Below are 57,671 nucleotides of genomic sequence, written 5' to 3'. Positions count from 1 at the left end.
ACCAATCCCTTAGCATTCCATCATTATGATGCGGACCGTATGATTCTCGGCAAATCAATGAAAGAACACTTGCGTTTCTCAGCCTGCTACTGGCACAACTTCGTCTGGCCGGGAGCCGATGTATTTGGAGCCGCAACCTTTGACCGGCCATGGCACCATGGCGGCAGTGCAATGGAACTGGCACGCCTGAAAGCCGATCTTGCCTTTGAGTTCTTCACCAAACTCGGTGTGCCTTACTACTGTTTCCACGATGCTGATGTCGCGCCTGAAGGCAGCTCCATCAAAGAATACGTCAATAATTTCGCAGAAATGGTTGATGTGCTGGGACAAAAACAGCAAGACACCGGTATGAAATTGTTATGGGGTACCGCCAATGCGTTCTCTCATCCACGTTATATGGCCGGTGCTGCTACGAACCCCGATCCAAAAGTGTTTGCCTATGCAGCGACGCAAATTTTCCACGCCATGGGTGCCACTAAAAAACTCGGCGGTGAAAACTATGTGTTATGGGGCGGACGCGAAGGCTATGAAACCTTACTCAATACCGATTTACGTCAGGAGCGCAAACAACTTGGCCGCCTGATGCAAATGGTTGTTGAACACAAACACAAAATCGGCTTTAAAGGCACGATTCTGATCGAGCCGAAACCACAAGAACCGACCAAACACCAGTATGACTATGACTGTGCAACCGTTTATGGTTTCTTAAAACAGTTCGGGCTTGAAGATGAAGTGAAAGTCAACATTGAAGCCAACCATGCGACGCTGGCCGGACACAGTTTCCACCATGAAGTCGCCACGGCAACTGCGCTGGGAATTTTCGGCTCCATCGACACTAACCGTGGTGATGCGCAGTTGGGCTGGGACACTGACCAGTTCCCGAACAGTGTTGAAGAAAATACCCTAATCATGTACGAAATTCTCAAAACAGGTGGTTTCACCACCGGTGGGCTGAACTTTGATGCCAAACTGCGTCGTCCGTCTATTGATGCCGATGATCTGTTCCATGGTCATATCGGTGGTATGGATATCATGGCGTTGGCACTCGAACGGGCAGCAGGCATGATCGAAAATGATCAACTCGCCAAACATATCGCCCAGCGTTATGCCGACTGGAGCCAACCACTGGGTCGTGACATTCTGTCCGGAGAACATTCACTGACATCACTGGCTCAGTTCGCTGTAGACAATGATATCGCGCCACAAAAAGTATCCGGTCAACAAGAATATCTGGAAAATCTGGTCAATCGGTATATCTATCGGTAATTTATCTGGTAATACTCCGTCATTGGCGCTCGATATTTGCTCTCGGGCGTCAACTTGGACTCATGCTCCTTACCCCCGACAGACGGTCATCCCGATACCGTCTTCATATCAAAACGGCTCAGTGCAATACTCACTGAGCCGTTTTATTACGATTCGTTATTTTAATTACAATTCGTTTATTTTAACTACAACTCGTTTATTTTATCGCGAAAGCCCTGCACTCTGCGTTTTAGCACCACAAATTGCTAAAACCAGCGTTTAAACTTAAAAAACCCTAAGATAGCGATCATCACCACAATCAACATGACAGAAAACCACAGGAATGCACCGGGATTGTCTGTCCCCGGGATCCCGCCAATATTAACCCCCAGCAACCCGGTCAAAAATCCCAGCGGTAAAAACAGTGCTGCAATTAAAGACATCACATACATACGCTGGTTCATCTGATCATTGACCTGACTGACCAACTCTTCTTGTGTCACCACCGCCCGTTCACGAATCGCATCCAGCTCTTCCACCGAACGAATCAGCCGGTCGGTACTCTCCTGTAAATAAAGCCGGTCATCTGCGAGTAACCATGCTTTACGTTCAGCGACCATTTTCAGCATCGCCTCACGCTGAGGTGCCAGATAGCGCCGTAAGTGGATGGTCTGACGCCGGATTTCCATCAACTCTTTACGGTGGACGGCAGGGTTCGACTCTTCAAGCACATTTTCTTCGATCTGCGCAATCCGGTCTTCAAAAGTAGCGGTGACAGCATCAATCCGCAATGTCAGGTAATGGCACAACCGCACCAGAAAATCAGAACTGTTGACCGGCCCTTCCCCCTGATGCAGAGACTGAATTAAATCACTGACTGACAACAACTTTCGCCGCCGGGTCGAGATAATCCGCTGCGCATCAATCACAATCCGCACCGAGACCATATCCTCAGGGCTTGCCCCTTCGCTCAGGTTCACCCCGCGTAAAAAAATCAGTGACTGCTCATTGACGTGGCTGACCCGTGGACGCGTATCATTACTCAATAAAGCATCCGCCACCAATTCTCCGACACCACTCTGATGTGACAACCAGTGACTGCCCTGTTCATTGGCACAATCAATATGTACCCATAATGTGCCCTGTTCAGGTTGCCAGGCATTGACCTGTTCCAGATCCAACTCAACCGCACCACCTTGCCCATCAAATAATAAAGCTGCTATAAACGCACTTTGACTCATGCTGCCTCCGAGAATCATTATCTTGTTTAAATTAGCAGATTTTTTCAGATAAACATAAAGGAACTGAGCCGGTTACGGTTCGATTATCATCAACCACTGTGTGCGGCTGATGAACGAGTCTCCTGAGGCTCACCCTCACTGTGAGCCGTCAGATCCACGGCAATGGTCGTCAGATGATCATGCCATTCAATCTGCGACAGACTTTGATAATGCAGGACATGTCCGGTGATACGAATACTCAAATGATGCGGACTCAGTTTATCCATATTAAACACTGGGGTATCGGTAATCAGAAACGGGTCGCTCAACGCTTCCCCGGGGGAATGCAGATAATAAAGATAGTGGTAGCCTTGCGAGCCTTGTTGCTCATTTTCTTCAGGTTCCCGGTACCCCGTTAACATCACACCGGGGGCAATGGTTTCCGAGACAATCTCCATATTGGTGCGGTTATGGTGATGTTTTCCAAACGACTGTGGTGTGAAATAACCAATCAAACACCCGACGGCAATTAGAATGATAGTACTCAACCCTCGCATACTTTCAGGCTCCTGCTTGTCTTCGCGGTCTACGTCTCCTGTCAGACGTCTCCTTTTACAGACATTATCAGATCCGATTAGTTCGTAGCGCATTCATCCGAAGGCTGCTGGGGCAGATATCGATACAAAACGAGTTTAGTATCGATATCTGCCTGATGACCCATGTTAACAAAGGTCAGTTTAGCGAGGTATTCTGGTGGCGATAAATTCAGAAGGAACCGCCCGATAAGAACGGTCGATACGGCTGTCCTTAATTTGTCCGTGAATCATGTCATCCGTGACTTTATCGATATACAGCTCATCATTGCCACTTTTACCATAGAGATGTCCGTCTTTGATCTCTAAAGGAATCAGCTCACTGAAACTTCCGTCCAGTTTGAAATAAGCGCCGCCCTGATTGCCGTCAAAAACAATGAAAAAGAGTTTATCGCTATATTTATGATCTTTGAGCGTCCATACCGTATTGTGGTTTTGTGTAAAGAAACTGGCGTCAATCGGTTTGGTGTAAGAGACCACTTCAAGGTGTTTGACCGATGTCAGATAAATAATTTCCTGAACACCATCGCCATCGACATCGCCAAGTTCAAATGACTCGATTCTCTGACCATGTTGGTTACCATCAACCACAGTAAATACTTCGGAAGATCGCTCTGAATATGCAACAGAAGGGAGAGAAACAACAGCCGCAGCGACTGCAATTAGGATTTGTTTTATCATTGTAATAGCTCTTGTCCGTTTATTTAATGACTGCTTCGTATGGCTGAGGTTCAGCACGTTGCCCATCCAGATGACTATCCGTCAACATGCCCCAGATCTTCGTGTCAGTGATCCCTTCAATCGTGATATAGCCCACTGATGATGACCCCGCATTGCTAATCCGATTTCTTGATGAGTCAACCTTGAGGTCAAGGGCACGCATCGAGGTATTCAAAGCGACCCTTTTACCATCACTAAAAAATGACAGGGTATAATCCGGACCATAACGCTGATCAACCAATTTCCATTTCGTCAAAGCAAGTCGGTTGAATACCGATTCATTCATCGCTGGGGCAACTTTAAACGCTTTAATGGTGTTGTCTTGATCGAGATAGACAACTTCGGCAATGCCGTCACCGTCAATATCACCGACTTTGTAAGATAGATTTGATTGCAGAACATCAGTCATATCTTTGACAAAATGAGGGGTTGGCAAGGTGTCATCTGCCGGCACAACACATGAGAATGCACTCGCCATACCGGCGATGGCAAGAAGCAAATAGTTTCGTTTCATCCATTATCCTGTTTTATATCATTAAGTTGAACGCAGCATTTTGCACATAAAATGAGTTGCGTCAATTAATGTCACATGATTGATTTTGATGCAGATAATGGAAAAAGAGCACCACTGCGGAAAAAACTTGCGGATCGGTTTGGTGCGCTCCGATTCTCTCAGTTGCATGATCTGCCAGTTGCATGACCTGCGCCAATACCTTTCGGCACCGGGCTGATATCTTCTTTTCACTTGGAGTTCTGTAAATCAGTGTATTGTGAATCAATCAATAAAGATGCTAAATAAACTAATTTTCAGTAATTTTTAAAATCAATACATAATAAAAGAGAAAGTGAATAACTTTGAAAGTGTGATCATACTATCGCTTATGAAAGTAACACATAAAGAGAAAAGTAAAATCATAAATAAGCGTGTGATTTCAGATCGCAAAGATGCATCTCTGGGTTGATTGTGTATTATATTCAGTGGTAGATATAATAGAATATTTTACATATGGAGAACCATTATGACCATTAGTGAACAAATCAATACCTTGATCAAACTCGATGAAACATTTATTGCTTTAAGAATCACAGATCAGGATACAGAAGAAAAAGAGATCCTATCAAATATGCCTGATAATTATAAAGAGATTTACTATAGTAATCATTATAATGAAATTGATGATACTTTTGATTTCACCGAAGCCAATTCAGAAATAATTAATTATCCGAATTCCGAAGGAAACTATAGTTCTGATTATATTCGCATAATGGAATCACACGGTTACTACAATCTGGCTTCATTTACTGTTAAAGGCACCAAAAAACTTAGCTGTATTGTAACAATTCCCAGAAAACCGCATGATCCTCAAAATGCTTTCAATATGATTAAACAAGATTTAGTTAATGATATAGAAAAAATTATCGCTAACCTAAGCAAGATCGCTACTGTTTCTGATTTCAACTTTTCTACCATTACGAATGTCAATCAGTGATGTCGCGATAATTAGTAAAGTCCCAATAACGAGTTTCACTGTGTCAAAATCACCATGCCACAAGACGACATTGACAATAATTCCAGCAGGAATTAACAAATTATTCATAATTGCTAGCTGAGTAACAGAAACTCGTGTTGAACCTTTATTCCATAGATAATAACCAATACCAGATGCAATAACACCTAAATAGAATAGTGTCATAATCTCTGTCGATGTGGTTGGTAACTTACTTTTATCTCCCAAAATTATGAATGCCATCAGAGAAACCAAAAAGGCACCACAATAGAAATAAGGAAAGACCGTTGATTGCTTTATTCCCGTAGGGATATTCTTCTTATATAATATTTGTCCCAGCCCAAAACAAAAATTTGCACCTTGAATCAGGAAGAAACCTTTCAAGGTCGCTTCTTCGATACTGGTTTGCCGGATGACATAAGCACCAATAACAGATATTACGACTAAAAACAAACTCTTAAGAGAGAAGCTATCATAAACCAACTGATTAATCATTATTATATATATTGGTGTAAATATAGTGAATAATAATATATTACTGACACTAATGAACCGAAATGCATTGAAGTAAAAACAGTACATAATTCCTAACTGGATTGCACCAATAAATATAAACTTTATATATTTTTTCGAAAAGTTGTTTCTTATAAAAGGCAAAAATATTAAAAGAGAAAGAAACGTTCTAATGACAACCGATAAATAAGGATCAACATGAGTTAACGCACTGCCAATCAGTGAAAATGAAAACGCCCAAATAAACGTAGCAATAACTAGATAAGTCACGATATCCATCCCATATTCAAAGCTGTCATTGCAGCATCAATTGTTTTACTTGCTTGCAGTTTAACCCTGCTATTTTTTAAATTACTTTTCACTGTATTAATTGTATATCCCGTTATATTTGATATTTCTATCATACTCAGTCCTTCTTTTGCTAATGACAGACAAATTAATTCACCATAGTTGGGTTTCTCTATTTGTTCATCCGTAAACAATTGATCAATAAAATAATCCCCGGCAATATTTATTGGAGACATTTTCATTTCAGATAACTCTTGAGATATATCATGACGATATTTGCGAATCATAAATTTTGTAAATTCAATAATACGACTATCAAAATTATTGTTAAATTGTGAATAATGAGAATCTTTGCATCCTAAAACGTAAGACACCTTAGTTGAACCAATAATACTCGACCGGGCATATATATTATGAACAGAAAACTTAGATTTGATTTTTTCAGAGAACTTCCTTTCTTTTTCATCTCTTTGCATCATAAATAAACCATGCTTCTGATTACGAATCATTGGGTCTTCATAAAAAAGGTTTTCATCTCTATAAATAAGTTTCATGTCACAAGGAAGATTGGACACAACAGATAAATTTCGAGGTGTCTCAATATAAATAGAAATGTAGTCCATACCTAGCTGTTGCAAAAACGCCCCATCTCTACAAATTTCATTATCCTTTTTTATTGACGTTGAGTTTATTGATTTATTTGTCATATATAATGCCACATTTGATTAGATGCGCTTATTTAAAAATGACCTACTTTTGAGGGTTTCATCCAGAAAAATAGCCACCATAATAAGGTCAGCAACCGGAATTAATCATGTCAAGAATAAAAATAAACAACTCATAAAGTTTAATCAACCGTTATTTTTATTTACATTAAAGTCAATAATAAATGGCCAAATCATGAACCATGACCACTTAAACACAAATTTAATTGACTCAGATCAGTCTGTTAAAAATTTTATGGCATCCCTATACGAAACTTTCAGCGTTCAGCTTAAGCAGCAAGATGAGCCTCGAGTCAAAATCGAATACTTTGGCGCCGTCATAGAAGTTCAGCTTGTCTCTTTTGATGGGGTTTATAAGCGGCAAAAAACGAAAAAGTAGCGTTTATTCATACGTCACTACGATTGATAAACAAGGTAATCATTAATCGTGTTCATGGAATAAAATTAATTTTAACTATATGATTTTATTGATAATAAATTACATATCATCTATCTGTTGTCCAATCCCTCCTATATCAATCAGAATTATCCTCCCTGATTTTTCATCCTGAGTACATCAGTCAGATTGGTTGCAAGCTGCAATCAATTGTTGATCCGTTAACGCCCCGGCAAAATTATAATCCTAAGCGCCCCCAGATTTTGATGAGGACCCAATGACGAATATTTCGGTGGGTCTGATGCAGCAATTCAACCGTGGAAATACTACTGCACTCAATGATAGATATCGACCATTAATGAGGAAATAAATAATGATGAAAAAACTCACTTTACATCTGTTGCTTTCGCAGACACGAATAATGCGCATAACCACGGCTCAATGAACAATGGCAAAAATATGAATCATCGTAATATGATGAATATGGATCATATGTCTGATGTCGGTATGCCTGCCACCGGTGTAAAACCGAACAAGGTTGTTCATGTCCTGCTTTCTGATGATATGAAGATCACATTCAAAAAAGAGATAAACATTGCCCCTAACGATGTGGTTCAATTTGTCGTGATGAATACGGGTAAGATAGAGCATGAGTTCACGATTGGCTCTGAAGCCGAGCAACTGATGCATCGTGACATGATGAAAGGAATGATGAAAGACATGAACGGCCAACATATGCATGATATGGGGCGTCACTCTTGAACCGTTTGTATATGCCTTTCGAGCATAAAAAAAGCACCGCTATTGCGATGCTTAATATCTGAATTTTCCTATGCTTTGGCCGGCCCGGCAAGGCGTCCATAAGCAGATTTAGGGGCCTGAACTCTTAAAGTTTTACCAAATGATGACTTACTCTTAGAAGCGTGAACCTGCATACGCTTAATAGCTTTATCTACATTTACATCATTTGCTTTGTCTGTTGCTACAGTCAACATAATAGCCCCCTTAGTTGCCCTAACTATAACTGATCATAACCAATTTGGAAAGCAGCTTAGTCTTCATCTACTACAACACGTTTAAACAATGCATTGTTTTTAGGATCAAATGGATCACTTTCATCAAAGCCTAATTCACGATAGTAATTTAACAAATGCTCATCATCGATTGGATCTTGAATACCAATCCAATCCGCTTTAATAGCAACGGCAAACAACTCTGCACAGCGTGAAGCAATGGGAACAATGTACCCTTTTAAAGGATTTTCAACTTCACCACCCTGAATATAGTTTATTTTAACAACCAATTTCCCTTCACTCGCTTTGCCGATCATAAGACCACACAAATCTTCACCATACCATACAGCAAGCTCTACTCTAGCCATATGATCTCTGCGGTATTGATCTCGCACTTGTCGCCAATCCCATCCGATTTGACGATTTACTGGTATATCCCATTTATCCTGAGAGTGGAGAGCATCTTCACTGATTTCTGTTAAATCAATATGACCAATAAAATCAGGCTCAAACTGCTCAAAATCATCTTGAGTCTGAGCTAATACAGCAAGCCTAAGTTGTTGATACTTATCAGCGATAGCTGGGTTATTCATGCTTCTATTATATCTACTAATATTTAATTGAAAAAATGATACCACGTTTTTATAGCACTGACGTTTCAGCCAGGAATCATCCGCATAATTTTGGCAGAAAAAACGACTTATGATTGATAATCATCTGTATGATCTCATAAAACTGCCTCAACAAAGTGACAAGAGACGCATATCCACAATTGATAAATCAATAACTTTAAAGCCAGAATATTGCTCCGTACTCATTTCCTGCCCTCAACATATACAGATTCACACAATGTCGGTTTAGCCCCATATCGCCAAACCACCAAATTTAGCCATAAACAGCTAAACTTGTATAATTAGCCATAAAAAGCTAAATTAATACAAGAAAAATAGAGCGGAGTTTCATGTGGCGGCGACCGATAAAGCAATTGCCGTGATCAGTGGTGATATCGTTAATTCAACTCAGTTAAACGCTGAGCAGTTTGACCGACTCCTGACACGCATCAAAGAGATTCAGACATGGATGAGTACCGAAAACACATCCAATGCGCACAGTATTATCCGGGGGGATGAATTTCAGAGTGTGGTGCATGATATTGAAAATGCGCTGAGATACACCCTCCTTTATCGGCTCGGGATTAAAGCGCTCGGCAAAACCTTTGACAGCCGGATTAGCTTCGCTATTGCGGCTCATGCCGATCTGCGTGAGTCGGTCTCGGAATCGATGGGAGAGGCATTTGTCCTGTCCGGACGCGGGCTCAAGTCATTAAAAAACCATCGGTTGATTTTTAGTTCTGACCGTCCGGAACTCAACGCACAGTTTGACTTACTCTTTCAATACCTCGACAGACAGTTGACTGACTTAACCGCACGCCAGTGTGAAGTCATGCTGCCGATGCTGCAAAGCCATCAGGATCTGTCGGTGAGTGAGTTAGCCGAGCAACTCGGTATTGCGACGGCAACGGTCAGTAAATCACTGAAGGCGTCTGGCTGGTCGCTCATCAGTGCACTCAATCAACAATTTATCAACCAAGTGGCAGGGTTCAGAAATGTCTGATTTTTTGACGGTTTTCATCGCGTTTTTACTGATTCATCTGATCGGTGATTTTTACCTCCAACCCGGACGATGGCGGGCAGCCAAGCACAAATCCACCTATCGCGCCCCGCAACTGTATATTCATGCGTTATTGCAGGGCATTGCGCTCTCGGTACCGGCCATAGTGCTTGGCATGGATTGGCGTACCACGGCTTGTTTGATTGCGATTGTTGCGGTGATTCATGTGCTGATTGACCTGTGGCAAGCGACGCGCAATCCACATCAATTTATGCATATGGTGGCGGAGCAAGCCCTCCATACTGTCGTGTTTGCACTGCTCGCATTTTACATCACCACGGATATCACCATTAGCGCGATGCTTCAGCATGACAAGTTTGCTCAAGGTATGCTGGTGGCCTTGGCATATGTGCTGGTTCTCAAACCGACCTCAGTAGGGATTGGCAGCCTCTTAAACAAATATTCCATGACCGTGACTGACAACCATCCGCAAATGAATGGCCTTGTCGCAGGTGGTGAGTTGATCGGTTATTTAGAGCGAATCCTGATCCTGACATTTACGCTGGTCGGAAGTTATGCCGCGGTCGGTTTTGTCTTCACCGCCAAATCCATATTCAGATTCGGTGAACTGAACAAATCAGACAGCCGCAGCCTCACCGAATATGTTTTGATCGGTTCGCTGTTATCGGTGGTGGTCGCCACCCTTGTCGGCACTCTGGTTTCACTCGGCCTAGATATCAAAATCTCGATATCAAAATAAAGCGATGGTGAAACATTTACGTCCATAAAAACAGTGATAGCAGCCAAAAAATACCCGGACGGTGTTCCTGTCCGGGCAAATAGGATATTGGCTTGTGGTTAATCAGTACCGGCACGGGATGGTGACAGAGAACGGATCATGTTGATCAAGCAGTCCAGCGCCACCGCCACATCCTGAGTCTCTACATTTTCTCGCGGATTATGGCTGATGCCTTTTTCACAACGGACAAACAACATGCCCATCTCGGCAATATTTGCCATCACCATCGCATCATGACCGGCACCACTGGCAAGATAACAGACATCTTTCCCGGTCGCTGATTCGACCACATCTGCCCAGACCTGTTGTAGCCGATCACTACATGGCACGGCCTGCGCCTGATAGATCTGTTCATGGGTTATGGTTAAACCGCGCTTGTCAGCGATAGCCGCTAATTGTGTCATCAGTAATGGTGCACAGTAGTCCAGTTTGTCTTGCGACTGACTGCGAATATCCAATGAAAACTGCACCTGTCCGGGAATAACATTGACCGCTGCGGAGCGCACCTCACACTTGCCAACCGTCGCGACAATTTCATGCTCGGTAGCAAACGCTTCAATGCAGGCAATCATCTCCGCCGTGCCACATAGCGCATCATGACGCAGCGGCAGCGGCACGGTACCGGCATGTCCGGCAACACCAGACACATCAATCAGAAACCGTTTTGCCCCGGCAATCGCAGTCACCACGCCGACAGGTAAATCGAGACTTTCCAGCAGCGGCCCTTGTTCGATATGCACTTCCAGATAAGCGAGCGTCTCTTCCGGCTTGCGGGCAGCATCAACCACTTTGTCAGGATCAAGCCCGAACCGCTTCATCGCTTCGCCAATCGTGACGCCATCTTTATCTTTGCGATCTAATAAGGCCGGATTCCACATGCCTGCCACCGGGCTGGAACCCAGCAGCGTGGTCTGAAAACGGGTGCCTTCTTCATCGGCAAATGCCACCACATCAACATGAAACGGTAAATCAACGCCTTTGAGCGCATCTAGTGCTTCAATTGCCAGTAAAATCCCCAGCGGACCGTCATAACCACCGGCATTGGCGACAGTATCACTGTGCGAACCGATGATCAGCGTCGGCATTTCAGGATGTGCCGAGACTTTTCTGCCCCACTGATTGCCGACTTCATCCTGCCAGATTTCCAGCCCGGCCTGCGTCATCCACTGCGCCAGTTGTTGATGTGCTTGACGATGCTCTTCGGTCAGATAAGCCCGTAGAATGCCGTTTGGCATCGCGCTGAATGAGGCTAATGTCTGAATTCTTTCCATCACCTGTGTGGCCCGGTGTGCCGCCTGCATACGCGCTCCTTGTGATTGCCTCATATGTTGTGACTCTTCCCTACTTTGACCATGTACCGCATCAGGCACTGAAGACATCCATTGCCGCAGCAACAGCCTGACCGGGAGCGACGGGTACTCTGGCTTTCAGTAACACCGATTCCAGTGCCGCCAGTGTCATCAGGACACATTCCTGACGGGCGTTATACCCCATAGTGCCAATGCGCCAGATTTTGCCGTGAAGCGGTCCGAATGAGGTGCCGATTTCGATACCGAAGCGATGTAACAGTTCTTGGCGAACGAGATCACCATTGATTTGTTCAGGAATATAAACCCCGACCACATTGTTCATTTTGTATTGTTGATTACCGAACAGCCTTAAGCCCATCGCTTCAAGGCCGACCGCCATCGCCCGTCCGGCTTGTTGGTGGCGGGCGATCACCTGCGTTGCGCCCTCTTCGAGATAGAGCCGGGCACACTCACGCGCAGCATACAACATACTGGTTGCTTCCGTGTGGTGGTTGAGTCGCTCCGGCCCCCAGTAATCCATCACCATCGCTAAATCAAAATAGTTGGATAAAATCGGCGTATCCTCCCCATCCTGATGGGCTGCGGTACGAATGCCGGCTTCGACCCGTTTGCGCCGGTTAATCACCTCAACGCAACGTTCACTGAGCGTCACCGGTGCGCTGCCCGACGGCCCGCCCAGACATTTTTGTAGCCCGGCAGAGACCGCATCGAGATGCCATGCATCCACTTTAAGCTCATTCCCGGCAATCGATGCCGTTGCATCACAGTAAAACAGCACCCCGTAACGCTGACAGATTTCACCAATCTCAGCCAGCGGCTGATTCATGGTGGTTGAGGTATCACCTTGCACAGTAGCCAGCATTTTCGGCTGAAACTCACGAATCGCGGCTTCAACTTTCTCCGGCGGGCACACCTCGCCCCATTCAATATCGATCGTCTGCACCGCAGCACCAACCCGGTGAGCGATTTCACACAACAGATGGCCGAACCGGCCAATCACCGGAATCAACACTTTGTCCCCCGGCTGCAACACCGACACCAACACCGCCTCAATCCCGGCACGTGCGGTACCATCAACAAGCAAGGTCTGTTGATTCTGCGTCTCAAATACATTGCGATAAAGGGCTTGTACCTGATTCATATAGCCGGTCATGACCGGATCGTACTGCCCAATCAAAGCCGACGAAATCGCCTGATGCACCCGGGGATACGCGTTAATCGGTCCCGGTCCCATCAACATCCGTTGCGGTGGATTGAGGGTTTCAAATAGCGGATTGGTTTCCATACATCTCTCCCATAAAATCTGATTCAAATCGTCGGTTTAAAACTGGCCGGTCAGAGCGTCACCATCACTGCGCGGATCCGTTGCCGGAGTGGCTTGACCGCTTTGATCTAACGTGATTGCACCGGCATGACCCATCAGTTCATTTTGATCTTTCACTTGTGTAATTTCGTGACCGCGCTCGCGCAATGTATCCTGATACGCCAGATATAAACTCTGCTCCAGCCGCAACTGGTGGGTATCATCCCCCCAAGTGCGTCCCAGCAACCAGCGCGGCATCGCAATCGCTTCATCCAGCGCATAGCCCTGATAGACATAACGGCTGAACAGGCAGGCCTGTGTCTGCGGCTGCCCTTCCCCGCCCATGGTGCCGTACACGATCCGTTGTCCATCGTTCAGCTCGGCATAAGCCGGGTTTAAGGTGTGGAATGGTTTTTTGCCCGGTTTCAGCACATTGTGATGCGCGCTATCAAGCGAAAAGCTTCTCGCCCGGTTATTCCAGACAAATCCTAAATTCGGCAAGACCGCCCCGCTGCCGAACTCCCAGTACACACTCTGAATAAAGCTGACCATAGTGCCATACTGATCGGTCGCCCCCATCCAGACCGTATCACCGGGTTTGGCGATATGCGGCCAGGGTTGTGCCTGCACCGGCGAAATACGTGCCGCACACGCGTCAATACTCTGCTCAGTCAATAATTGCTGCAACGATATAGAGAGATCCGCTTCATCGGTCACGTATTGATCACGCAGAATAAACGCCTGTTTGGTCGCTTCGACCAGCAAATGGATGTGGTCAATCTCACCGTCAGCCTGAGCAACCAGTCGGTCATAAATCGACAAGATCAGCAGTGAAGCGACCCCTTGTGTCGGAGCACCGAAGTTATATAGTTTTCCTTTACCGGTCTGCACCGATAACGGTGCCATAACCCGGGCCTGATGGTGGTGGAAATCGTCAAGGGTCAGCGGGCTGCCTAATGCTGCCAGATCCGCCGCGGCTTGCTTGGCAATTTCTCCCCGATAAAAATCATCCAGACCTGCGGTTGCAAGCCGCTCAAAAGTGGTCGCCAGTGTCGGATTTCGCAGAATCTGCCCAATCTCAAGGGTCTTACCGTCCGGTAAATAGTGCTGAGCAAATGACGGAATATCCGCCAACATCGCCACCGTTTTTTCGCTCGCATTGACCAGACTCTGAGTGACCTCAATCCCTTCCCGGGCAGCCGTGATCGCCGGTTGCAACAGTTGCGGCAACGAGTGTCGGCGATGATTGAGCGTTAAAGCCTGCTGCCAGCCCGCGATCGTTCCGGCCATGGTGATCGCTGCGCTGCCACCGCTCGCCGGTAATGCATCACCTTGCGCACGATATACAGCCGGATCAATATTCAATGCAGCCACGCCACAGCCGTCAATGGCTATCGGTTGTTGTCCCGGATGGCAAATTAACCAGAAGCTGTCGCCGCCAATACTATTCATATGCGGATACTGCACCGTCACCATTGCGGCCGCAGCAACCATCGCTTCACTGGCGGTGCCGCCCTCATCGAGAATTTTTTGTCCGGCTTGTGCCGCCCGGTAATGGGGCGCGGTAAATGCTGTCTGATATTTCATTGACTGTCCTCTCCGGCCATCAGTCTTGCGGCAATTGCCAGTAACCGACCTTCTTCATTGGGCAGTCCCAGCAGCGACATCCCACACGGGCCATCAGTCATTCCCTGAAACGGTAAATGTAACTGAGGGAATCCGGACAAGCCGGCAATTGCGGTCAATCCCATCAGCTCAGTCCGGTAATCGGCCATCGCTTGTGGCGAAATATCCAGTGACGGTGGCCCGGCAGGTGTGGTCGGTAACAGCCAGACACCGCCGTGTTCATCAAGCTGAGCGTATAACCACGTGCGGAATGCTTTCTGGCGAAGTTTTCCTTGTTGGTAAGTGGTATCAGCAACGGTTCTCGCCCATTTGACCCGTTCCAAAATGGCAGGGTCGAGCGAGTCCTCGTGTTCTGTCAGCCAGCGGCCATGTTTCTGAATAATTTCATAACCTTGAATACTGCGAAACAGCAGACTCAGCCCATCCAGTGTCCACTCGGACTGTGTGATAAAGTCTTTCTCTTCAAGCGCAATTCCGGCCCAACGGCAACGGTCATGCACCCGCTGATAACGATCTTCACTCAGATGCTGCGCCATAAAACGGTCGAGATAAAGAGTCGGAATCGGATCGACCACATCCGGCACAGTTTCTGTCGATAGTTCACAGTAAACCGACGTCAAAACCGACAGTTCCCGGGCAAAAATACCTGCGGTATCAAAGCTTTTAGCGAGTTCAAAGCAGTGGGTGAGGTCAAATTTCCCCAACGTCGGCCGTAAGCCGAATAAACCGCAATAACTGGCAGGAATACGCACCGAACCACCGGTATCAGTCCCGATAGAGAAATCGACATCTCCCTGAGCAACGGCGACGGCACTGCCACTGGATGAACCACCGGGAATACAGCCGGGGGCAGCCGGGTTTTCAGGCGTACCGTAATGAATGTTTTGCCCGTTCAGGCTGTAAGCCAGCTCGTCAGTCTGAACCCGGCCGCGACAGATTGCCCCGGCGCTGAGTAAAGTTTCGATAATCGATGAGGTCGCCTTTGCCGAGGCATGGCTCTCTAGCCATGCGGGATTACCGGCACCGGTGTTATAGCCTGCGACATCAAATAAATCTTTAAACACAAAGCTCAGACCGGATAACGCCCCATCATCGGTTGCCGCAAGATAATCCGGCCCTTGCTGACAGTAAATACGTTGGTCTCTGACCTGATGTTGTCCCATATCTGTCTCTCCGCTTACGAGTTCGCAGCCGCCTCACTGGCTGGCTGTTCACGTTTGGCATACCGATTCGCAAGAATTGCACAGTAGAAAATCTGAATCGGGTGATAAAGCATAATCGGTAGCAAAATCATGCCCAGATTCGGGTCGGTACCGAAAATGGCCGTCGCCATCGGCACCCCTGCCGCCAAGGTTTTCTTGGTTCCGCAAAATACCGCAGCGACTTCATCTGGCCGTGAAAACTGACAGCGCTGCGCGCCCCACTGAATCGCATGAACCATCGCCAACAGCACGAGGCAACAAATACCAATCGCGGTGGCAAGCATCCCGACTGAGAAGTTATGCCAGATGCCATTTGCAACCGAGTCACAAAACGCATTATAGACAATCAGTAGAATAACGTACTTGTCGACTTTGTTGACCACAGACTTATGCCGTTCAATAAAATTGAGTAATACCGGTCTGGCAAGTTGCCCGGCAATCATCGGGATTAACAACAGTTTGGCGATAGAGATCACCGAACTCATCAGATCTAATTGCACCCCGGTCATCCCCATAAAAAACTGAATCAATAACGGGGTGAGAAACACACCGAGGATACTGGAAAGGGATGCGTTGAAAATTGCCCCCGGTACATTGCCTTTGCCGACACTGGTCATCGCCACCGAGGAAGAAATCGTGCTGGGCAGCACAAACAGATAGCAGAAACCAAAGGCGAGCGCTGTCGGCATAAATGCCAACATGCCATTGCCTAAAATCAACCACAGCAACGGATAAAACAGATAAGTCGCCAACTGGATGTAGACGTGCAGTTTCCAGTTACTCACCCCGGCTTTAATCTTTTGCGGAGACAGACCCAGCCCGTGTAAGAAGAACACAATTGCAACCCCGATTCCGGTCAGTTTATCGAGATGAATCAAACCACCGGAACGGCCAACCTGCTCAGAAACGGTCGCCAGCGCAATCGCGACCACCATGCCAACCAGAAACCATTCTTTTTTTAATTTATTGATGATACCCATTCTTGTTTATATCCATGTTGATGTGTTTATCACGTATTTATCGTCTCGTTATCACGACCCGCAAACCTTACTCTAACTCATTGAGCTGCGCATAGTTCATGCTGATCTTTCGACTGACCTGCGTCGATTTACTGTTTAAGTGTAAAAACGTTTGATTGACCAGATGCGCAATCAAACTCATCGGCACTGCATAGCTGTCTAACGGCAGCTTATTATTCATATAACAGATGAAGTAGTGCGCGGCTTGCTGCGCGTACTTCTGTCCGGACTGATCGGTAATCAGCAAGCAATCTCGTTGCGCCAGAAAAGCCATCATTTTCTCAAAGTTTGCCACGCGACGACGGATACCGATCACAATCGTGAAATCATCCTCATCAATGGATGCCAGATCCTCACCGATGGTCTGACCGGGCAGCGGCAACAGTTCAACATGAGTCCGGCATTGCATCAATTGCTGACGAAAATGCATTGCCAGCGGGTAACTATTGCGATAGCCAATGATTTTAATCCGCTTCGCCGTTGCCAGTTTCTCAATTAATGGCTGGTGATCCTGTCGGGTCAGTTGTTCCCAGAGTTTTTCCAGTGCCCGGACTTCATGATTGAATTCAGAATCATCCAGTGTCGTCATCATCACCGGCTGGCCGTTGTCCCGCTCCGTCATCAGCTCTTGACGTAAGGCGAGATGGTCTTCATAGCCGAGTTTACGAATAAAGCGGCTGACACTGGTTTTCGAGACCTGACACGCCTCTGCGATTTCACTGGTTGACAGCATCAACACTTTTTCCGGGTTGAGCTGTAAGTAATCCGCCAGACGCCGGTTATTGTCTGTCAAACTGGCATAATGACGGGTAATCCGTTCACTGAGCGGACAGTTTGCCGTCGGCTGCTTGGATTGATTGACATCAGAGGTTCGGTCATTCATCACTGGTTTTATCTCCTGCCGGACGCTGTTATCGTGGCTACTGACGCTCGGTATGCAACGGTCGGTTCTCAAAATATTCAGTTAAAGTACCGCAGAGAGAAAACTTCTCAGCTCCGCAGTTTGTGGGTTGGCAAACACGGCTTCACTCGGCCCGGTTTCCCACACTTTCCCTTCATTCATAAACACGACCCGATCCCCGACATCCCGGGCAAAATTCATTTCATGGGTAACTAAAATTAAAGTCATCCCTTCGGCTTTCAACTGTTCAAGCACTTTCAATACCTCACCGACCAGTTCCGGGTCCAGTGCTGAGGTGATCTCATCACACAACAAAACCTTCGGCGACATCGCCAGTGAGCGCGCAATCGCCACGCGCTGTTGCTGCCCGCCGGAAAGGTTACCCGGATAGGCGTCGAATTTATCGCCCAGCCCGACCTTTTCCAAGAGCTCACGCGCAATCCGCTGACAGTCTGCGGTAGATTTTTTCTGCACCAGCTTCGGTGCCAGCATGACATTTTCACCGACCGTTTTATGCGGAAACAGATTGAAGCTCTGAAAAACCATACCGACACTCTGACTCAAAAGACGCAGTTTATATTCATCATTTTCGACGGCCTGCTGATCGACGATGATCGCCCCTTCCTGATAGGTTTCCAGCCCGTTCATACACCGCAGCAAAGTGCTTTTTCCTGAACCGCTCCGGCCGATAATCGAGATCACTTCTCCGGCTTGAATTTTCAGGTCTACCCCTTTCAACACATGGTTTTCACCATAAAACTTATGAACCTGATCAACACTGATAAGTGACATAATACTTTGCCTCCGAGCTGTAAATGAGTCGTCTTATTTTCAGTTTTTCCACACCAGTAACCTCACACCTTCCGTGATTCGAGATAACGGGCGAACATCGATAAAGGAAAACAGATCGCAAAATAGAGCAACGCGACCATGGCAAACACTTTAAACGGTTGAAATGTTGCGTTGTTGAGCATGGTGCCGGCTTTAGTCAGCTCGACAAAACCAATGATCGATGCCAAAGCGGTTCCTTTGACAATTTGCACCGAGAAACCGACCGTCGGCGCAATGGCAATGCGCATCGCCTGCGGGAAAATGACATGTCGCATTGTTTGCAGATAAGTCAGCCCGAGCGTACGACAGGCTTCCCACTGACCTTTGGGTAAGGATTCAATACATCCCCGCCAGATATCATGAAAATACGCACTACTGAATAGTGTTAACGCCAGAATCGCAGCCGACCACGCACTGACTTCGATACCAATCAGCGACAAGCCAAAGAAAGCCAGAAAAAGCTGCATCAGTAACGGTGTCCCTTGAAACAGTTCAACATAGAGCTGGATCAGACGAGTAAACAACGGGTTACGTGTACTGCGCAATAGAGTCAGCGCCAGCCCGACCAAACCACCGCCGATAAAGGCATATACGGACAAGAGTAACGTCCAGCGCGCAGCCAGCAGGAGGTTACGGAAGATATCCCAATCGGTAAACTGCATCATCCTGAATCTCTCCTATAACGATGGGTTTTTAAATGCAAGGCGGCGAAAATAAGCGAATCCCTGGCGCATCAAAATCGCCAGTACCAGATAAATTACCGCCGTTAAGGTGTAGGATTCAAAACTCAGAAAACTACGCGATTGCACAAAGTTTGCCGCAAACGTCAGGTCTTCGACCGAAATCTGCGATACCACCGCAGAACCAAGCATCACGATAATGCACTGACTCACCAATGCCGGATAAACCCGCTGATAGGCCGGTGGCAATACAATATGAATGAAGATTTGACGTCGGGTCAGCCCCAGCGTTTTACCCGCTTCCCATTGTCCTTGCGGTACTGCATCAATTCCGGCTCGGATAATCTCTGCGCTGTATGCACCCAAGTTGAACACCATGGCAATCACACCGGCCTCCCATGCGGTAAGCTTGAGACCGAGCGCCGGTAAACCGAAAAATATAAAAAAGAGCTGCACAATAAACGGGGTATTGCGCGTCACTTCAATGTAACTGGCACATAGCAAACGTACCCCGGATTGACGTCCGGTTCGCCCTGCCGCGCACAGTGTGCCGACCACCAGCCCTGCCACGGTAGAAATTACCGTCAGTTGCACTGTCGTCCAGACACCTGCCACAAACTGTGGCAGGTATGGCGCGAGTCCGGCATAGTCTAGCTGATAACTCATGCTGTTCTCCCGGAGGTTAAGCGCCTAAATCTTTCGGAAACGGTGCCTTGAGCCATTTTTGTGAAAGCTGCTCCAATACACCGTCGGCTTTCGCCTGTTCAATCAATCGGTTCACTTCGCTGACCAACGTACTCTCACCTTTCATCACACCGACATAGCATGGGGAATTTTTCAGCAAAAACTTGGTCTGTGGTGCTTTATTCGGATAGCGCGTCGCAATCTCAGTCACGACCAGATTACCGGTCGCAATCAGGCTGATCTGCCCGGATAAAAACGCTGACAGCGTGGCATTGTTATCTTCAAACCGTTTGATCGTTGCCGATACCGGAGCCAGTTTGCTCAACTCAAGGTCTTCCACTGAGCCGCGCGTCACACCGACTGTTTTATTCGCTAAATCATCCGCTGAAGTCACTTGCTCGTCGGCAGTACCGAATACACCCAGATAAAACGGTGCGTACGCTTCACTGAAGTCGATGGCTTTTTCACGCTGCGGATTTTTACCCATACTTGAAATCACCAAGTCGACTTTTTGCGTTTGCAGATACGGAATCCGGTTGGCACTGGTAACCGGCACCAGTTCCAGTTTGACCTTCATCTGCTTGGCAATGTAGGCCGCCATATCGATATCATATCCTTGCGGTTGCATGTCAGTCCCGACAGAACCAAACGGTGGAAAGTCCTGTGGCACCGCCACTTTTAACACCCCACGTTGATGGATGGTTTCCAGTTGATCGGCTGACGCAGTCAGCGCATATCCCATACACATGACCGAAGCCACTGCTATAGCAAACAATCGAAGTAATTTCATTTGAGTCCCTTATCTTGTCATGAAACGATTGAAACAATCAAATCTAATTCTGCAACGATTGTGCCATGTTAACATTAACAATTTATCTTATTGATTTAATTAATTATAAAATCAATAAACATAACTATAGCGCTCCGTCATCGCACATCATTGGGCTATTCTCATGCAGCTGATGAACCAATACGGTGCAGTGGAACACAAACAAAAACGGCGTACTGTTTCTAAATCCGATCACACTTCCGATCCAAAATGGATCAATTTACGCTTGGATAATTGAAGGGGACGCAACACAACAAAGCAAGAAGGAGAGGGAGAGGGAGAGGGAGAGGGAGAAGGAAAAATGAAAGTAATAACAACACATTACCCTGTGGAAGTAGTGCGTTGGGTTTATTATGCCGCTAACCACGATGATACTGGCATAATAAACCATAGCGTAGCAACACGTAATGAATATAATCGTCTACTGTGTCTGGTAGGAGGCTATAACCTCCCTCCTGAAAATCGAATCAGCCTAAACTAGAGGAATCTGCCAACATACTAGAACATCAACTTTGCTTTGATTTGTACATTTTCCAGAGCCGCACTAAACGCCATCCAACCCAATATACAACTATGATCGTCAATAACCACAATATTTTGTCACCCAACAGCATATTCAGTGATGTCATAATAAAATAAGCACATGCGGCGAGCACGACAGAGACGGAAATCAACTTTAATTTGTCTTTGATAAATTCACTCATCAGTTCTGCCTCAATATATTGTCATTATGTCGCAGTGCATCATCAGCAGCCCAGCTTGGTAACACTTCGGTGTCATTTTTTTGCGTGTAGATTCACAATTGATTGAAATTTGATTGGGCTGCGATGTGGTGGGTTGACTGCTCCTATTTATGATAAAAATCGGTTCGCCTTTGCTCAACCAAAGACGAACCGGAAGTTTTACACCCTAAAGCAATGATGCTCTCTTTAAGACTTTTGTTTCGCCAGCTTTAAGCCGCCGACACGCACGCGCTCAGACTCCATCAGGAAGCGATAAGTCGAGGCGGCAACGCCACCACCGATAAACAGCGCATAGTTGGCAAGCTCTGTGACCCAGAATGTGGCACAGACGGCGACGAAACCGGCAATAACCAAGGCGTAGATACTCTTTCTGTTCACCCCATTCTCATACCAGTATTGCCCTTGCGGGGATTCAGTATATAACGACGGAACATCAATCTGACCCTTCTTAATCAGGAAGTAATCCACCAGAATAATGCCATACAGCGGACCGATCATCGCGGCCAGAATATCCACCGTGTAGTGAATCACTTCCGGGTTGTTAAACAGGTTCCACGGGGTCAGTAATACCGAGCCGAACGCCGCAATAAAACCACCGAGTTTGAAACTGATCTTCTGCGGTGACACATTCGAGAAATCAAATGCCGGGGCAACAAAGTTCGCCACAATATTGATCCCAACGGTCGCAAAGATAAATGTCATTGCGCCCAGCACGGTAATCAGTCCTGAATCGAGTCGTTTGACCGTTTCAACCGGATCGGTAATCATCTCGCCAAAGACCGGAATCGAGGCAGAAACGATCACCACACTGAATAGTGAAAACAGAATAAAGTTGAGCGGCAGTCCCAGCCAGTTGCCGAGCTTCAGCTTTTGATAGCTACCGCAATAACGTGAGAAATCACTGAAGTTGAGAGTCGGGCCTGCGAAATAGCCGGCAACCAGTGCAATCGCAATGATCATCTGAGCGATCGCGTCCCACCCTTCCAGATTATGGCTACTCAGGTTAAAGCTGATATTGTCCCATCCGGCGCGGTCAATCATGTACAGACATAGCGCAAACATCGCCACATAAATAGCAGGCCCTGACCAGTCGATCACTTTGCGGATCATTGTCATACCAAACATAAAGACGATGGCTTGCATCAGCCACATGGCACTAAAGCCAATCCAGCCGAGATAAGATAATCCGAGGAAACTATCATCTGCCAAGCTGCTCATCTGCGGAAAAAAGTACAGCAACAAAATAATAAATGAGCTTGAGGCCAGAAAGGTTTGAATCCCGTACCAGACGACCGCGATTAACCCGCGAATCACCGCAGGGATATTGGCGCCGAAAACACCGAATGACATCCGGGCAATAACCGGAAACGGTGCACCGGATTGTTGACCCGGCTTGCCCATCAGGTTGGCAAAGATCATCACGATGGATATCCCGGCCAATAAACTGATAAATACCTGAATCCCATTCAGTCCGAGTGCAAACAAGCTCGCAGCGAAAACATAGCCGCCGACACTATGGACATCAGACATCCAGAACGCAAAAATACTATACCACCCCCATTTTTGTTCCGTATCGGGGGCCAGATCTGCATTACTCAGCCGTGGGCTGGTTGGTAGTTGTGTTGTTTTCATCATCGACTCTCCATGTCAAGATTGTATACAATGACAAATACAATTTGCATGCCAATCTGAGATCTTACGGCAAAACTGCATGGAGAATGGATTTGTGGCAGATGTGCGCGCCTGTGGTGCACTGATTTTATGCAATTTTGCAGCCTTGTGGTGCACGGGGATAAGATTCAGGAACCCGCCACTGTGCATGTCACACGGAAACCTCAAGCAAGCAAAACATCCTGAACAAGTGTGTCTTTCCATGGTATATATATTGCCTGTATACAGCAGACCGACATAAACTGTATACAAAATGCATTAGTCAAAGAATCTAAGTCATACGAAGAGAACCCGCGATGTCGAATGATGAAAAAATTTACCAGAAAATACTCAAGGCAATTGTCGAGCATCAACTTGCACCGGGCGTGCGCCTGCCGGAAGATCGGCTCTCGGAAGCATTCGGTGTCAGCCGGACAGGCATTCGCAAAGTATTACAACGTTTGGCATTAGAACGGTTTGTGGTGATTGAGCCCAATAAAGGCGCACATGTGAATCGCCCCACCCGACAAGAAGCAGAAGAAGTGTTACGCAGCCGGATATTACTCGAACCCTTATTGATTCCTGAGCTACAGCAGCGCTGGGATGCTCAGCAGTCCGAGCGGTTTACTCAGATGATCCACGAAGAAAAAGAGGCCGAACAGCATGGTCATCTCTCCGATTCAATTCAGCTCACCGCTCGTTTTCACTACGAACTGGCGAAACTGGCCGGTAACTCGGTACTGGCTGATTTTATCGAACAACTCTGCTACCGCTCTTCATTGGTCATTGCAGCATTTGGCTCACACCACAGCGTCAGCTGTGACTGTGGCGATCATGCTGAACTGGTGACACTCCTTAACCAACGAGAGACGCAAGCGGCACAACAATGGATGACTCACCATCTGCATCATATCCGTGCCTCTTTAAAACTCGAACAAGATCAGACAACCGTCATTGATTTCCAGCAGATTTTTGCCGAAACCACAGAAAAGTAATAAAAACAAAGGAAGGAATTACCCATGGAAGAGTCCAATCCCCGCGATTATATCGGCTATGGCCGCGCTGTGCCGAATGCCCGCTGGCCGGGACAGGCACGTATCGCACTCCAGTTTGTCTTGAATTACGAAGAAGGCGGGGAAAACTGTATCCTGCATGGTGATGACCATGCCGAGACATTTCTCTCTGAAATATTTGGCGCGGAGCCTTATCCACAACGCCATATGAGTATGGAATCTCTGTATGAATATGGCTCTCGGGTTGGTGTCTGGCGGATTCTGAATGAGTTTCGCCGCCGTGAACTGCCATTGACCATTTTCGGCATTGCGACCGCACTCCAGCGCAACCCGGAAGTGACACAAGCGATTGTTGAAGCCAATCATGAAATTGTCTGCCATGGCCTGAAATGGATTCACTATCAAAACATGCCGATCGAGCAGGAACGGCAACATATGCAGCAAGCGCTGGATATCATTGAAAACCTGAGCGGTAAACGCCCGGTTGGCTGGTACACCGGACGCGACTCACCGAATACGCGTCAGTTAGTGGCCGAGCAAGATGGCTTGCTGTATGACTCTGATTACTATGGTGACGATCTGCCGTTCTGGACACCCGTAACCGGTCGCCATACGCCGCATCTGGTGATTCCCTATACTCTGGATACCAATGATATGCGCTTTGCCTCCCCTTATGGTTTCAGTCACGGGGACGAGTTTTTCCAGTACCTGAAAGATCATTTCGATTGCTTATACGAAGAAGGCAAAGACAGCCCTAAAATGATGTCAATCGGGATGCATTGCCGGATTCTGGGGAAACCGAGCCGGTTTATGGCATTGAAGAAATTTCTCGATTATGTTCAGTCACACGAACAGGTCTGGATCGCGAAACGGGAAGATATTGCCCGCCACTGGATTGAGACGCATCCGCCCACTATTTAACATATCAATCCCGTAACCCTTATGCCATTCGAGTTCAGTCACGTGGCTGAACTCGATTATTTCAGGCTCATTCTATTTTTCCTCGCGGTTCAAACCTCAACACGGTAACCGATAAATTTTTGTAGTTCCTTCGCTCTGAGCTTCGCTTTGGCGCGGTCAAAAAATGACAGGCTTAATGCCAGACTGGCCGAGTGAATGCGTCCCTTTTCTGTCGATTGCGCAGCCAGAATCCACCACGCGTAACCTTCCACTTTATCGACTGGCACCGTCACACCGTTGATATACATCAGCCCGAGATGGTACTGCGCCAGACCATCCCCTTGAAACGCAGCCTTTTGCAACCACGAGAAGGCTTGCCGGGGAGCCTTTTGCACCACGCGTCCTTCCAGATAACAGACCCCGACATGATACTGAGCGTGCGCAACCCCTGAACGGGCAGCTTTCATTAACCATGGCAAGGCTTGTTGTGCGTTGCGTTCAACTCCCTGACCTTCCAGATGCATGACGCCGATCTGACTCATGGCAACCGGGGAACCTTGCTCTGCCGCTTTCAGTAACCATTGATAAGCCAAAGCAAGATCCTGAGCAACACCTTGTCCGTACCGATACATGATACCAACATTGGCCTGTGCTTCAGCTAACCCGTGTTCGGCGGCTTTTTTATTCCATGCAAAAGCTTTTTGGTAGTCTTGGGGGATGCCGTAACCATAATAGTAGAGTCGGCCGATATCCGCTTGTGCTTCGGGCAGACCTTGCTCTGCGGCCTTTTGATACCATTGCATGGCAGCCTGATAGCTCTGTTCAACGCCATGACCATCTCTGAACTGATTACCGAGATTATATTGTGAAATGGCGTGTCCCCGCTCTGCCGCTTGCTGATACCAGTATGAAGCGGTCTGATGATCCTGACGTACGCCCTCACCATTGTGGTACATATGCGCTAATATCGCTTGTGCCAGTACATCACCATCTTCTGCCAGCGATTGAAACAGCACAAATGCTTTCGAATAGTGATTTTCTTTATAAAGTTTCAGACCTAGTTCATAGCCATGCATCATCGTTATATTGCCACAGTTACCCCGGTATTGTGCTGATTCAAGCATAGCCGTTTGCCAGAATGCCTTCAAATACAGGATCCTGACGGATGTCGGAATCTCTCCCGATATCTGCTCCGTTTTTGGGGCGCACCGGATCAACCGCAGCGTTCACCGTACGTGCCCACCGCTCTATTAAAAATCCCCACACATGACCATGCATGGGGATTTGTCATCCGGGCAAAAGATCCGGCGACTTAAACCGAACTGCTCCCCGGAATACCGGTTTCCTGAACCAGATTTGCACAGTCACCGGTGGATGCACCGACAAGACTCACTCTCATAGGGGGAGCTGTGACTGATAAGCCAAACGTTATAACTTGGTTATCCGCCACCAGTTCAAGTTAAAGCCTCCCTGTTGGGCATAGATTCCAAAGTTATAAGTCCCGGCGTTGATATGTACGGTATGTGATAAAGTCTTCCACTGATCCCAGCCACCGGTGGCACCGATATCGATATAGCCTAATACCGTTGCACCGGCTGAGTGATCCAGCGATAAACGACCGCCACCGTTTAAGCTTGAAACCCGGTAGTCAATACGATAGTTGCCCGAAGTCGGAATTTTGATATTGCTGTAGGACATCCAGTCACCGGTATCGATCCAGCCAACGCTGTCACCACCGCCGACATCATTACTCGGCCCGGTTCCGACACCTTTCATATCGGTGTAATCTTCAGCTTCAATCTGTTTGGGAAAATCATCTGACGGCTCATCGGAGGGGTGATCGGCATCGCGGTAAACCCGGACATAATCAACATACATTTTTGCCGGCAGTTTGCTTTCATCAATATTGAATCCCGGCCACTGGCCACCAACCGCCATATTGAGTAATAAGAAGAAATCGTTGTGTAACTCTTCGGTACCGCCGGCATTATTGGCAATGCTCATCACATGGTACATATTGCCGTCGACATACCAGCGAATCTCGTTTTTATCCCACTCGATTGCATAGTTATGGTATTGACTTACGTCGAGGTTATAGCTCGGGCTGGAGTAACTCGCGTGACCATTCTCCTCCCAGTGTGCAGTGCCGTAGATTTGGCTCTCGGTATTGATATGTTCCATGATGTCCAGCTCGCCGCAACGCGGCCAACCGACATTGTCAATATTACTGCCAAGCATCCAGAATGCAGGCCACAGACCGCTGCCATTCGGTAAACGAATGCGGGCTTCGACACGACCATAACGGAACGATGCCAATCCCTGAGTTTTCATCCGTGATGAGGTGTAGCGAAACCCATTCACATCTTCACGTTTGGCGGTAATCACCAAATTCCCTTGTTCAACCGTGGCATTTTGTCGCTGGTAATATTGCAACTCCTGATTTCCCCAGCCGTTGCTGCCATTACCGGTCTCAAATACCCAATCGGGACCAATACGATTGGTAAATTCATCCTGCCAGACCAGTTGCCAGTCCGCACTCATCGCTGAGTGCGAAAACAAAGCACACCCGATAAAGCTCAATGCCGTATTTAATTTCACTTTCATTATTTATCCTCAATCAACATGTCGTGATCAAATCAAGCCAGACATAAACATCACAATCATTAAAACTCTGGGAAGCATAGCAACATGGATATTCACTTATTTGCGCATCACATCAAATTTTGACATTTATTCAATGAATGCTTCCGCAAAATAATCACAAAAATAAACTAAAACTATCAATTAAATGAATCCGGACATGTAATTAATAACAATGTCATTTTCATTTATAACCCGATATATAAAAACTTATTTTCATTATTTTTAAATATACTGAGCGATATGATATAGAGAATAAAAATCAGCAGATGCATAAAATCTGAACATCAAGTTATCAGGCAAGATCGTGCATTGGCCTATGCTACACAAACACGCAACACAAACACGCTGCACAAACACAGAGAGCACAAGTATTGCTGAGCTGCGGGGTCAGGAGGAAAACAAACTACACAACAATATTCCCGACACCACCAGAATCAAACGTTATTCGTCATCTGTTATTTAATCAATCACAAATAAATATGTAATTTTAAAAACCGTTCAAGCGATGTTCATTAAAAATAATAAACAATCACAAATACATTGATGAATAGATAAACATCTCATATATTGAATGTTATTATTATGTATTATTTTATTTTAAACCCCACGACTTACATGTTACATCAACATTTTATTTAAATAATATCATTCCTTTACCGTTATCATCATGATTCAGTAGCGGAGATTTGCCTCACAAAAATATGTCGTGCTACTACGGTTTTTTCTATTTGAATCACATTTACAAAATAACGTAACCTGATCGTGAATTTGAATAAATGCAGCTTTGCAAGACTGAGTCAAAATGGGCGAGTCTTCAATGGAGTTTTCAATGATAGGAATTTGTTTATGTCAATTTACAAAGATGCGAGCTATACAACGTCTGAGCGTGTTCATGACCTACTGTCACAGATGACAATCGAAGAAAAAATCGCGCAGTTAGGTGCACAATGGCTGATACTCGATGAACAAGGCGATCACCAAGAGCGTGAACTGGAATTCTCGAATCAGACTGTTTCTCGCTCTGTCAAAGAAAAGCTCATGTATGGCCTCGGGCAAATCACTCGCCCTCTCGGAACACATATTGTCGATGCCGTGGCCGGTGTCAAAGCACTCAATCAGCTGCAAAAATATCTGGTTGAAGAAACCCGGCTGGGGATTCCGGCAATTGCCCATGAAGAATGTCTTGTCGGCCTGATGGCAAAGGGCGCGACGCTGTACCCCGCTTCTATCAATTATGGTCATACATGGAACCCGGATTTACTCGAACAAGTCGCACAAGATATCAGCCGTCAGGCAAGAGCTGTCGGCGCCAAGCAGGGGCTGTCACCCGTGTTAGATGTGTCTCGTGATGTCCGCTGGGGACGTACCGAAGAGACATTAGCCGAAGATCCTTACCTTGTCGGTGTCATGGCCACCAGCTATGTCAGAGGCTTACAAGGCAAAGACCGGGATTTTATTGCCACGCTGAAACACTATGTCGGTCACTCTGCCAGTGAAGGCGCGCGGAATCATGCGCCGGTCAATATCGGTTTTAAAACACTCAATGATACGTTCCTGTTACCATTTGAAATGGCGGTAAAACTCGGCAAAGCGGGCTCGGTAATGCCGGCTTATCATGATATTGATGGTGAACCTTGTCATAGCTCGGCCTACTTGTTGACTGAGATTCTGCGTCACCAATGGGGCTTCGACGGCTTAGTCGTGGCTGACTACGGCGGTGTTGAGCTGCTGAGCGAACATCATGCCACCGCGACAGACCGCGTCGATGCGGCAGCACAGTCCTTTAACGCCGGGCTTGATGTTGAATTACCGGACGACACATGTGCCATTTACCTCACTCAGGCTATTGAACGCGGCTTGATTACCGAAGCAAAAATTAATGAAATTGTTGCACGCGTTTTGTCAGTTAAATTTGAACTCGGTTTATTTGAAAACCCTTACACCCCGGTTCCGACTGAAGCATTGCATAATGAAGTGAGTGAAAAATTAGCTTACCAAGCAGCGGCTGAGTCCATTGTATTGCTGAAAAACGATGGTCATCTCCCGCTGCCTAAGCAAAGTAAAGTCGCACTGATTGGTCCGACGGCCGATGATCCTATGGCACTACTTTCCGGCTATAGCTTTCCCGTCCATCTCATTTGGGCCGGTGTCAATGCCAGCGAACGCGTGGCTAAATCGATTAAAGAAGCCTTAGCGGAACGGGTCAATCTCGTAGGGTATCAAAAAGGATGTGACATTCTCACCAAACGTGAAAGCGGTGCGCCGGTATTCCCCGGGGATGTGGATATGGCGGTGACACAAGACAAAGTCTCCCCCGTCAGCCTAGATACATCCGCGATTGCCTCATCTGTGTCGATAATTGATGATGCAGATGTCGCAGTTGTATGCGTCGGCGATCTGGCAGGTTTATTCCAAACCGGGACCATCGGTGAAGGCTCGGATGCAGATTCGCTCAACCTGCCGGGCGTCCAGCAACAACTGCTCGATGCGGCTTTGGATCGCGGTAAACCCGTCGTCGTCCTCGTCACTGGTGGCCGGCCATATCATTTGGGACGTGCTGAAGACGAAGCCGCAGCCATTGTTTACGGCTGGGAGCCGGGACAAGGCGGTGCTGACGCCATCGCAGATATGCTGACAGGCGTGATCAACCCAAGCGGCCGCCTGACGGTGTCGATCCCGAAAAATATCGGTGCAGTGCCCTACTTCTACAACCATAAACTGAAAAGCTCAGGCACCCCGATCGCATTCCACTTTGGTTCTCAGTTCAACTTCGGCTTTGGGCTCAGTTATACCCACTTCGATTACAGCAATGCGACACTTGCCAAAACTGAATATGATTTTGATGAGTCGGTCGCGCTGTCAGTCACTATTACCAATAGCGGTGAGCGTGATGGTGCGGAAGTTGTGCAATTATACGTGCGGGATAAAGTCTGTTCCGTTGTTCGTCCGGTGAAGGAGCTGAAAGGTTTTAAAAAGGTTTTCCTGAAAGCCGGAGCGCAGAAAACCGTCACCTTCCATTTACCGGTGGATATGCTGAATTTTACCGATGCTTCCAACCAACGGGTCGTTGAAGGGGGTGAGTTTGAGCTGATGATTGGCCGTTCCTCACAAGAGATTGAATCGCGCCACACCATTGAGGTCTGCTCAGGTAAAAAAGTGCTGCCGCAAGCATGGCACATGATTTGTGATGTCACGGTAGAATAAGCCATATTCCGGCTTCGGACATTTGACCGAAAAAACAGAAAGCAGAAAGAAGAAAGCAGAAAGAGGGGTCAGCATGTCATGCTGCCCCCTCTTCGTGATGATAATCCATTCCTCGTCAATGCCAGAGGTTACAGCGCTCCGTCAGTGGTACTGGCGCAACGGTTATATCAGCGACTACGATATTCTGGTGATCGTCAACCGCCCGTCATTGGTCGAAAATTACGCGGTGTGACACAGTGCCGAAGAGCAGATCGCGCGTCGGGTCACCTCTGCCCCACAGGGTTCTACCCAGATTTTACGGACACACCTATAACCTAGCCCAAGACTAACTAGGGGAGCAGGTCAAAACAATTAACGCCCCACTCCCTATCGCAGCTTTCATAGCTAAAACAATCCATTCTGCTCATCAACAATTTTGACTTACATCCTATGAGTAATAATTTACTCATAAATAGTCTTACTACGCATTAATGAGTAAGTTTTTACTCATTACTTGAAAAAAAATGACTTTAAGAGTAAAGTTTTACTCATTGATAAGTAGAGGTGTTGTCGATGGAAGAACTAACCGTACAAGCTTTTATCAGAGGTGAATGGATAGATATTGGTATCATCTCATTCCCTAAAAGTAGCCAACATAATTTCCGAGTGACTGAACTCAACTACCTCAGCGACTATGCGCTAGAACATCACGATAAAGATGACTTTCACGCTGTTTCACTAAACCACCCTGTCTCATTCTTTTTTGATGACATGGGTAAACCTGGATGGTTAAAGTTTCTAGACGATATTATGCCTAGCGGTGCTAGTAGACGGTACTGGGTTAAATACCTAGATATTGAAGACCTTAGTTCTGATGAACAAGACTATGTTTTGCTCAAGTTTGGCACAATGTCGCCTATTGGTAACTTAAGAATAAAAGACTCTCTTCCTGAGCGCTACGAAGTAGCGGACACCTTATCTGATCTCGTGCCAAAAGAAGTGTTATTACAAGAGCTAGAGGTTACTGCAAGTAAATGCATTGACTTAAAGCAGAGACTAGCGTTACGAGGAGTACCAGAACAAATCTTGGAGATGCCAGCCGTTGGACTTAATTATATACCAGAAAAGCTCACTAAATGGGGGCTACTATGAATAAGCCAAGCAATAAAGAGTCCGTACAAGATACGGTGGCTCGTCTAAGAGCAAACCGAAATCAACATCAGCCCAAGACTGGGACGAATGCAACTCATTCGACCAAAGAACGATCGCAACTTAATACTCCGACTAGATCGAAAACCTCAAAAAACACCAAAGCAGTAAGTGCAGCAGAACGCAAAACCGAGGCAAACAAAATCATCAAACACTTATTGCTTGGAGAGCTAACACAAGGCCGAGCGTTGAAAAGTTTGCGCATTAATATACTGGGACTCAAACAGGATGTGTTCGCAAGACTTGTCGATGTCTCAAGAAAAACACTCTCAGATATAGAGAATGATCGGGGCAGCTACAATACAGAGATTCTCAACAAGGTATTCAAACCATTTGGCTTAAAAGTCGGAATGCTACCGTCTTCTCCCGCTGTGTTAAAATCGCTATTAATAGATGGTGAGGCTGGGTAAAATGTCCTGTATCTGCTTTCTTATGCTCAAGGTATCCGACTTGCCTCCAAGTGGCAGCGCAATATATCCCACAAGCATTAGAAAAGTATGATTTTTCCTGAATTGTGTCGCAAAGTGCCCTTGCGTATATCGCCACCAACACCAAAATCGCTCACGATACCGACATCAAATCACAGCCGGGTATCACCATGACAAAACCGCAAATCATCAACAAAAACAACGCCGCCCGATGCGGTAACGGTTTGTTTTCCCTCCGGCTCATAGTAGGATAACCGCGATGAAAACAGCACTCGACCACCTCCCGGAGCGGAAGCAACAAGAACTTCATACCATCACCACCGTATTACGCGATACGCTGGATGATTTCTTACGCAACAAAAACGGCAGTAAAGCTGAGTTTCGGATCCTGAAAATTATCCTGTTTGGCAGCCATGCCAAAGGCACCTGGGTCAGTGACCGCCCCAACGGTTATATCAGCGATTACGATATTCTGGTGATCGTCAACCGCTCGTCATTGGTCGAAGAGTACGCGGTGTGGCACAGTGCCGAAGAGCAGATCGCGCGTCGGGTTAACTCCGCTCCACTCGGCTTGATCGTCCACACGCTCAATGAAGTCCATCAGCAACTCCAGCAAGGTCACTACTTCTTTAAAGATATTCGGGAACAGGGTATTGAACTGTTCAGCGCCGATAAGCGGGAACTGCCCACGCCGGGGAATTTAAGTGAGGCCGAGCGAGTGGCAATTGCCAGTAAACACTTTAGCCACTGGTTTGAAAGTGCTGAACAACATGAAAAATATTTCAAAATTATGTTCGAGAACAAAGACTTGAATCTCTCAGCATTCATGCTTCACCAAGCCACCGAACGCTTTTTTGCTTGCACCCTATTGGTGTGTACCAACTATCTGCCTAAAACCCACAATATTGAAAGCCTGCGCTCGATGTGCGCCCAGCAAGACCCGGCCTTTGCCGAACTGTTCCCGATGGAAAACAAGTTCCACCGTCGCAGCTTCCAGCGCCTCAAACGCGCCTACATCGATGCCCGCTATTCCGAACATTACGAAATCACCGCCGAAGAGCTGACGTATTTACAAAGTGAAGTGGACAAATTACGGGAGATGACGGAACGGGTTTGTCGCGGGAAGATAGCACCCTAGTTGCTTTGTCGTGATCAACTCAAATTGTAGTGATCAACTCAAATTGGACTGAGGTGCTTGGGTCCAGAGACTTGGGACAATAAGGGCTAGCCACTGAATATCTTCGGTAAACGGATGAACGACTGCCGGATGCAACAACGGTCCTTGTTAAGCTCGCAGAATCTATCATTCACACAGCGGATTGAAAATGATGTCACTGAAAGAGTATCGAGCGCTTAAAGTGGCGGTTTAAACTGCCCGTTTTAGTCGGGGCAACGACAGCCATGACCTCTTTCAATCGAATCAAACGTATGGTGGTCTTGCATATCATCACCTCTCGCTATTGGGTTAGTTCAAGGTGATGATATCTATGAATTTTTTAAAATCCAGAAACAACAAAGCCGCTTAACAGCGGCCTTGATAAAATTACGTTTTATTCTAACGACAAACACGCTGATCAGCTTTTGCGATCATTTCTTGCTGTTCTTTAATCGTTTCTCTTACCACTTTATCGAAGAGTTTACGTTTCTCGCTTGATGAAGCATGACGAATAAAATCAGAGAAAGGTGTGGATTTAACCTTTTCACGTTTAGTACCGATCATCCTTTCCTCCTTATCTTATGATTGTCTTAATCCGACGATGGTTTCGAGAGATTGGCGATTGTACTTTTTGCGTAACAATGCGTCAATGTCAGTCACATTAAAATGAGGTCTTTCGTTCTTGCCGTCAATATTTTTCTCAATGAACATAATATCGATGTCAGAACCAAATATTTTCTTTAATTCACTAACGACTTGTTGCGATTGCATAAACTGAGTCACAAACACATCTTCAGGAACTCTTCGCCCTTCAACTCTTTCTCGTGCTTTCACCAAGCGCCATGCTTGTTCTGGCTCCTGATATACAAAGATAATTTGTACATAACGTCCACGCTTTAAAGAACGTTCGATATTGTCTTTTGCTTTTTCAAAGCTAGACAATGTTGAATCTAAGATAAAACTTACATCCTTTTTTAAAGCACGATCATGAATCGCCTCTACCAGAAGAGTAGCAGGTCTTTGGAACAACGATGAATTCTCTCCATGATAATCCTCGAACTCTTTACGAAGCTCATCATTTTCGATATGGACTAGCGACATACCACTTTGAGTTTTAAACATCCTCAAAATATTACGTGCTGTTTCAGTTTTTCCTGCCCCGGGAGAACCTGCCATAAAAACAGAGACTGCAGATTCTTCCTGAGGCAAATGATCAACCATTTTCTTAGCCAGAGCCTTTTTGATTTTTTTAGCTTCAGCAATTGCCTTATCGGTAATCTCTTGGTCATTCATTGCGGGTGTCCCATGACAAATTACTGGTTAGTTCTCTTCATTAATAAACAATACAGAATCAATAACGCCAATCCTCATACGCCAAAGGCAAACTATTAAGCAAACTACGCCGCTCTCGCCAGTTAGGCATAAATTGATCCATCAGATGCTTGAAGCGCTCATTATGATGACGTTCGAGTAAATGAACCATCTCGTGAACCAATATGTATTCCAAACATTCAGGTGGTTTTTTAGCGAGTTCTGAATTCAACCACAATCGTTTCGCTTGAATGTTACAACTGCCCCATTTGGTCTTCATTTTCTTCACACCAACCGCACTCACACTGATGCCTGTTTTTTGCGTCCAAAAAGGGAGCAAATTTTCGAGCGCTTGATGAACTTCATGACGATAAAAATGATTGAGCAATTTAACCCGATTATCCGTTGTCGTATTGGGTGTCACTTTCAGTTCTAACCATTCTGTATTTTTCACCTTAACAGCGTGCTTGGCTGAACTGACAACAACATCAAGCCGGTATTGGCGTCCCCACACATAATGGCTTTCACCACTTATCATCTCTCGGGTGGTCTGGCGAGGCTGTGCTGCAAAGTCAGCTTGCTGCTGATGAATCCACCCCAATTTATGAATGATCGCCAAACGGATAGCATGCTCACTCGTATTCTGTGGCACAGATAAACGGACATGTCCATTCGGAGGTAATACACTTAAATGAATGTTCTTGATTGATTTCCGATGGACTTCGACCTCAATACGACCAATCGTCATAGTTGAACAGCTATCAGCCGGCATCAATGGTATTCCTTCTGAGCTCTAAGCAGTTTCATGACTTCGTCAATGTCGATATCATATCCGACCGTTTCGTTATTAATCGCACGGGCTATTTCACGCTCTTTAAAACGATCCCCAACCCAATCCGCTTTCTTCGTATAACGGACAGCCGCATCAATCTTTGCAGTCAACACTTCATCATTGCCTAAATTATCGTATAAAGATTGCTTCGCCATCGAATCGATTGATGCCGGATAATGGGCACTTCGATTTCCCGCTGGATTTTTCACTTTCTGCGCTAATTTACGAATTTCTTCCAAATACGCCTGATAGTCGAGTGCCTTTTTACGACGTAAACGAATAATTTCATCCAGTAGCACCGACATTTGATCATAAAATTTCGGGTTAACCGGATTCTCATCCACAATGGTTTTACGCACGTTATTCTCAATGGCTTCCGCCATCGCATCTTCATCGTCACGAATCCCTTTGGGGACAGATGTCATATCTTGCTTGTTGATGATCAAATCAATCAGACCAAACTCCTCAAAATCCATCAAGAGCTCACTGCCATCCGCACGAATATACATATCCAATAAATGACGCATCGCAGGTTCAAAACGTTTGCTGTCCAGAAGATCACCACTCGCTACTTTCACTTCGTCACGGATTTTTTCATAAAATGCCACTTCTTTGCGAATCGCTTCCGCTTGCAGCTCAGTGTAGCCCGCCTGAGTCATCTCATTAGCGAGGTTGACGTAAGCTCGCAATAACTTCGCAACGGATTGATACAGAGCCAAACGTAGCGCTTCTTTCTCACTTCGTTCATCGGGATCAGTCGGTTCAACACCAGACTCACCACAAAAATAATGAATAAAATCCGTCGTTGCCCGCGGTGCTTTCACGGGTTCACATAATGCCCGCACCATTTCCAGCGCAACATTGAGATCCGATTTTGCGCCCACGAGCCGATCTTTCAGCAATCCGGCAACATCATCGTGGTCATAACCATCAAAGACTTCATTGGTATAGTCCTTGATCGCCTTATCTAATGAACGAAACAAGTCTTTATAGTCAACAATATGGCCGTACTCTTTATCTTCACCATCTAAGCGGTTCACCCGGCAAATGGCCTGAAACAGACTGTGATCCCTCATACTTTTATCAATATAAAGATAGGTCGCCGATGGCGCATCAAAGCCCGTTAACAGTTTATCGACCACAATTAACAAACGCATTTGTCCCGGTTCTTCAATGAAGCGTTTTTTGACTTCTCTTTCAAACTCTTCAACTCGCTTCGCAGCATCGTCTTCGCTTTGTTCGAAATAATCAGCCAGCATTTTACGATACGTATCGTACTTAAAGAGCTTCTCGGTCAGCCCTTCCCCCGTTTCCTCCCCCTTAATTGTACTGGGGGCTGGTTTATAACTGGTCACAATAGCGCACTTGCCATTCAGATCCGTCCGGCTGAACAAATCGTAAATCACACAAGCTTGATGAACACTGGCACATACCAACATCGCATTACCGCGTCTATCCATCAAACGGGGCTTGGTTTCCATATCCATCAGAATATCACTGACGAGTTGTTCTAAACGGGAGCGACTCGAAAGCACTTTCTGCATCGTGCCCCATTTTTGTTTGAGCTGCATACGCGCCAAATTCGACAGACCTTTGGTTTTCGCATCAAACCATTGATCCACTTTCTTCTGTGAGGTTAGATGTTGGTCAATATCACGCGCTTCATAACGTAAATCCAACACCACCCCATCTTCAACGGCTTCATTAAATTTATAGGTATGAATATAAGGCCCGAACACCTCTAAGGATTTTTTCTTATCCTTTTTCATCAGTGGTGTACCGGTAAAACCGATAAACATCGCATCAGGCAAAAACTCTTTCATTGCCTCATGCAATTTTCCTGATTGGGTACGGTGACATTCATCGACAAAAACAAACAAGTTGCCTTTGGGTTCAAACCCTTTTGCAGCGGCTTTTATCTCTTCAATATAACGCTGAGTCGCTGCATCGTTTTCATCTTCACTCAGTGCCTCGCCATTACGTCCAAACTTATGTACGAGAGAACACACCAACCATGGGTTTGTTTGCCCTAAAGTCGCCAGAAGATCCGCGCCACTTTGGGTGCGGTAGATATCTTCATCGACGCCAGTAAACACCTTTTCAATTTGTTCATCCAACTCAGTGCGGTCGGTAATAATTAAAACCCGTGCATCACTGACATGCTCACGAATCCATTTGGCCAACCAAACCATAGTGAGACTTTTCCCCGAGCCTTGGGTATGCCAGATAATGCCGCCGTTACGATGCTGCACATGCTTTTTCGCCGCAATAACACCGAAAAACTGATTATGGCGGCAGGTCTTTTTTACCCCGGAGTCAAAGACAATAAAATCGTGCACAATCTGCAAAAAGCGCGCTTTCTCGCACAGTTGAGCAATATGAATATCTAAAAGTGTATCGGTCTGAATATGTTTATGGGGTAATGTGTTTTCAGTTTCGGCCTCTTTCCACTCAAGATAATATTTCTCAGACGTTTCAATCGTGCCGTAACGTAATCCCTGAGTATCATTGCCGGCCATCACCAACTGCATGGTGGTGAAAAAACTACGAATAAAGGATTTCTTCTGATTATCGAGATTCTGACGAATCCCTTCAGCGACAGAGACCGAGGAGCGTTTCAGTTCAATGACACCCAACGCAATACCGTTCACATACAGCACGATATCCGGTCGTTTCTTGTGTTCGCCTTTCACCGTCACTTCCTGAGCAATCGCAAAATCATTGTTCTCAGGGTGGTTCCAATCAATTAACCACACGGTTTGATTTTGCTCACCTGCCCCTTCTTTCTCTTTCACGCCATAACGCAACAAGCGATAAACCTCTTTATTGGCGTCAAAGAGTTTTTTGCCTTCTCCCAGAGCCGCAGCTTTATCAAGCTTATGCAGCGCACGGACGATCAAGGCATTCGACACCCCTTGTTTTTTAAGCCACTGGGTTAATCGCTCCGTTTCTATATTGTTATTTTCCGCGCGATATTCCCAGTTGCCTAAATAGTCATAACCCAGTTGATCCTGAAAAAATTTCACCACTCGGTTTTGTGTGACGCGCTCTTTTTGTCCAACTACGCTCATGGTATGCCTTTTATTCCTGAGTTGAATGTAGAAGAATATCAACCATTTCTTCACCATGTTGCTGAATTTCAGTTTCAGTCCAACCGTTATTTTTTTTCGTCAGATTTATCATGTGGTAAAGCTTGAGGCTGTCTATCTCTTTCTGCTTTTCAAAATATTCTAGTTTACTATTTGGCTGGAAATTGCTTAAACGGGAATTCTTACTGTGACTGATCAAACAGAGGTTACCAAATGAATTCAAATGTTCACTATCTAGCTTAGAGAATTCACCTATCGGATGCTGAGGGTAGAAATGCTCAACAGAGCTGCGAAAGGTAAATTCAAATTCTTTAATCTTTGAGGATGACTCTTTCCCGCCTAACCAAAGCAAATAATCTAAAAAATTAAATACAAAGTTACTTTCAATCTGTCCATAGCATAATTTTTCCGTTGCGATATCCTTCAATTTTCTGTTTTTAGGTACATCTTCATCATAGCGGTCATAAAGCATATGATAATAATCTTCCCCAACACCAGGTGCTAAAAAGCGTTCAAATACAAATCGTTTAGCGATATTCATAAGATATTTTAAATAATCTTCAGCACTATTATTTTGATCGTAATATAAAAAATACAGCGCAGCATTCAACCAGTGTTTATAGACTGAAGTTGGTGTAGATACATGAAACGCAGCAAGTAGCATCAATACTTCCCGGTTAATCCCAGCATAGTCGTTATCATTATCATCAAAGCTATTGACAAAACTAACTGTGAAACGTTTTTTCTCCGGAGAATAATATTTTAGTTTTTTCAAACTCCAGTTATCTTTTCTCTGGGTAAACTCTCGTTTGATGACAAATTGATCAAACAAGTATTTACATTTAAGCAAAGCAAATATAAATTTTTTGACCTGTTTTACTGTTTGCGTTTTTTTTAACAGATGATGATCAAACTGATTAATCAACTGCTTATCATCCAGAGCAATATCTTCTTGTGTATACACACGTAAAACATGCAGCAATAAATTAGAAAAATCAATCACACTATGAAAACGATCCGGTGATTCATACTCATTAGTAGCGGTTTCTTCAGAAAAATTTTGATTTTGGTTGATAATATCAAATAAGGAGCTGGTGTTTTCAGCGTATTCTTTTTCATCTAGTCCATTCATCAAACCATCAAAATTGGTAACAGTAAATTGGCCCCAGTTTTCATGACCAAAAAATCGGTTTCTTTCTTCAACAGAGAAACCATACTGAACGTAGCGCTCCATATTCGCACACGCTTCCCACACTTTATGCAACACCTGAATTGAGCGAGTTCGATCCCTTTCATTTTTTATTTGATTCAGAACCGATAGTAATTTCGCTTTTAGTATTTCATGCTTTTCTAGCTGTTCACCGCGGTTATTCATCACTTCAAAATAATGATTAAGATCCGTCCCCTGAGGGACTTCAACTCGAATAATATTGATTCTATGAAATAGATAATAAACAAAATCCTCAAGCTTAATCGATAGTCGTTCAAGAGCCCTGCCAATAAGAATATAGCCACGAACTAGCGATTCGTTATATTCATCCCCCACAAGTAAATGGGGTTGGATCCCCTGCAATAGTCCCTTCAATGTGGCTTGTGATTTTGGCCGACTTTCAAAAGTCAGATTCAGTTGTTTCACAAGTACAAACTCATCATTCCGCTTTTGATGACTCAGATAGAGAGCCATTAACGATAACGTCGTAAATCGCTGTTGCCCATCAATCACTTCAAATACACCATCAGTTCGCCGATAAACGATCAAGGTACCGATGTAGTAACGTGGATTTTTGATTAACGACTGATAATCCGTCACATCCTGAACCAACTGATTAATTTCTCTCTCCCCCCATGCGTAATTTCGCTGATACATAGGGATAAGATAATTCGCCGCATCACCAAGCAATTGTTGAACAGAGAATTCAACGATATGTTCATTACTCTGATTTGACATAGTAATTCATCTTCCTGAACATGCAGACAAGCGGATCCTTATCGGCATTATTATTGTTACGGTTATTACGGTTATCGCTATCAGAAAGGCTCTGTAGGGGCATCATCAAAACATCAAGCGGATCAATCGCTTCTTTAATCATTCTGAGCAAATTAAAATTGAGTACGTAATTATCCATCGTCGCCAGTTGAACGACTTGCTGTTTAATTCGCAGGGAATAAGCCCAGATAAATATCTTCTCAATAGCAGCAGAGAGAGATTCAAGACCAAATTTATCAATATAAAAAATCAGAGCACAATCAAAAATAGACCGTACATATTTGTCCCCGGTACGATGACGTTGCGGATATTTTTCATTGCTATTTAGCAGCACTAAAATATCGACAGCCATGGTTGTCAGCTCTATACCCATAAACACCCGACCTTCATCTTGCTCTGACTGGCTTATCTGCTGAACCTGCTGTTGATAATGTTCCGTCATCTCAAAAAAACGCCGACCATTAATAATGATCTGATCGAGATAAAAGGGGAAACGCATCTGATGGCCATCAATTTTGCGGTGATACTGTTGATTATAGTCGTCGACATAATGATGAGAGATACGTAGTGATTCTACGTAAGGGAAGTGACCAATCTTATCCAGATTGACACCTTTGAAAAGACTAATGTCATTCTTGCCGAAATAACGAGCTGAATGCCCAGAGGCCCAGCGGCGTACCCGATAGAGATATTGAGCAAACAATGTTGCTAACGCATCACTTTCCATCGCCTCCCAGCCCGAAACAGCTGAAGCTTTAAGTGACTGTTCTTCTTGTGAAAACTCGCGTAAATGAAATGCTTTTAACAGATCATGGGGCTCAAGGTCACGCCCACGAGCATTTTGGGAATCAAAAAACTGAAACGCCTCAGAGATATCTTGCAAAACAAAAATAACCACCTGACATTGATTCAGCAAAAAATCGATATGGCTTTCGGTAAATTCATGTTTCTGAATCAACCGAGTCAGTCCCTGATAGTTACGAAGCAAATTTTGTTTGCTGATCTCGCGACTGAACTGTTGCCGCTGCATAAAAACGCGTACACAAGGTTCCAATTTATCAAGCTGCTTTTTTAAATCGGCACGTTGCAACTCAGAACGCCGACATGTCATGATTGCGTAGATTGCCAACACCAGTGTTAATATGCGCTGTTGACCATCAACAATATTTAAAACCGTAACGCCTTCTTTTTCTTCCTCATGCAGTACCACAGTACCAAGACGATAAGCCACACGCTGCTGGTGAAGCGCCAGATCCTGAAATAGTTGGCTGATATTTCGTTCAGTCCACTTATAAGGGCGCTGGTATTCAGGGATGGTCAGCGCCGGCGTTAATAATAACTGTCCGACACTTATTACCATTTTATCCAGCGCAACATCTTCCCTGACAGCATTCATCATTCATCGACCTCCACCGGCAACCGAGTTTTACCGGTCAGCAGCTCTTGCATCATGCCCTGTTTAATCTGGCGCGTTTTGGCTAAGCGCTGTTCAAGCACCTGAATTTCTGCGTCCATATCGGAGAGAATATTGGCGATAGCGGTTTGTTCTTCATTATTAACGGGAAGTGAAACTTGAAAGCTAGACATATCCTTATTTGTGATCTGATTAATAGTTGCTCCCATTATTTCATTGATCTGGTTCTGAATAATATTTGACTGGAACTGATAAAAAATGAACTTGGATGTCGCCGCATTAACTCTATAAATAGACATGAAAGCACCAAAGGCAAAACCAGCCGCTTTCTCATCAATTAATGCGCATTTTCCGATTAAATTTCTACTACCATTTCGAACACAGATTAAAACGTCATTCTCTTTAACTATTACTCGATTAGGTAACTCCATATCAACATAAACATTATTTTCATATGAAAGTTGATTATTTTGAATGTTAGAAGAACGCAGAACTAATGTACCAAAGTCTGAAACATCTTTAGGGCTATACGTTAGTCCTATGATCGTATCGCCAATTTCACTAAGCTTAACAACCTCCCAATCCTCCGGTATTTCCCCTAACTCGCTGGGTTTCATCCCTTTGGGTTGACCTTTATGCTCACCGCCGGTGTGGGTGGGCTCTTTATGAAATGCAAAAGGCGGCAGGCGGGTTTTGCCGGTGAGTAGTTGCTGCATAGTGGCGGTTTTGATCGCCTGCTTTTTGGCAATCAGTTGTTCCAGTTCAGTCAGCAACGCATCCATATCGGAGAGAATATTGGCGATGGCGGTTTGTTCTTTTTCTGGAGGGAAAGGGATGGATATATTCTTTATGATTTGTCCACTTAAATTTTCCTGCCCCCCTGAGTTACTTAAATCTCTAATATCATCGTACATGCTATTAAGAATTTGTAACATATAACTACTTTGGCAATTATTCTTTAAAGAAATCGCTGCACATGCTTGATTTATAGATGCATCAATTGATAAAACACCGACCTTTCCTCTTGTTTTCCCTTGTCCATACATAGCCATCAATATGGTACCTATACTACAAATCTTTGCAGCTGAACTTTCTAACCCTTTCTTTGTAATAAATTCGTTAGCATATGTGATGTATCCACCATCGATCAAAGTTGTAGTAACCCATGGAATGTCGCCCCCCCAATATTCTGAGATTTTACGATTAGGCGTACCTCCCGAGGAAATAACAGCTATATCGCCAATACTTTTTACGTCCCAATCCTCAGGAATCACTCCAACTTCGGTTTGCTTATAGCCTTGTGGCACAGTCTGTTTTTCTGTTGCTATTACTGCCGCCTCACTCATAGCGCCCACTCCAGTCCCATGGCTTTGAGATGATTGGCCACCTTATCACTGAGCTCTACCACAGATTGGGTCAAGGTTGGCAGTGGCGTGCTATAGCGCTGTTCCAATTCTTTCACGCGATGGGCCAGTTGCTGGGTAACGCGCTCAATTTCCGCCTGAATATTGGTTTGCAGAGTGGCGAGCCATTTATCATCGACAATCAAGGTTTTGATGTCATCAAGGGTTAAGGTTGGGTAACGCTTAAAGACCGCCAGATCTAACACCTCTTGTGCCTCTTTTACTGCTTTTTTAGCGTTTGCTTCCGCATTAAACAGTTTGGTTGCTTGTTTCAGGGCGTTAAGCTCTTCGGCCTCGGTCGCTCCTTTGGCGCGAGCGGCGACACTGGCTTTGGTGATTTTATCTTTGTCATTCATGGCATCCGCCAGCAGACCGTCTTCACCGCCATGCTCTTCGAGATGGCTTTCTAAGGCTTGAGTGGCGGCATCTTGTTTGGCTTGCAGTTCGTTGATATTGGCCTGCTTATCCGCATAGTAACGCGCCACAATCAGCGTAGGCGGAATGATTTCGGCTTTATACTTTTGTTTGTTGATCACCAGATCCGGCGTTTCTTTGAGTTTCTCGCCTTTCTTCACTTTCAACTCACGCAGTAGGTTGCCTGCTTGCCAACCATCTTGCACCAGCACATACACATCGTCTTGCATCACGTCCGCCCAGTAATCCATCAGGATCTGGAAAATATTGTATTTACTGAGCAGATCGCTGTTGGCATAAGCGGTTAACAGAGCATCAGAAAGCTCGAAAATCAGCTCTTTCGGGCTGTCGCCTTTGCCAATTTCTTTCAGTGCTGCCTGTTTCAGCCACTGCTTGAACGGTAACAAACTGCGAGTAGCAAACGTTTTAAATTCAGGATGCTCAAGAATGGTGGCCTTCACCTGACTTTCTGCCACCAGTGGCTGGCTGTAACCGTCACGCAGCGGTGCAAACAAGGTCTCACGCAGTGACGGGAACACACGCCAGAAATCACCAAGGGCATCGACATCACGGTTCGGAATGCCACCTTGCAGGTGCGCCGTTAAATCATGCAGATCTTCTGGTTCGGAAGAGTCGATATAACGGGGAATATTGAGGTTGTAGTCGTTTTCAGCAATTTCCGACATTGGCACTAAGCGGCTGTAACGATCAATCTCCAGACCATTATTAAACACTTCCACCACTTTGTAGATATCCTGACTGCGCAGCCGGTTTTTATTGCCGTCTTTCATAAAGCCTTTGCTGGCATCAATCATAAAGATCGGGCGCCCTTCCACTTGACCATCGGCCGTGGTAGAAGCTTTTCTGGCGTACTCTTTATCAATCACGATAATGCAGGCCGGAATACCGGTGCCATAAAACAGGTTAGCCGGCAGACCGATAATGCCTTTGATATAACCTTGTTTGATCAGGTTTTCACGAATATTGGCTTCGGCATTGCCCCGGAACAATACGCCATGCGGCAAGATCACCGCCCCTTTCCCGGTACTTTTCAAACTGGTCAGAATATGCAGCAGGAAGGTATAGTCACCGTTTTTCGCCGGTGGAATCCCCCAGGTAAAACGACCATACAAATCTTCATTCGGGTTTAAGCCACTGGTCCAGTTTTTATTGGAGAACGGTGGGTTAGCCACCGCAAAATCGAACGTTTTGAGCTTATTGGGGGCGTCTTTCCAGTGTGGTTCCGATAAGGTGTTGCCTTTGAAAATACTGGCAGTTTCGCAGCTGTGTAAAATCACGTTCATCCGCGCTAATGCACTGGTCGCATTATCCATTTCCTGACCGTAAAGGGACAGGCCACGTTGCGACTGGTCATTGACTTTCAGTAACAGCGAGCCGGAACCACAGGTCGGGTCGTACACAGTAGCATCCTGCGGGGTCTCTTTGGTGATGCCAACCACGCTCGCAACAATGCGGGATACTTCCGACGGTGTGTAGAACTGACCTTTCGACTTACCGGATTCGGTGGCAAAGTGACGCATCAGGTATTCATATGCATCCCCCAGCAAATCGTCTCCATCGGCGCGGTTACCGGATAAGTCCAGCCCTTCAAAAATACCCACCAGTTTGGTCAGACGATCGACCATCTCTTTGCCTTTACCGAGTTTATCTTCGTCATTAAAATCAGCGACGTCGATCACCCCTTTAAGATCATTCTCTTCCGCAATTTTACCAATGATGTGCTTGTTTATTTTTTCGCCAATATTTTTATCCCCTTTGAGGGCAACCAAATCATCAAAACTGGCGCCTTGAGGGATGACGATCATGCCGTAGGGATCGCCCTTAAACTTATCACTCACGTATTTAATAAACAGCATTGTTAACACGTAATCTTTGTACTGACTGGCATCCATACCACCGCGCAATTCATCGCAGCTCGCCCAAAGAGAGGAATAAAGTTCGTTTTTCTTAATGGCCATTCTATTTAAAACCTTAGGTATATACCTGAAATGGATTGGAACATTACCGTTGTATGGTATTACAGCCGGTCACTTTTATGAGCGACCCAGAGGTGCATTTCGCTAAATTAGATAATTTTGACTCAATCAGCAAGAATAGACAGCAGAGTCTGATTCAAATGACCATTTTTACTGAATAAACTGCCAATTGAAAGCCTCTATTTGGCAGAAACACAGCGTATTCAGGCTCCAGGGTACATCAGTCCCTCCAGATCGAATCAGGAAAACAAAAGAGTGATGAAAATATAAACGGTTTTTCCTTGCCCCGGGAAAACGGCAGAGCTTGCAAAAAAACAATCTCAACCATTCATTACCTGATCCATCTTTGTCTATTTCCTGTAATATATGCACCCCATTTAATTGCAACCCAACAAAATAATAACAATGAGTTACAACGTCGTTCGTCTTTCCGATCTGATGGCTTATGAATTTGGTCAGGTCGAAGGTGATTTTGATTCCCTCAGAGAATCCGATTTAAAAACAGCGCTTCCCGCCGGAATGAGTTTCAGACAATTGCAGGCCGAGTTAAAAAGTGGTGAGCTGGTTTTACTACATGACACCCCCTCAGAGCCGTTGATGATCCCGGCTCAGGATGAAATGAACCACCAGCGCTGGCAAATCAATCCACTCGTGACCGATCAACTGGAGCCACTGGCACAACAAGCTTATCTGGAACGCGTTGCGCTATCAGAGAAAGGTGGCGGAAGTCATGCTGCCGGAGGAGGTTCCGGTAGTGGCTATTCAGGGAGCCTGCATCCGGCTCAGCCGATGCCGCCTTATGTTCCTGAGCCGACCATCCCGGATAATGCCGATCAGGTTCCTGCTTCGAAATATGAATATATGCTGGAAATCGCCTGCTCGGATGAATCCCGCCTGTCGATGCTCCGTTATGGCTTTGTGCTACAGGGTAAAAAAGCAGAAGTGAAAACCGGGCCACAACAGCAAGACCGGACGGAACACGGCACTCGTTATGTGTACCGCGCAGCCTATAACGAGCAGAAAAGGCTCTATGCTTTCAGTGACAGCGCTCCGCTTGGTGTCAGTCTGCCAGATCCGGTACGGGTAAAACCCATTGGCTCAGCGATGGTTCGTGATGCCTATATTCCTATCCAGCCTGCGGTACAGGTCGGCGGACGGCTTGGCTTTCCGGCGTCCGGGTATCTGTATCATTTCCGGGATAATAAATTGGTTCAGGAATATTGTCTGCCGGAAGATGGTGAAGGCCTGTTTTATGCCACGCTTTCCCGTGAAGGGGTGCTGAACACTGCAAGAGGCTGTCCGTGCAGTCACCGGGCTTTACTGGTGTTCTGGAAGATAAACGGGGTGGAGATCAACCATCAGTCACTGGTGTATCTGAAGCAGCCCATCACCTTGGAGCAACTGAACCATCTGGATGACACCATTGCACAACATGGGATTCATCTGGATATCCGTGCCCTGCTGGATGCAACCCGTCAACCGGTCATGAGCCGGGAGTCGGCAGAGCAGAAACAAGTGCAACCTGAGGAGCCGACCACCCATACGGTGCAGCGTGCTCCGGGAAGTAACAAGCGAGAATCGTGGCCGGAGATCGCCCAACAATACGGACTCAGTGCTAAAGAATTGCTGAATCTGAATCCCGCTTATCACGCAGACCCGATGACATTGAAAATTGGGGATGTACTGAATATCAGCACGAAACAAGAAAGCGCCGTCGTGCCGGAACGGATCAGTGCGATGCCGCCCCAATCCCCGCAGGATTACAATCAACCGCTCAATAGCTGGTATCGCTATCAGGAAAAATATCTCACCGACACTCAGGTGATCGCAATTCATGATCAAAGTCTGGTCACGGCAGATATTCCGCTGGTGCGTATTACCGATGAACCTGTTGCTTTTGATTTGGGCTTTTCTATGGTTGAAAAGCATCAGTCTCAGGCCAGCTTGTGGAACGACTTACTCCCGGATGAAACCACCCCGGAAGTGCGCTCGATGCTGCAACAACTGAACGGCCATCTGAATGACCCGGTTCGCCCCGGAGAACTGGTGATACTCGCCAGTCAGGCGCCGCAATCAGACCAAGAGCAACAAAAACTCGATGTATTACAGGAAGAGGCGAAAATCGCCAGTGAAGCCATTGGTGAACTATCGGATGAACAGGCCGAACTGAATCACCGTTACTTTGAAACACTGGATTGCAAAGTCTGTGAAGCGTTCGAGCAAGGCGCACCGAGTGACGCCTTTGCATGGAGCAGCGCCGCCACGGGGACTTTGGCTCCGGCAATGCAGAAACATCTGGAGAACGTGGCTGCAACCCTGCAAAAGCTGGATGGTTTATATATTCGTTTCTTGGGCAAACATATCGGTCGGGAAGCATTTATCCAACAACGTCAGGCATTAACCGGCCTGCTCGACTCACAACTGGATAAACTCACCCAAAAAACGCTGAGCCTCCCCGTCAATACCGGATTGAAAGAGAAACTTGGCATTCACTCAACCAAATCACTCATTCACCATGCGGATGAAATTCTGGAAGGCGGACGCGTGCCGGAGCTTGGCAGACATCTCGCAAATACATCAAAATGGGTGAAATACGCAGAAAACGCAGGCAAAGTGTCCATCGGACTGAGCATCGCCAGTGCCACCTATTCAGTCACGCAGCAATGTGAAGCCGGTGGATTGAGTGACTGTGCAAGGGCAACAATGGTTGAAACTGGTGGCGTTGCTGGTGGTTGGGTCGCAGGGACAGCAGGTGCGATTGCTGGGGAAGCGATTGTTATAGCGTTCAGTATTACTTCGGCTCCAGTTATCTTAATCGTTGTTGGTGGGGCCGCGTTAGGCGTAGGTATTCTAGGTGCTGGTGCTGGAAAAATGGGAATGGGCTCTTTCTTTGACTCCATGAAATTTGGCGACTTACTTGATAATATTGAATCTAAATTTATGGATGATATCCCCAATGAGATCGAATCCTATATCAACAAAAGTATCTTTAGTGATTTTGGTATTCCAAGTAATTTTAACTAGTTAGAAATAATAATTATTATGAATGAAGTAATTTCAAGATGCCTTGGTTTGTTTGGTATGGTCTGGATGATAGTCTTCTTTATCTGTAGCCTACGTTATAGTTTTGGAGATAGAAAACATGTACAGACATTAGTTCGTAAGCTGGCAAGAAATCCGAATTGGTACCTAGAAGATAAAGGTATCATCATGATCTCAGGGATCAGCGCTGGCGGACTCTTAGCAATCTATAGTTTTATTTACCCTTTCGTTGTCCGTCGTTCTGTAAAGCGTGGTTATAAATTGGATATTATGATGTGGTTACACTGGCTGTGGTGGATGGTTTTTTCATACGCTGTCATTGTAGAACTTATGAAGTAGCCCGTTATGTATGAGATTATTTTGCGTGGTATCAGTATTTATGCCCTTGTCTGGATGATAGTCTTTTTCATCTGCATGATGCGCTACAGTTTCGGTGATAGAGAACATGTCTATATGCTGATTCGTAAATTAGCCAAAGACCCACAATGGTATTTTAATAAAAATAGTGTCATGTTCACGCTGATTTCAGGCATGAGCGCTGGAGGTGTTCTCGTCATTTATAGCCTGATCTACCCATTTATTGTTCACCGTTCTATCAAACGTGGTTATAAAATGGATCTGATGATGTGGCTACATTGGTTATGGTGGGTATGCTTTTTATTCCCGTGGTCTTACGTAGTGTAGTTGTACAAAATATCAGCGCAATATATCCCACAAGCATTAGAAAAGTATGATTTTTCCTGAATTGTGTCGCAAAGTGACCCTGCGTATATCGTCACCGCCACCCAAATCGCTCACGATACCGACATCAATTCACAGCCGGGTATCACTATGACAAAACCGAAAATCATCAACAAAAACAACACTGCTCGATGTGGTAACGGTTTGTTTTGCCCCCGGCTCGTAGTAGGATAACCGCGATGAAAACAGCACTCGATCACCTCCCGGAGCGGAAACAACAAGAACTTCACACCATCACCACCGTATTACGCGATACGCTGGATGATTTTCTGCGCAACAAAAATGGCAGCAAGGCTGAGTTTCGGATCCTCAAAATTATCCTGTTTGGCAGCCATGCCAAAGGCACATGGGTCAGTGACCGCCCCAACGGTTATATCAGCGATTACGATATTCTGGTGATCGTCAACCGCTCGTCATTAGTCGAAGAGTACGCGGTGTGGCACAGTGCCGAAGAGCAGATCGCGCGTCGGGTGACCTCTGCCCCGCTCGGCTTGATCGTTCACACACTCAATGAAGTCCATCAGCAACTCCAGCAAGGTCACTACTTCTTTAAAGATATTCGGGAACAGGGCATTGAACTGTTCAGTGCCGATAAGCGGGAACTGCCCACGCCGGGGAATTTAAGTGAGGAAGAATCACGTTCGATTGCAGCAAAACACTTTAAACGTTGGTTTGCTAATGCAGAATCGTTTTACCTCAATTACGGCCACTGTATTGAACGTGAAGATTATCCGATCGCTGCTTTTGAGCTTCATCAGGCCACCGAACGCCTGTTCGCCTGCACCCTATTGGTGTGTACCAACTATCTGCCCAAAACCCACAATATTGAAAGCCTGCGCTCGATGTGCGCCCAGCAAGACCCGGCCTTTGCCGAACTGTTCCCGATGGAAAACAAGTTTCACCGTCGCAGCTTCCAGCGCCTCAAACGCGCCTACATCGATGCCCGCTATTCTGAACATTACGAAATCACCGCCGAAGAGCTGACATATTTACAAAGTGAAGTGGACAAATTACGGGAGATGACGGAACGGGTTTGTCGGGGGAGGATAGCACCCTAGTTGCTTAGGAACCTATTTGTTTATGGAAACAAGGGGCTAGCCATTTGTTCTGAGAGAGCGGGGATTTTTATAAACTCATATGCTGCTTTTAAAAAAATCGGTCCGGGCTGTGTGTTCATCGCCCCACAGCCCGGCCACCACTGACTTGAACCAAACTAGCGAAATGTTTCCCCCGTCGCTTGTTCAAACTCAGCCACCATTTGGAACCATGAACTTTCAATATGATCCGTCAAATTGAACAGCCCGCTGCGCCCGATCACGTAAATATCGGGTTTGACAGCATGGATCACTTGCCAGTGCTCTTTATTGGTTGAGCCATCCATTTCAATCAGATAGTGGTAGTCATGCGTGTCACGCAACTGTCTTAACTCGGTAATTTTGTCGAGCATCTTGACCAAGAATCGTTGCCCGGCAAATCCCGGGTCAACGGTCATGATGGTGACTTTATCAAGCAGGTCGATATACGGCAGAATCGCGCTTACCGGCGTCTCGGGGTTTAACACCACACCGGCCTTGAGCCCGGCAGCATGGATTTGGTCAATCAGACGAAAGGCAGTGCCATTGGTGTTTTCTGCTGGCATACAGATAAATTCACACTGAATATTGATCAGTTGCTGCACCCAGAATGTCGGGTCAGTAACCATCAAATGGGCGGACATCGGTTTATTACTCAGTTTACGGGTCTGTTCAATAAACCACGGCGATAAACTTAAGTTCGGGACAAAATGTCCATCCATAATATCAATATGAAATGAATCAACGTGATCGTTTAAAAAAGTAATCTGCTCTTTAAATTGATCAAGGTCCATAGTCATTAACGATGGAGAAATATGTATATGTTCACTCATATTTTCAAATTCCGTTCTTTGGTGAAAAGATAGTTCAAATAGCAATAACAAACCCTCACCATTCAATAACGAGGCGAAAGTTATATAATTCACGCCATTATTTATATGGATAATTTAAATATTTAAATTTGAGACTGAGTCTATTTAAATCACTATGTTACTCATTGCTATTTTACAAAGAGGTCGCTAGTTAATTTTAATATCATCTAAATTGAGCTCTTCTTCGTCATTATCTGCGATGACATCCATCGGGACATCTTTTTTAATCAGCGCATAAACCGTACCGGTCACGAGAATATTGACGACTAAAGCCATCAGTCCGGCCATCGGGTTCGACATAGTGGGCAGCATAAAGATCCCCCCAAAAGGGACAGTCGCATCAGCGCCATACACCAGAGTAATCGCTCCACCACAGGCACCGCCAATCGCTGCCGCAGTAATCCCACGGGCAATATCGTTCATCACAATCGGAATCGCGCCTTCCACTATATTAACCACGCCCATCGGAACCGCAGATTTAAGGGTTTCGATTTCCTCGTAGTTATAAATATTTTTACGCAGCAGTTTGGCAATAAAATAAGCCAGACCAAAACCAACCGGTGTGGCTGTATTAACCAACTGGAGGGCGGTAATCGGTTCATTAATCCCCTGCGCCTGAAGCGTTAATACAAAGGCAAAACATGTTTTATTAATCGGCCCGCCAAAGTCAATAATACACAGTGCACCAATCACCGCGCCTAATACCAAGTTCGATGAGGTGCTCATACTTTTTAAGAAAGAGGTCAGCACCTCGGTAAAAACCCCCACGGGAGTACCGATGATATAGACCATAACCAGCGCACTGATGAGCGAGGCAAAGAAAGGCACAATCAAAGTCGGCATTAATCCTTTCGCCCAGTTGGGCACCTTGACATGTTTAATGATGGCAAGTGCCAGATAGCCCGCCATGTAACCACCGAGAATCCCGCCAATAAAACCGGCAGAAATCGCATTCGCCGCGAGCCCGACCACAAAACCCGGTGCGATACCCGGTTTACCGGCAATCGAACCGGCGATCCCGCAGGCAATCACAACCGGCAACAGACCGAGCGCCTTGGCGCCGACGGTGGCGAGAACGCCCCACACATCAAATTGCCCGGGAACCAGTGTGTCTTGAACGGTACCGCCCAGCGATAAACCGATGGAAATAATAAAACCAGCACCGCAAACAATGGGAATTAAAAATGATATAGCGGTGAGCAGATGCCCTTTCGGATTGGCTGCTTTCCATATTTCTTTCATGCTCATATATAGCACCTTCTATTTCATGTTGGATGTAATGGATAAATCAATCGCTGTTATTTTTATTGTGCTTGACTGCTTAAGACGATTTCTTGTAGTTTTTCTATCAGTTTATTGGGTGACTTCACCGCCATTTCTGTCGGCACTTTGACGACTTTTTTTCCGGCGAATCGTTCTTCTCCGGAGACCTGAACATCAGCCGCCAGTAAAACAATATCGGCTTGGGCAATGTCCTCTGCTGTTAATGCATTCTCAATCCCAATCGTGCCCTGCGTTTCAATTTTTGCATGATGGCCCGCTTTCTGGGCTGCGATTTCAATCTTTTTCTGTGCAATATAGGTATGTGCAATCCCTACCGTACAGGCTGAAATACCAACAATATTCATAATCACCCTCGATAATTTATTCAGTGTTTTATTTCTGCGATGAGAAATAAAATGAGTGGACGTTCAACTTAAGCATTCACTTCATGTTGTGTATTAAAAATTTTAATCATATTTTCCGGATCATTTTCTGCCAGTAATTGCGCGATAATCTCCTCGTCGGCTAATGCGCTTGAAACTTGTGTTAATAACCGGATATGCATCGTGTCCTGATCCGCTAAACGCACAGCAAATAAAATGACACAACGAATATCGCTCCCGTCCATGGTTTCCCAGGGGATTTCATGCTGAGTGCGACCAATAGCCAGTGTGGTATGAGTGACCGCTGAAGACTTGCCATGCGGGATCGCAACATGGTTTTCAAATCCGGTTGAACTTTGTTCTTCACGTAACCAGACATCCCGAAGAAACTGCGCTTTATCGCTGACAGAGCCATCTTGGACTAATAAATCGGTTAATTCTTCAATGGCCTCTTCCTTGGTTCTGGCGAGCATATTTAATTTGATATGTTTCGCCTTCAGCACTGTCGAAATATCCATAAACCACCTTTGTTAATATTGAATAAAAATTGAGAAACAGTTTGTGTATCACTGACCGGATATCACTTTCTGTCATAAAAACTGCTGTAATGAAAAAAGTGCTGTCATGCGATTATTCTTTAATATTGAATAAAAGATTCGATATCTCACCCAATTCCCCTGTACCAAACCCAATCAATCATCAGATAAAATAGAATTCGCCGCTCAAACTATCTGGTCATTATTATTCGGCCGTCCTCGATGATAATAACAATAAGAAAAATACCCCCGGGTCACAATACTAAATAGTGTCCATCACTCAGGACAATTGATGAACACTGACAAGATAAGAAAATAAAAGCATACAGACTCATTTTATCGGTGACTCACGACGATTGATTCAACATTGCGATGATATTTTGAGGTTCATTCTCTGCGAGTAATTGCGCGATAATCCCCTCATCTGCCAATGCACATGAAACCTGGGTTAATAAACGAAGATGATCCGTATTGGGCGCATCCGAACAAATGGCATATAAAATAATGCAACGAATATCGCTGCCATCCTCAACTTGCCAATCAATGCCCTGCGGAGCTCGCCCAATCGCCAACGCGGTTTGGCTGACCGCCGAAGATGTGCCATGCGGCAGGGCGATATGATTTTCAAATCCGGTGGCCCCTTGCGCCTCCCGTTGCCAGACATCCCGAAGAAACTGAGCTTTGTTGCTCACATAGCCCCCCTGCACCAATAAATCGGTTAATTCTTCAATGGCCTCCGCTTTGGTTCTGGCGCTCATCTTTAATTTGATATGTTGCGTCTTCAGCACTGATGAAATATCCATTGATGTTCCCCGTTAACATGAAATCAAGCTTGCGTCACCGCATACGCATCACTGGCTTGCTGTAGTTTCTCTGTGATGAGCTTTTCCGTAATCCGTTGGATATCGGCATCATTCAGAAATGCAGTGACATAGACGACGGGCGTCTCGACCTCTGACACATGAACCGTAGAAATAATCAGGTCGGGCTGCATCTGCTGGTTCACTCGCTGCACATTACCGACGGGTACCGCGGCAACAATCTCCCAATCAGGAAATGCACGCAAAATCCGGCTTTTCAGCAAATGTGATGTGCCGATTCCGGTAGAGCACACCAACAGAACACGCTTGTGGGTGATCTGGCGTTCAATCGCTGCCTGAAAATGAACCGCCAGATATCCCACTTCATCATCAGACACTTTATGTTGCGTCGTTGCTTGTTTAATCGCTTGTTTTTCAATACCTTCTTGTTCAATGTTTTCCTGTTCAAGGCCGTCTTGTTTAAGGCGATAGCGCAAGACATTTTCTATCGCAATCCGGGTTAAGTGATAGACATCCACCAGCTCATTTTTAATATCCTCCAGCAAGGGGTTGCGAATATTAATCTGATAATGCAGTCGATTCATCAGGGGACGGATATGCACGACCAAGCCGTCATACAACTGGCTGTCCTGACTCAGATCGATATTGATGAGCTGTGAAAAGTGCGTCACTAAATCCGATGTAATCTCACGCGCCTCATCGCTGAATAATTCTGAGTGCAACTTCTGGCTGTTGTGATTTTCAACGACTAACACACCCGATGAAATAATGTACTGGTAAATAAACCACACTTCATCATCCGGTAGCGGTAAAGCAATGTATTGCTCAATTTTTTCTACCATGCTTTCGGCGACGAGAAACACAGTGTCCGCCAAGGGTTGACGGGAGACAGGATCGGGTTGATCGAGTAAATTTCCTCTGGTGCGGCGATGCATCATAATCAAAATATGGGTAAATAGATTGATGTAGTACGCTTCACCTAATGGGTAGGCCAGTTCTTGTTCCATGTCTTGCAGCAGCCCCTGAACAAAGGCGACTTCGTCGTGACCGAAATACTGAACCAGCGCTTTATAGCTCCCCGAGTCCAGTCTTGAATGGTTGACAAGACCAAGCTCCTGATGGTTGATTAAGCCGTTGATCAAGGCAGCCATCGCCTGACGGACATGATTTTCATCCCCTTGAATCCGGGTACCGCTTTGACTGCGAATCAACTGTAACCCAAGCGGCGTTATCCAATCTTCAATCATTCTCAGATCATTCACGACAGAGGCATTGCTGATATAAAAACGTTCTGACAGCTTGTTGATTGACGTTTCTTTGGGGGTCTCACTCAATAGCCAGGACACAATTTTTATCCGGCGGGCGTGTCCCATCATGTTGTCTGAATCTTCACTCTCACCATTGAGTTGTAGTTCCAGTTGCAAGAGGTCTGCGGTATTGTCGGCCAACAGCAAAACCCCTGCCCCGACTTTTTTATCCACCTGAACGTTCGAACCCGCTAAGTAATCCTCAATCATATTCAGATCACGCTGGATTGTTTTTTTCGAGACGTCAAATTGCTCTGCCAAATTGAATAAGGTGACATACTCTCGCTGTTGGAGCAGAAAACGTAATAATTTATGTTGTCGTGAGGTAATCATTTCAATTTTTACCTTTGGTTATCAATCCATGATTCATCGTTCAATCTATGCTATTTCGTCTTCGGTTTCGGAGCGGTGGAGACTCTGTGAGTTTCAAGATAAGAAAATATTGATGTGGTCACAATACTAAATAGTGTCCATAACTCAGGACAATTGATGAACACTAAAGGAGATAACAGTCAACATAAGATGCTGATTAAAATAAATAATCCATCAAATACAGCGCATCAGCCAACGTCCCCAAAAACTACCAAAACATGATATCGGTTCGCCTTTTTGGTTCATCGTATCTGGCCGCTATGAGCTATGACTTGCTGCATATATTCATTGAAACACCTATGTTTTCTGTTCATTCATCCCGATCATTACGACCCCAAAAATATTGAAAGTAAATGATAAGCACATGCCAGTGCTGGCAGGGATAAAATTACTACGTCTAAACGGTATTAAAGCGGCACTCATGTGAAATGGTGTATATACAGATAATCGGTACATGGCGGGAGGTGAGCCCGGCTGTTCCTTTGAATCACGACCGCTTAGTGGCACTTTACCATAAACATCTGTTTTTATAAGACAATTAAACTTCTTTCAATATATGTGGTTCACTTTCGATTTTATCGACAAAAGTTAACTCAATCGGATTACTAAAACTAATGACAACAAAATCCATCACCGTATCGTGTTCTTGTTTCTGAGGAGTGTAGTGGTCAACTAAAATTGGCCACGGTTTTAGAGTTTTTCCAATATAGTCGTTCAGACTCATTGGGTGTCAGCCCACCATTATATTGATGGGGCCTAAGTTGGCTGTAATAACCTGTGATGTAACGAGTTATATGCTGTCTTGCTTCGCTAAAACTCCTATAACCCGACACCGGTATCCATTCTGTCTTTAGACTTCTGAAGAACCGCTCCATCGGGCTATTGTCCCAACA

The 57,671-nt window shown here is 45.6% G+C and carries 50 protein-coding genes and 2 pseudogenes (1 of these 52 running past the window's edge); 15 read left to right on the top strand and 37 right to left on the bottom strand.

The features are described 5' to 3' along the window. Positions 1 to 1,266: the 3' portion of a xylose isomerase gene (gene xylA, locus VR7878_RS02165; protein WP_077333000.1), read on the top strand. Its footprint begins 54 nt before the window's first position; the window shows 1,266 of its 1,320 coding nt (coding positions 55-1,320); its start codon lies beyond the left edge, outside the window; the stop codon is at positions 1,264 to 1,266. Between the two features lie 245 nt (positions 1,267 to 1,511). On the opposite strand, the gene zntB is transcribed toward xylA, so the two are convergent. The 4 genes from zntB to VR7878_RS02145 all read right to left on the bottom strand — a co-directional run bounded on the left by zntB (position 1,512) and on the right by VR7878_RS02145 (position 4,292). Continuing rightward, entirely contained in the window at positions 1,512 to 2,486 is a 975-nt protein-coding gene (gene zntB, locus VR7878_RS02160) for a zinc transporter ZntB (RefSeq protein ID WP_077332998.1), read from the bottom strand. An 89-nt stretch (positions 2,487 to 2,575) separates the two neighbouring features. After that, the gene (locus tag VR7878_RS02155) at positions 2,576 to 3,115 is read right to left on the bottom strand and encodes a hypothetical protein (RefSeq protein ID WP_139343977.1); all 540 of its coding nucleotides are present in this window, start codon (positions 3,113 to 3,115) and stop codon (positions 2,576 to 2,578) included. Positions 3,116 to 3,202: 87 nt separating this feature from the next. Then, entirely contained in the window at positions 3,203 to 3,739 is a 537-nt protein-coding gene (locus VR7878_RS02150; protein ID WP_077332994.1) for a hypothetical protein, read from the bottom strand. A gap of 19 nt (positions 3,740 to 3,758) precedes the next feature. After that, a complete protein-coding gene (locus tag VR7878_RS02145) occupies positions 3,759 to 4,292 on the bottom strand; it encodes a hypothetical protein (RefSeq protein WP_077332992.1) in 534 nt (177 codons plus the stop codon). Positions 4,293 to 4,797: 505 nt separating this feature from the next. On the opposite strand from VR7878_RS02145, the gene VR7878_RS02140 reads away from it, so the two are divergent. Beyond that, complete coding sequence (locus VR7878_RS02140) at positions 4,798 to 5,268, top strand: hypothetical protein (protein ID WP_077332990.1); 471 nt, start codon at positions 4,798 to 4,800, stop codon at positions 5,266 to 5,268. On the opposite strand, the gene VR7878_RS02135 is transcribed toward VR7878_RS02140, so the two are convergent. Together VR7878_RS02135 and VR7878_RS02130 are read right to left on the bottom strand one after the other, a co-directional pair. After that, the gene (locus VR7878_RS02135) at positions 5,206 to 6,069 is read right to left on the bottom strand and encodes an EamA family transporter (RefSeq protein ID WP_077333111.1); all 864 of its coding nucleotides are present in this window, start codon (positions 6,067 to 6,069) and stop codon (positions 5,206 to 5,208) included. The genes VR7878_RS02140 and VR7878_RS02135 overlap by 63 nt on opposite strands. After that, a complete protein-coding gene (locus tag VR7878_RS02130; RefSeq protein ID WP_077332988.1) occupies positions 6,066 to 6,794 on the bottom strand; it encodes a helix-turn-helix transcriptional regulator in 729 nt (242 codons plus the stop codon). The genes VR7878_RS02135 and VR7878_RS02130 overlap by 4 nt, the downstream gene beginning before the upstream one ends. Positions 6,795 to 7,554: 760 nt before the next feature. Between VR7878_RS02130 and VR7878_RS02120 the strand changes: the two are divergent. Beyond that, positions 7,555 to 7,938: pseudogene (locus VR7878_RS02120) on the top strand (copper-resistant cuproprotein CopI); the annotation flags it as partial. A gap of 80 nt (positions 7,939 to 8,018) precedes the next feature. On the opposite strand, the gene VR7878_RS21030 reads toward VR7878_RS02120, so the two are convergent. Beyond that, positions 8,019 to 8,183, bottom strand: a complete 165-nt coding sequence (locus VR7878_RS21030) for a hypothetical protein (protein ID WP_157371945.1) — start codon at positions 8,181 to 8,183, stop codon at positions 8,019 to 8,021. A gap of 56 nt (positions 8,184 to 8,239) precedes the next feature. Beyond that, positions 8,240 to 8,794, bottom strand: a complete 555-nt coding sequence (locus VR7878_RS02115) for a hypothetical protein (protein ID WP_077332984.1) — start codon at positions 8,792 to 8,794, stop codon at positions 8,240 to 8,242. Positions 8,795 to 9,164: 370 nt separating this feature from the next. On the opposite strand from VR7878_RS02115, the gene VR7878_RS02110 reads away from it, so the two are divergent. Together VR7878_RS02110 and VR7878_RS02105 are read left to right on the top strand one after the other, a co-directional pair. Further along, positions 9,165 to 9,815, top strand: coding sequence for a DeoR family transcriptional regulator (locus tag VR7878_RS02110; protein WP_077332982.1), 651 nt, complete (start codon positions 9,165 to 9,167; stop codon positions 9,813 to 9,815). Then, positions 9,808 to 10,572 (top strand): DUF3307 domain-containing protein, encoded by a 765-nt coding sequence (locus VR7878_RS02105; protein ID WP_077332980.1) that lies wholly within the window; start codon positions 9,808 to 9,810, stop codon positions 10,570 to 10,572. Before VR7878_RS02110 ends, VR7878_RS02105 begins: the two co-directional genes overlap by 8 nt. 98 nt (positions 10,573 to 10,670) lie before the next feature. Here the strand turns inward: VR7878_RS02105 and VR7878_RS02100 are convergent, their stop codons facing one another. From VR7878_RS02100 to VR7878_RS02045, 11 genes are all read right to left on the bottom strand, one after another. Next, the gene (locus tag VR7878_RS02100) at positions 10,671 to 11,936 is read right to left on the bottom strand and encodes an allantoate amidohydrolase (protein WP_235862829.1); all 1,266 of its coding nucleotides are present in this window, start codon (positions 11,934 to 11,936) and stop codon (positions 10,671 to 10,673) included. 37 nt (positions 11,937 to 11,973) lie between these two features. After that, positions 11,974 to 13,206, bottom strand: coding sequence for a pyridoxal-phosphate-dependent aminotransferase family protein (locus tag VR7878_RS02095; RefSeq protein WP_077332977.1), 1,233 nt, complete (start codon positions 13,204 to 13,206; stop codon positions 11,974 to 11,976). A gap of 36 nt (positions 13,207 to 13,242) precedes the next feature. After that, positions 13,243 to 14,811 (bottom strand): gamma-glutamyltransferase family protein, encoded by a 1,569-nt coding sequence (locus VR7878_RS02090; protein ID WP_077332974.1) that lies wholly within the window; start codon positions 14,809 to 14,811, stop codon positions 13,243 to 13,245. Beyond that, positions 14,808 to 16,013, bottom strand: coding sequence for an amidase (locus tag VR7878_RS02085; protein ID WP_077332972.1), 1,206 nt, complete (start codon positions 16,011 to 16,013; stop codon positions 14,808 to 14,810). Before VR7878_RS02085 ends, VR7878_RS02090 begins: the two co-directional genes overlap by 4 nt. 14 nt (positions 16,014 to 16,027) lie before the next feature. Next, positions 16,028 to 17,032: a bile acid:sodium symporter family protein gene (locus VR7878_RS02080; protein WP_077332970.1), complete on the bottom strand. Its 1,005-nt coding sequence runs from the start codon at positions 17,030 to 17,032 to the stop codon at positions 16,028 to 16,030. Positions 17,033 to 17,099: 67 nt separating this feature from the next. After that, the gene (locus VR7878_RS02075) at positions 17,100 to 17,954 is read right to left on the bottom strand and encodes a MurR/RpiR family transcriptional regulator (RefSeq protein WP_077332968.1); all 855 of its coding nucleotides are present in this window, start codon (positions 17,952 to 17,954) and stop codon (positions 17,100 to 17,102) included. Positions 17,955 to 18,035: 81 nt separating this feature from the next. After that, positions 18,036 to 18,764 (bottom strand): amino acid ABC transporter ATP-binding protein, encoded by a 729-nt coding sequence (locus tag VR7878_RS02070; RefSeq protein ID WP_077332966.1) that lies wholly within the window; start codon positions 18,762 to 18,764, stop codon positions 18,036 to 18,038. Positions 18,765 to 18,826: 62 nt separating this feature from the next. Beyond that, positions 18,827 to 19,468 carry an amino acid ABC transporter permease gene (locus VR7878_RS02065; protein ID WP_077332964.1) on the bottom strand — a complete coding sequence of 214 codons (642 nt, stop codon included), beginning with the start codon at positions 19,466 to 19,468 and terminating at the stop codon, positions 18,827 to 18,829. 12 nt (positions 19,469 to 19,480) lie between these two features. Further along, positions 19,481 to 20,149 carry an amino acid ABC transporter permease gene (locus VR7878_RS02060; RefSeq protein WP_077332962.1) on the bottom strand — a complete coding sequence of 223 codons (669 nt, stop codon included), beginning with the start codon at positions 20,147 to 20,149 and terminating at the stop codon, positions 19,481 to 19,483. A gap of 16 nt (positions 20,150 to 20,165) precedes the next feature. Beyond that, the gene (locus VR7878_RS02055; protein ID WP_306345790.1) at positions 20,166 to 20,915 is read right to left on the bottom strand and encodes a transporter substrate-binding domain-containing protein; all 750 of its coding nucleotides are present in this window, start codon (positions 20,913 to 20,915) and stop codon (positions 20,166 to 20,168) included. Between the two features lie 1,010 nt (positions 20,916 to 21,925). After that, entirely contained in the window at positions 21,926 to 23,374 is a 1,449-nt protein-coding gene (locus VR7878_RS02045; protein ID WP_235862828.1) for an NCS1 family nucleobase:cation symporter-1, read from the bottom strand. Positions 23,375 to 23,706: 332 nt separating this feature from the next. Here VR7878_RS02045 and VR7878_RS02040 point away from each other — a divergent pair, with 332 nt between their 5' ends. Together VR7878_RS02040 and puuE are read left to right on the top strand one after the other, a co-directional pair. Next, positions 23,707 to 24,384, top strand: a complete 678-nt coding sequence (locus tag VR7878_RS02040) for a GntR family transcriptional regulator (RefSeq protein WP_077332958.1) — start codon at positions 23,707 to 23,709, stop codon at positions 24,382 to 24,384. A 24-nt stretch (positions 24,385 to 24,408) separates the two neighbouring features. Next, a complete protein-coding gene (gene puuE / locus VR7878_RS02035; protein ID WP_077332956.1) occupies positions 24,409 to 25,323 on the top strand; it encodes an allantoinase PuuE in 915 nt (304 codons plus the stop codon). Between the two features lie 89 nt (positions 25,324 to 25,412). On the opposite strand, the gene VR7878_RS02030 is transcribed toward puuE, so the two are convergent. The 3 genes from VR7878_RS02030 to VR7878_RS02025 form a co-directional block, all read right to left on the bottom strand. After that, on the bottom strand, positions 25,413 to 26,426 hold the full coding sequence (locus VR7878_RS02030) for a tetratricopeptide repeat protein (RefSeq protein WP_077332954.1): 1,014 nt from the start codon (positions 26,424 to 26,426) through the stop codon (positions 25,413 to 25,415). Next, positions 26,419 to 26,580: a hypothetical protein gene (locus VR7878_RS21025; protein ID WP_159440416.1), complete on the bottom strand. Its 162-nt coding sequence runs from the start codon at positions 26,578 to 26,580 to the stop codon at positions 26,419 to 26,421. Before VR7878_RS21025 ends, VR7878_RS02030 begins: the two co-directional genes overlap by 8 nt. Before the next feature lie 150 nt (positions 26,581 to 26,730). Next, positions 26,731 to 27,906: a carbohydrate-binding protein gene (locus VR7878_RS02025; RefSeq protein WP_077332952.1), complete on the bottom strand. Its 1,176-nt coding sequence runs from the start codon at positions 27,904 to 27,906 to the stop codon at positions 26,731 to 26,733. A gap of 885 nt (positions 27,907 to 28,791) precedes the next feature. On the opposite strand from VR7878_RS02025, the gene VR7878_RS02020 reads away from it, so the two are divergent. The 4 genes and pseudogenes from VR7878_RS02020 to VR7878_RS02005 all read left to right on the top strand — a co-directional run bounded on the left by VR7878_RS02020 (position 28,792) and on the right by VR7878_RS02005 (position 33,903). Further along, complete coding sequence (locus VR7878_RS02020) at positions 28,792 to 31,149, top strand: glycoside hydrolase family 3 N-terminal domain-containing protein (RefSeq protein WP_077332950.1); 2,358 nt, start codon at positions 28,792 to 28,794, stop codon at positions 31,147 to 31,149. Between the two features lie 552 nt (positions 31,150 to 31,701). Continuing rightward, positions 31,702 to 32,106, top strand: a pseudogene (locus VR7878_RS02015) (type II toxin-antitoxin system HipA family toxin); the annotation flags it as partial. Positions 32,107 to 32,264: 158 nt separating this feature from the next. Next, entirely contained in the window at positions 32,265 to 32,747 is a 483-nt protein-coding gene (locus VR7878_RS02010; RefSeq protein WP_077332946.1) for a helix-turn-helix transcriptional regulator, read from the top strand. A gap of 277 nt (positions 32,748 to 33,024) precedes the next feature. Beyond that, entirely contained in the window at positions 33,025 to 33,903 is an 879-nt protein-coding gene (locus VR7878_RS02005) for a HEPN domain-containing protein (protein ID WP_077332944.1), read from the top strand. Positions 33,904 to 34,320: 417 nt separating this feature from the next. Here the strand turns inward: VR7878_RS02005 and VR7878_RS21225 are convergent, their stop codons facing one another. Genes VR7878_RS21225 through VR7878_RS01970 form a run of 8 tightly spaced genes read right to left on the bottom strand, consistent with a single transcriptional unit; the run spans position 34,321 to position 46,350 of the window. Next, positions 34,321 to 34,485, bottom strand: coding sequence for a hypothetical protein (locus VR7878_RS21225; RefSeq protein ID WP_162841936.1), 165 nt, complete (start codon positions 34,483 to 34,485; stop codon positions 34,321 to 34,323). Positions 34,486 to 34,500: 15 nt separating this feature from the next. Next, positions 34,501 to 35,214 carry a zeta toxin family protein gene (locus VR7878_RS02000; RefSeq protein ID WP_077332942.1) on the bottom strand — a complete coding sequence of 238 codons (714 nt, stop codon included), beginning with the start codon at positions 35,212 to 35,214 and terminating at the stop codon, positions 34,501 to 34,503. Between the two features lie 58 nt (positions 35,215 to 35,272). After that, entirely contained in the window at positions 35,273 to 36,004 is a 732-nt protein-coding gene (locus tag VR7878_RS01995) for a M48 family metallopeptidase (RefSeq protein WP_205409403.1), read from the bottom strand. Then, positions 36,004 to 39,135: a type I restriction endonuclease subunit R gene (locus VR7878_RS01990; RefSeq protein ID WP_077332940.1), complete on the bottom strand. Its 3,132-nt coding sequence runs from the start codon at positions 39,133 to 39,135 to the stop codon at positions 36,004 to 36,006. Before VR7878_RS01990 ends, VR7878_RS01995 begins: the two co-directional genes overlap by 1 nt. Before the next feature lie 10 nt (positions 39,136 to 39,145). Further along, on the bottom strand, positions 39,146 to 41,101 hold the full coding sequence (locus VR7878_RS01985) for a DUF262 domain-containing protein (RefSeq protein ID WP_077332938.1): 1,956 nt from the start codon (positions 41,099 to 41,101) through the stop codon (positions 39,146 to 39,148). Then, a complete protein-coding gene (locus tag VR7878_RS01980; protein ID WP_077332936.1) occupies positions 41,085 to 42,539 on the bottom strand; it encodes a DUF262 domain-containing protein in 1,455 nt (484 codons plus the stop codon). The genes VR7878_RS01985 and VR7878_RS01980 overlap by 17 nt, the downstream gene beginning before the upstream one ends. Beyond that, a complete protein-coding gene (locus VR7878_RS01975) occupies positions 42,536 to 43,900 on the bottom strand; it encodes a restriction endonuclease subunit S (protein WP_077332934.1) in 1,365 nt (454 codons plus the stop codon). Before VR7878_RS01975 ends, VR7878_RS01980 begins: the two co-directional genes overlap by 4 nt. Further along, positions 43,897 to 46,350 (bottom strand): type I restriction-modification system subunit M, encoded by a 2,454-nt coding sequence (locus tag VR7878_RS01970; RefSeq protein WP_077332932.1) that lies wholly within the window; start codon positions 46,348 to 46,350, stop codon positions 43,897 to 43,899. Before VR7878_RS01970 ends, VR7878_RS01975 begins: the two co-directional genes overlap by 4 nt. 423 nt (positions 46,351 to 46,773) lie before the next feature. Between VR7878_RS01970 and VR7878_RS01965 the strand changes: the two genes are divergently transcribed. The 4 genes from VR7878_RS01965 to VR7878_RS01950 all read left to right on the top strand — a co-directional run bounded on the left by VR7878_RS01965 (position 46,774) and on the right by VR7878_RS01950 (position 51,209). Next, complete coding sequence (locus VR7878_RS01965) at positions 46,774 to 49,392, top strand: MIX and LysM peptidoglycan-binding domain-containing protein (RefSeq protein WP_139343974.1); 2,619 nt, start codon at positions 46,774 to 46,776, stop codon at positions 49,390 to 49,392. Positions 49,393 to 49,410: 18 nt separating this feature from the next. After that, positions 49,411 to 49,749 (top strand): hypothetical protein, encoded by a 339-nt coding sequence (locus tag VR7878_RS01960; protein WP_139343973.1) that lies wholly within the window; start codon positions 49,411 to 49,413, stop codon positions 49,747 to 49,749. Between the two features lie 6 nt (positions 49,750 to 49,755). Further along, the gene (locus VR7878_RS01955) at positions 49,756 to 50,094 is read left to right on the top strand and encodes a hypothetical protein (RefSeq protein ID WP_077332926.1); all 339 of its coding nucleotides are present in this window, start codon (positions 49,756 to 49,758) and stop codon (positions 50,092 to 50,094) included. A 236-nt stretch (positions 50,095 to 50,330) separates the two neighbouring features. Beyond that, positions 50,331 to 51,209 carry a HEPN domain-containing protein gene (locus VR7878_RS01950; protein ID WP_077332924.1) on the top strand — a complete coding sequence of 293 codons (879 nt, stop codon included), beginning with the start codon at positions 50,331 to 50,333 and terminating at the stop codon, positions 51,207 to 51,209. Positions 51,210 to 51,364: 155 nt separating this feature from the next. Here the strand turns inward: VR7878_RS01950 and alsE are convergent, their stop codons facing one another. The 7 genes from alsE to VR7878_RS01915 form a co-directional block, all read right to left on the bottom strand. Next, the gene (gene alsE / locus VR7878_RS01945; protein ID WP_077332922.1) at positions 51,365 to 52,057 is read right to left on the bottom strand and encodes a D-allulose 6-phosphate 3-epimerase; all 693 of its coding nucleotides are present in this window, start codon (positions 52,055 to 52,057) and stop codon (positions 51,365 to 51,367) included. A 186-nt stretch (positions 52,058 to 52,243) separates the two neighbouring features. Then, on the bottom strand, positions 52,244 to 53,344 hold the full coding sequence (locus tag VR7878_RS01940; protein ID WP_077332920.1) for a PTS fructose transporter subunit IIC: 1,101 nt from the start codon (positions 53,342 to 53,344) through the stop codon (positions 52,244 to 52,246). 56 nt (positions 53,345 to 53,400) lie between these two features. After that, a complete protein-coding gene (locus VR7878_RS01935; RefSeq protein ID WP_038182201.1) occupies positions 53,401 to 53,724 on the bottom strand; it encodes a PTS fructose transporter subunit IIB in 324 nt (107 codons plus the stop codon). 68 nt (positions 53,725 to 53,792) lie between these two features. Further along, positions 53,793 to 54,260 carry a PTS sugar transporter subunit IIA gene (locus VR7878_RS01930; protein WP_038182204.1) on the bottom strand — a complete coding sequence of 156 codons (468 nt, stop codon included), beginning with the start codon at positions 54,258 to 54,260 and terminating at the stop codon, positions 53,793 to 53,795. A 365-nt stretch (positions 54,261 to 54,625) separates the two neighbouring features. Then, positions 54,626 to 55,081 carry a PTS sugar transporter subunit IIA gene (locus tag VR7878_RS01925; RefSeq protein WP_077332918.1) on the bottom strand — a complete coding sequence of 152 codons (456 nt, stop codon included), beginning with the start codon at positions 55,079 to 55,081 and terminating at the stop codon, positions 54,626 to 54,628. Between the two features lie 23 nt (positions 55,082 to 55,104). Next, positions 55,105 to 56,739 carry a BglG family transcription antiterminator gene (locus tag VR7878_RS01920; RefSeq protein ID WP_205409402.1) on the bottom strand — a complete coding sequence of 545 codons (1,635 nt, stop codon included), beginning with the start codon at positions 56,737 to 56,739 and terminating at the stop codon, positions 55,105 to 55,107. 707 nt (positions 56,740 to 57,446) lie between these two features. Continuing rightward, positions 57,447 to 57,671 (bottom strand): integrase core domain-containing protein (locus VR7878_RS01915; RefSeq protein WP_139343959.1); only part of this gene is annotated, 225 nt, incomplete at its 5' end.

Source organism: Vibrio ruber DSM 16370 (genome assembly GCF_900163965.1).
GTDB lineage: Bacteria > Pseudomonadota > Gammaproteobacteria > Enterobacterales > Vibrionaceae > Vibrio > Vibrio ruber.
Note: the sequence above shows the minus strand (reverse complement) of the source record. Positions and strands in the feature narration are given on the sequence as shown.

Excerpts from the sequence above, each read along its gene's own strand:
- VR7878_RS01940 (WP_077332920.1), bottom strand. The coding sequence starts at position 53,344 with ATGAGCATGAAAGAAATATGGAAAGCAGCCAATCCGAAAGGGCATCTG.
- VR7878_RS21030 (WP_157371945.1), bottom strand. The coding sequence starts at position 8,183 with ATGTTGACTGTAGCAACAGACAAAGCAAATGATGTAAATGTAGATAAA.
- VR7878_RS01990 (WP_077332940.1), bottom strand. The coding sequence starts at position 39,135 with ATGAGCGTAGTTGGACAAAAAGAGCGCGTCACACAAAACCGAGTGGTG.
- VR7878_RS02010 (WP_077332946.1), top strand. The coding sequence starts at position 32,265 with ATGGGGGCTACTATGAATAAGCCAAGCAATAAAGAGTCCGTACAAGAT.
- VR7878_RS02005 (WP_077332944.1), top strand. The coding sequence starts at position 33,025 with ATGAAAACAGCACTCGACCACCTCCCGGAGCGGAAGCAACAAGAACTT.
- VR7878_RS01970 (WP_077332932.1), bottom strand. The coding sequence starts at position 46,350 with ATGGCCATTAAGAAAAACGAACTTTATTCCTCTCTTTGGGCGAGCTGC.
- VR7878_RS01985 (WP_077332938.1), bottom strand. The coding sequence starts at position 41,101 with ATGTCAAATCAGAGTAATGAACATATCGTTGAATTCTCTGTTCAACAA.
- VR7878_RS02075 (WP_077332968.1), bottom strand. The coding sequence starts at position 17,954 with ATGAATGACCGAACCTCTGATGTCAATCAATCCAAGCAGCCGACGGCA.
- VR7878_RS02100 (WP_235862829.1), bottom strand. The coding sequence starts at position 11,936 with ATGAGGCAATCACAAGGAGCGCGTATGCAGGCGGCACACCGGGCCACA.
- VR7878_RS01980 (WP_077332936.1), bottom strand. The coding sequence starts at position 42,539 with ATGATGAATGCTGTCAGGGAAGATGTTGCGCTGGATAAAATGGTAATA.
- alsE (WP_077332922.1), bottom strand. The coding sequence starts at position 52,057 with ATGAGTGAACATATACATATTTCTCCATCGTTAATGACTATGGACCTT.
- VR7878_RS02155 (WP_139343977.1), bottom strand. The coding sequence starts at position 3,115 with ATGCGCTACGAACTAATCGGATCTGATAATGTCTGTAAAAGGAGACGT.
- VR7878_RS02115 (WP_077332984.1), bottom strand. The coding sequence starts at position 8,794 with ATGAATAACCCAGCTATCGCTGATAAGTATCAACAACTTAGGCTTGCT.
- VR7878_RS02020 (WP_077332950.1), top strand. The coding sequence starts at position 28,792 with ATGTCAATTTACAAAGATGCGAGCTATACAACGTCTGAGCGTGTTCAT.
- VR7878_RS02025 (WP_077332952.1), bottom strand. The coding sequence starts at position 27,906 with ATGAAAGTGAAATTAAATACGGCATTGAGCTTTATCGGGTGTGCTTTG.
- zntB (WP_077332998.1), bottom strand. The coding sequence starts at position 2,486 with ATGAGTCAAAGTGCGTTTATAGCAGCTTTATTATTTGATGGGCAAGGT.
- VR7878_RS02145 (WP_077332992.1), bottom strand. The coding sequence starts at position 4,292 with ATGAAACGAAACTATTTGCTTCTTGCCATCGCCGGTATGGCGAGTGCA.
- VR7878_RS02000 (WP_077332942.1), bottom strand. The coding sequence starts at position 35,214 with ATGAATGACCAAGAGATTACCGATAAGGCAATTGCTGAAGCTAAAAAA.
- VR7878_RS02030 (WP_077332954.1), bottom strand. The coding sequence starts at position 26,426 with ATGCTTGAATCAGCACAATACCGGGGTAACTGTGGCAATATAACGATG.
- VR7878_RS01995 (WP_205409403.1), bottom strand. The coding sequence starts at position 36,004 with ATGCCGGCTGATAGCTGTTCAACTATGACGATTGGTCGTATTGAGGTC.
- VR7878_RS02095 (WP_077332977.1), bottom strand. The coding sequence starts at position 13,206 with ATGGAAACCAATCCGCTATTTGAAACCCTCAATCCACCGCAACGGATG.
- VR7878_RS01975 (WP_077332934.1), bottom strand. The coding sequence starts at position 43,900 with ATGAGTGAGGCGGCAGTAATAGCAACAGAAAAACAGACTGTGCCACAA.
- VR7878_RS02045 (WP_235862828.1), bottom strand. The coding sequence starts at position 23,374 with ATGATGAAAACAACACAACTACCAACCAGCCCACGGCTGAGTAATGCA.
- VR7878_RS02055 (WP_306345790.1), bottom strand. The coding sequence starts at position 20,915 with ATGTGTATGGGATATGCGCTGACTGCGTCAGCCGATCAACTGGAAACC.
- VR7878_RS02090 (WP_077332974.1), bottom strand. The coding sequence starts at position 14,811 with ATGAAATATCAGACAGCATTTACCGCGCCCCATTACCGGGCGGCACAA.
- VR7878_RS21025 (WP_159440416.1), bottom strand. The coding sequence starts at position 26,580 with ATGCATGGTCATGTGTGGGGATTTTTAATAGAGCGGTGGGCACGTACG.
- VR7878_RS01955 (WP_077332926.1), top strand. The coding sequence starts at position 49,756 with ATGTATGAGATTATTTTGCGTGGTATCAGTATTTATGCCCTTGTCTGG.
- VR7878_RS01935 (WP_038182201.1), bottom strand. The coding sequence starts at position 53,724 with ATGAATATTGTTGGTATTTCAGCCTGTACGGTAGGGATTGCACATACC.
- VR7878_RS21225 (WP_162841936.1), bottom strand. The coding sequence starts at position 34,485 with ATGATCGGTACTAAACGTGAAAAGGTTAAATCCACACCTTTCTCTGAT.
- VR7878_RS02085 (WP_077332972.1), bottom strand. The coding sequence starts at position 16,013 with ATGGGACAACATCAGGTCAGAGACCAACGTATTTACTGTCAGCAAGGG.
- VR7878_RS02065 (WP_077332964.1), bottom strand. The coding sequence starts at position 19,468 with ATGATGCAGTTTACCGATTGGGATATCTTCCGTAACCTCCTGCTGGCT.
- VR7878_RS01950 (WP_077332924.1), top strand. The coding sequence starts at position 50,331 with ATGAAAACAGCACTCGATCACCTCCCGGAGCGGAAACAACAAGAACTT.
- VR7878_RS02105 (WP_077332980.1), top strand. The coding sequence starts at position 9,808 with ATGTCTGATTTTTTGACGGTTTTCATCGCGTTTTTACTGATTCATCTG.
- VR7878_RS02040 (WP_077332958.1), top strand. The coding sequence starts at position 23,707 with ATGTCGAATGATGAAAAAATTTACCAGAAAATACTCAAGGCAATTGTC.
- VR7878_RS01920 (WP_205409402.1), bottom strand. The coding sequence starts at position 56,739 with ATGATTACCTCACGACAACATAAATTATTACGTTTTCTGCTCCAACAG.
- VR7878_RS02130 (WP_077332988.1), bottom strand. The coding sequence starts at position 6,794 with ATGACAAATAAATCAATAAACTCAACGTCAATAAAAAAGGATAATGAA.
- VR7878_RS02060 (WP_077332962.1), bottom strand. The coding sequence starts at position 20,149 with ATGAGTTATCAGCTAGACTATGCCGGACTCGCGCCATACCTGCCACAG.
- VR7878_RS01925 (WP_077332918.1), bottom strand. The coding sequence starts at position 55,081 with ATGGATATTTCATCAGTGCTGAAGACGCAACATATCAAATTAAAGATG.
- VR7878_RS02150 (WP_077332994.1), bottom strand. The coding sequence starts at position 3,739 with ATGATAAAACAAATCCTAATTGCAGTCGCTGCGGCTGTTGTTTCTCTC.
- VR7878_RS02140 (WP_077332990.1), top strand. The coding sequence starts at position 4,798 with ATGACCATTAGTGAACAAATCAATACCTTGATCAAACTCGATGAAACA.
- VR7878_RS02080 (WP_077332970.1), bottom strand. The coding sequence starts at position 17,032 with ATGGGTATCATCAATAAATTAAAAAAAGAATGGTTTCTGGTTGGCATG.
- puuE (WP_077332956.1), top strand. The coding sequence starts at position 24,409 with ATGGAAGAGTCCAATCCCCGCGATTATATCGGCTATGGCCGCGCTGTG.
- VR7878_RS01960 (WP_139343973.1), top strand. The coding sequence starts at position 49,411 with ATGAATGAAGTAATTTCAAGATGCCTTGGTTTGTTTGGTATGGTCTGG.
- VR7878_RS02070 (WP_077332966.1), bottom strand. The coding sequence starts at position 18,764 with ATGTCACTTATCAGTGTTGATCAGGTTCATAAGTTTTATGGTGAAAAC.
- VR7878_RS01965 (WP_139343974.1), top strand. The coding sequence starts at position 46,774 with ATGAGTTACAACGTCGTTCGTCTTTCCGATCTGATGGCTTATGAATTT.
- VR7878_RS01930 (WP_038182204.1), bottom strand. The coding sequence starts at position 54,260 with ATGGATATTTCGACAGTGCTGAAGGCGAAACATATCAAATTAAATATG.